This is a genomic window from Nocardia sp. X0981 (assembly GCF_977089955.1).
In genome coordinates, this window is sequence record NZ_OZ372435.1 from 5,101,190 (window position 1) to 5,158,622 (window position 57,433).

The window sequence follows — 57,433 nt, forward strand, 5'->3', positions numbered from 1 at the left end:
AGGTGGTACCGCCGCAGGAAGCGCGCGCGGCGCTGGACGCGATCACCACCGCTCCCCACCCCTACCATCGGTGGACGGCCACCTTCGGCTGGTCGCTCATGGCGGCCGCGATCGCGCTGCTGCTCGGCGGCGGCTTCCTGGTCACCGCGCTGAGCTTCGTCACCACCCTGGCGATCGACCGGACCAACCGCGTGCTGAATCGCTACGGCCTGCCGTTCTTCTTCCAGCACCTCGTGGGCGGCGCGATCGCCGCGACTCCCGCGGTGGTGCTGGCCGCAATCGCCGCACCGCTCGGTATCTCGGTCAGTCCCACCCTGATCATCGCGGCCGGGATCACGGTGCTGCTCAGTGGTCTGAGCCTGGTCGGCTCGGTACAGGACGCGATCACCGGGGCGCCGATCACCGCGGCCGCGCGAATGCTCGAGCTGTTGATGATGACCGGCGGCATCATCGCCGGTATCGCCCTCACCCTGCGGGTGGGCGAAATCTTCGATGCCCCCGTGCCGTTGGACCTCAGCCCCGGGCACGCGCTGTCGAACCTGCCGGTCCAGGTGGTGGCGGGCGCCGCGGCGGCGCTGGCCTTCGCCCTGGCCTGCTACGCGGAGCGGCGGGCGCTGGCGGCCGCGGCGGGCAGCGGCGCGATGGGCACCATCTGCTATTCGATGGTGATCACCGCCGGGTTCGGCCCGGTGATCGCCTCGGGCGCCGCGGCGATCGTGATCGGTATGGTCGGTGGCCTGTTCGCCCGGCGCGCCCTCACGCCTCCGCTGGTGGTCGCGCTCGCCGGTATCACGCCGTTGCTACCGGGTCTGAGCGTGTACCGCGGGCTCTACGGGTTGCTCAACGACGAACTGGCCCGCGGCGCGGACCAACTGCTGGCGGCGTTCGGTATCGGCTGCGCGCTGGCCGGTGGTGTGACCCTGGGTGAATGGTTCGACCGGACGGTACGCCGCCCGCCGATCCTGCGGCGCTTCGGCGCCCTGCGCCGGCCGGTGGTGAAGCTCAAACGGCGTCCGGCGGTGAATCTCGGCAAACGACGCAGCACACCGCTGGGGCGCCGACCGGCCTCGACGCTCCCGCCGGTCCCCGCGGCCACCGGTACGCCGCTGGGTCTGCCGGTCGAATTCCCGGCGGCCGGACGGCTGCCGCAGGTGACCGGTCCGATGGGCCGTGGAGCGGCACCGGTCCCCGAGTTCGACCGCGGTGTCTGGACTCGCGACCTGGAGCCGGGACCGGCGGTCGCGGACCTGTCCGCCGCGGCTCCGCTGGCACCTCCCACCGAGATGCTCGATCTCTCCTCGCTCCCGGCGGATCTGATGCCGCCGAGCGGCCCCGAGGATTTCCTGCCCACGGAGGCCCTACCGCTGGGCCCACTCCCGGAGGCGGTGGGGGTCGGCGCGGCCGTGGGCGCCGATATCGCGGAATCGAGGCTCGCGCCCACCGAGCCACTGCCCGCCGCACTGCGGCCGGACGGCCGCTGACGACGCACACCACCGGTGGGTCCCGGCCGGTATGGTCGGATTGTCGACCGCCGACGGCCGCGCGGTGTCTCCGGGCACCGCGCGGCACGGAGCGCCGAGGCGTGTGGCGGATCCCGCGCCGCGTACGTAGGAAGGTTCGTTCCATGCCGGAAAAGACCCCCGAAACCACCGACCCTTCCCTGCCCCCGTTCTCCACCCGTATCCGCGAGGCAACCGCCCGCGAGCACGAGGCCGCGGAGAACTCGACCTTCATCACCGAGATGCTCGACGGAACGCTGGGGATCGATTCGTACCTGTACTACACGGGCCAGCTCTGGTTCGTCTACCGCGCGCTGGAGACGCATTCCGAGGCCCTCGCCGGCGATCCGGTGGCCGGGCCTTTCATCAAACCGGAACTGGCCCGGACCCCGGAACTCGAGCGGGATCTGCTCCATCTGGCCGGGCCCGGCTGGCGTGAGGAACTGTCTCCGCTACCGGCGACCGCCGCCTATGCCGCCCGTATCGAGGAATGCGCACGCACCTGGCCGGGTGGCTATATCGCGCATCACTACACCCGCTACCTCGGGGACCTCTCCGGCGGGCAGGTGATCCGCGGCAACGCCGAGAAACTGTGGGGTCTACCCCACCGCGGTGACGGGGTGCGCTTCTATGTGTTCGACCGCATCGGCAACCCGGCGGCGTTCAAACGGGAATACCGGTCGCTGCTCGACCGGATCGGGGTGGACGAACTCGAACAGCGCCGCATCCTCGACGAGGGCAAACGCGCCTTCGAGCTGAACCGGGCGCTGTTCGCCGAACTGGCCGCGGAATTCCCGGCCCGGCAGCCGGGCTGAACGCACCCTGGACCATTGTCCAGTCTGATACATTCCCGCCGGTAGACACCGCGAGTGAAGGGTGAACCGTGTCCGAAACCTCTCCTGCCGGCCAGGTATCCGCCGACGAGTTCCCGGTGATCGTCGTCGGCGCCGGGCTGGCCGGGCTCGTCGCCACCTACGAACTGACCAGGGCCGGACACCGGGTACTCGTCCTCGATCAGGAGAACCGCAACAATCTGGGCGGGCAGGCGTTCTGGTCGCTGGGTGGGCTGTTCTTCGTGGACAGCCCGGAGCAGCGGCGTCTGGGTATCCGGGACTCCTATGAGCTGGCGCTGCAGGATTGGCTGGGCTCGGCCGGTTTCGACCGCGACGACCAGGACCATTGGGCCCGGCAGTGGGCCGAGGCCTACGTCCGTTTCGCGGCCACCGAAAAACGCGACTATCTGTACGAACTCGGAGTGCGGGTGACGCCGCTGGTCGGCTGGGCCGAACGCGGGGGCGGCCTCGCGGACGGGCACGGCAACTCGGTTCCGCGGTTCCATATCGCCTGGGGTACCGGCCCCGGCGTCCTGGAGGCCTTCCTGAATCCGGTGCTGCAGGCCGAGCGCGAGGGCCTGGTGCGCTTCGCGTTCCGGCACCGGGTCGACGAATTGATCGTCACGGACGGTGCCGTGACCGGGGTGCGCGGTAGCGTCCTCGAACCGACCGAACTCCCGCGCGCAGTGGCCTCGTCCCGCACCGTGATCGAGGAGTTCGAACTGCGGGCCGGGGCGGTACTGGTCACCTCCGGCGGAATAGGACACAACCACGAACTCATTCGGCAGAACTGGCCGGTGGACCGGCTCGGACCGGCCCCGAGCACCATGATCTCCGGCGTGCCCGCGCATGTGGACGGCCGGATGCTCGGCATCTCCGAGGCGGCGGGCGCGGCCCTGGTCAACCGCGACCGTATGTGGCACTACACCGAGGGCATCAACAACTGGGACCCGATCTGGCCCGATCACGCGATCCGGATCATCCCCGGCCCCTCGTCGCTGTGGTTCGACGCGACCGGCACGCGGCTACCGGCGCCGTGCTTCCCCGGATTCGATACCAACAGCACCATGAAGGCGATTCTGGCCACCGGCTACGACTACTCGTGGTTCGTACTGACCCAGGCGATCATCGAAAAGGAGTTCGCGCTCTCCGGTTCGGAACAGAATCCCGATATCACCAGTAAGGACCGGCTGGCGACGGTGCGCAGCCGCTTCACCGCAGGCGCGCCGGCGCCGGTGGAGGCGTTCAAGGAACACGGCGTCGATTTCGTGGTCGCCGATACGCTGCGCGAACTCGTCGACGGAATGAACGCGCTCGCCCGCGGACCGCAGCTGGACTACGCCGAGATGGAGCGGCAGATCGTCGCTCGCGATCGCGAGATCACCAACAGATTCAGCAAGGACGCCCAGATCACCGCGATCCACAACGCCCGCACCTTCTTCGGTGACAAAACCGCCCGGGTGGCGAAACCGCACCGGATCCTGGATCCGGCGGCGGGACCGCTCATCGCCGTGCGGCTCAATATCCTCACCCGCAAAACCCTGGGCGGATTGCAGACCGATCTGGACTCACGGGTGATGCGCCCCGACGGCACCCCGCTGCCCGGCCTGTATGCCGCCGGGGAGGTCGCCGGGTTCGGCGGTGGCGGAGTACACGGATACAACGCCTTGGAAGGCACTTTCCTCGGCGGTTGCATCTTTTCGGGCCGGGCCGCGGGTCGCGCGATCGCGGGCAGCCTGGGCTCGGCCTGAGGCCCGGCGGCCGCTCGACGCCGCCGGGGTCAGTCCCGGGAGAGCAGCCGCCCGGCCTCGGCTGCCAGGGCGGCCAGCTGGCGCGCCTGCCGGCCGGTATCGATGGCCGGGCGGCCGGCACCGATCCGGGTGGTCAGCGATAGCGCCGCTACCGCCACGCCGCGGCGGCGCACCGGTACGGCCACACAGCCGATCCCGCTGACCGCTTCCTCGTTGTCCACCGCGATGCCCTGCCTGCCCCGGATCCGGGCCAGCTCACGGTGTAGTTCCAGACGATCACCGATGGTGCGGGGCGTGAGTTTGGGGAGCTGATCCCGCAGCGAGGTCTCCACCACACCCGGGTCGAGACTGGCGAGCAGGGCCTTGCCGAGCGCGGTGCTGTGCGCCGGCAGCCGGCCGCCGATCCGCGTCGGGACCGCCGCACTGTGCCGCCCGCCGGTCTTGTCCAGGTACAGCACGTCCCGGCCGTCCAGGATCCCGAGGTGACCCACCGTCCCGATGCGCCGGCACAGCTCGTGCAGCAGTGGGCCGATCACCGTGCGCAATTCGTTGTGGCCGGCGGCGAGCCCGCCCAATTCCAGGATCCGCAGGCCCAAGCGGTAGCCCCCGGGGGAATGCGCCAACCACCGTAGCCGGATCATCTGGTCCAGGATGCGGTGCACCGTCGAACGGGGCAGACCGGTACGTTCCACCAGGTCGTGCAGGGTGAGCACGGGCATCGCGGGTTCGAAAGCATCCAGTATGAGCGTCATCCGCTCGATCATCGCCACCGGGGGGACCGGCCGGGCCGGCTGTTCCCCACCCCGCCACGACCCACCCGGCTCCGGGTCGGCCAGCACCTCGACCGTCAAGACTTACCTCCATCGTGCAGCCCGGCCAGCTTATGCGCAGCGAATCGGACGGTAGCGACCGTGTCCCCTTTCGAAGCTGTGTGAACCATCACACTCAGCTCGGCATGAAGGGCGCGTTGAAAACACTGCACAGCCACCGGCCGTCGACGAGTTCCATCACCGTGGATACCGACAGCTCCCGGGGTGTCTCCGCCGCGCCGGGTTCCGCGTTCAGCGTGGTGAGCTGCACCTGTACCTCGGCGCGGGTATCCCCGTCGCTCATCGTCGCCGTGCAGCTGCTCTCACCGGCCCGGGAACGTTCCGGATCCGAGGCGATCAGTACCCGCGCCATGGGCAGAACGGTCGCGGCCTGGCTCTTCCACTGGCCGGTGGCACCGGCTTGGACCCGTTGTTCCCAGCCCGCGGGGTCGTCGTAGTCGTAGGTCGCCACGAGCTCGGTGTACGCGCAGGCGGCCTGTTCGGCGGCGGTCTTCGCGTCCGCCGGGGGCGGCGGCGCCGCTTCTCTGCTGTCGGCCCGGTGGAACAGCCCCGTCAGCCAGAACGCGGTGACGAAGACCACCGCGGCGGCGATACCGCCCAGCCCGGCGAGCAGCCGGCGACGCACGCGCCGGGGCCGGGCGGGCACGGCGGGTGCCGGCAACCGGGCCGGTATGGTCACGGCCGGTTCGATGAGCGCCCGGCGGGCCGCGAGGGCGAGTTCGCCGCAGGTGGCGAAGCGCTCATGACGATTCTTCGCCATCGCCCGGGCGATCACCGCGTCGAAACCGGAGGGCAGGCGGAGGTCGACCTCCGAGGGCCGCGGCACCGGCGCGTTGAGATGGGCGTTGATGAGCGCGCCGGTGGTGGCCGCGGGATAGGGCAGCCGTCCGGTCAGCATGTAGTAGAGGGTGCAGCCGAGTGAGTACACATCGGCGCGCCGATCGATATCGGCGCGCATCTCGAACTGTTCCGGCGCGGCGTAGTGGAAACTCGCGTACAACTCACCGGTGCGTGTGAGGCCGTCGGAACGGTCGAGGGCTTTCGCGATACCGAAATCGGAGAGGTACACCTGCTGCTGGGGGCCCCACTCGAGCAGGATGTTGGCCGGTTTCACATCCCGGTGCAGCACCCCGGCCGCATGCGCGTGATCGAGTGCCCGCGCGGTCTCCTCGGTGATCCGCACCGCGTGCTCCGGCCGGACGGGCCCATGGCGCAGAACCTCCGCCACGTCGGTGCCCTCGATGTACTGGATGGCCATCCACAACCGGCCCTGCTCCTCGCCGCGGGCGTAGACCGCCACGATATTCGGATGCGACAGCCGCGCGGCGGTATCCGCCTCGCGCAGGAAACGGGCCCGGATATCGCGATCGTCACCGGCGATCGGGCTCAGTAGTTTCAGGGCCACCGGTCGCGGCAGGTCACGATCCCGGGCCAGGTACACCTCCCCCATCCCGCCACTGCCCAGCAGACGTTCGATGTGGTAACCCGCGAAAACCTGCCCGGGTGCCAGACTCCTGTTCACGCTGTGCGCAGTCCCGGCCACCCGTAGGCCTGCGGCCCCGGCGCGAGGCCGGCGCGACCGGCGAGGGGGTTGTCGGGCTCGGGCACCATCGCCGGGGTGCGCAGGTCGTGTTCCCGGCGGAAGGCCTCGATATCCATCCAGCGGACCTCTTGGACGAGCTCTTCGAGTTGTTCTCCGGACAGGAAGCCGGCCTTCGAGTACACCAGCGTGCCCTCGCGGAACGCCATGATCCACGGGTACCCGTCGACCTGGCCGGCGGCGGCCAGCGCCGGTTCGGCCTCCGCCTCGACCGTGCCGTGCACGATATCGCGGTGGGTTTCCGAGGATGCCTCGTAGATCGGCGCGAAGCGGGTGCACCAGCCGCACCAGGTGGCCCAGAAATCCACCAGCACAATGTGATTGGTGGCCACGACCGTCTGGAAGTCCTGCTGGGTCAGTGGCGTCGTCGGCATTCTCGTCCTCCCGGCGGCCCCGAGCCGACCGCCCCGCGTGCGTTCTCACCCCCGTCCGGAAAATCCTCGCACGAACGGGCCTCGGCTGCCGAGCGAACCGTACCCCCGGGCCTCCGATATCCGGCAGCCTACGCGGTCGGGGCGCCCCGGCAGGGCACCAGTACCCGCCGCCCCGGCCCCCGGCGGACAGGACCTGGGACGATAACGTGTTCTCATGAGCGAATACGAGGCCGGGAACGCGCTTCCCGACGCCGAACACCACGAGGGCGGGTTCCGGCCGATGTCGGAGCTGATGGAGGCCGTCCGGTCGATGGACACCAGCCGCGGTGGGCCCCATTACGGTGATTTCATCGAACAGGTGCGTACGCTCATGGACCGGGCCCGGCTGGCCGTCCCCCCGGACGACCTGGTCCTCGAGGCCGCGGGGATCCTGGAGAAGCTGAACGACCGGCTCGCCGCACACGTCGGTGAGGAATGGGACGCCCCGGGCTGGACCCGCTTCGACCTACCGTCACGGGGCAATGTGACCCTGCCGCCGTATCAGGTGGACCGGGTCGATCGCGACGGCGTGGACGCGCGGATCACCTACCGCACCTTCCATCTCGGCGGCAATGCCGCGGCACACGGTGGATACGTCTCGCTCGGCTTCGACGACCTCATGGGCCTGGCGGGTTCGGCGTATTCCGGGGCGGTCACCCGGACGGCCTCGCTCACGGTGGACTACCGGTCGATCACACCGTTGAACCGGGAGTTGCAACTCCACGCCTGGGCCGAACGCCAGGAGGGTCGCAAGGTGTGGATCGAGGCGACCCTGCACGACGGCGACCGGTTGTGCGCCGAGGCCCACGGACTGTTCGTCGTACTCAAGCCCGGCCAGCCCTGAACCCACCCACCGCGGTGGCGTGGGCGCGATCGGGACGGCCGGGCCCGCATCGGCCGGTCTGGTTCCTCGCCGCCGGGGCGGCGGCCATCGGCGAGGAACCGGGCCGGCTCGGGATCATCTCCTGTCGTCAGCCGGGTAGTGCTCGGCCAGATACGGGGCGAAGGCCTCGTCGACCTCCTCCGGGGTGAGACCGAAATCCGCGAGCGAGTAACGGTGCGCCGGACGCGCCGCGCCCGAGGTGGATTCACCGTGTAGTTCGGCCATCCGCCGGCGGGCGGCATCGGTGAGTTCGAGCCCGAACCGCGCGTAGATCCGCTCGATGGTGCCGAGCGGATCGGCGACGAAATCCTCGTAGTACACATCGCAGAACTGCGCGGCCGGATACTTCTTCCGGTCTTCGAGGAACGTCCGGGCGCCGCGTGACCACAGTTCCAGTTGCGCCGCGCCCACCACGGGCCCGCGGAACTTCTCCGACCAGCCGGCCGTCGCCTGCTCGTTCAGGCTGCACACCGAGGCGACGATGGTGCGCGGTACGCGGTGCATCTGGATCACCAGCGCATCGGGATACACCGCCAGCAGGGCGTCGAGCGCGAACAGATGGCTCGGATTCTTCAGCACCCACCGCCGCCCCGGGTCGTTGAGCCCGATGAGCTGCAGATTCCGCCGATGGCGGGCGTAGGCGGCGGTCCAGTCCTGATCACGCAGCCACGCCGAGTAGTGCGGCAGATAGGCCAGGCATTCGTAGGAGATCGACATCGCCGACTGGCGCAGCAACTGCCAGCACTCTTCCACCTGGTCGGCGGAGATATGGTGCACGCCCATGAATTCGGGGTGCTCCACATGATGCTTCTCGTAGCCGGCCTGCAACCGCTGGAACACCGGATTCTGTTCCCAGGTGTCCCGGGGTGGACGCGGTTGCGGCATCTCGGTCAGCCACATCTCCAGACCCTGGTGCCCGGGATCGGCGGTGAGCAAGCGGTGGACGGCCGTGGTGCCCGATCGCGGCAGCCCGGTCACGAAGATCGGACGCTCGATCGGGACCTCGGCGTAGCGTGGATGCTGTTTCCAACCGGCCTCGCTCAGGGCTCGCGCGATCAGCGCACCGCGCAGGAACGCGCGATTGACCTTGTTACCGAACGGCGTCAGCTCCGCGTCACGGGCATACGAGTCCAGTAGTACCGAGAGCCCGGTGCGGTAGTCGTCGGTGCCGAAATCGTCGAGTCCGATCACCGTGGTGGCGGAGGCGTGCAGATCGTCGATCGTCCCGACGTCGTCCCTGCCGATCATTCTGGTTACTCCTCAGTGGTGGAATTCGCCGCAGTTGACGTCGAGACAGGTCCCGGTGATCGCCCGGGACATCTCCGAAGCGAAGAAGACGACGGCGTCGGCGATTTCGTCGGGTTCGGGCAGCCGGCGCAGGTCGATGGTGGCCGCGGTCTCGGCGTAGACCTCATCGGCGGTGACGCCGCGTTCCTCGGCCAGATAGCCGAAATACCATTTCAGGGTGTCGGCCCAGATCCAGCCCGGAGCAACCGAATTCACCCGGATCCCCCGCGGCCCCAGTTCGGTGGCCAGGCTCTGGGCCAGTGCCAGCAGTGTGGTTTTGGCCATCTTGTAGGGACCGTACGGCCGGCGGGAATGCCGCAGCACCGCCGAGTTGATCATCACGACCGAACCCTTCGTCTCGGCCAGCGCGGGGGCGAACAGGCGGGTCAGGCGCAGCGCGGCGAAGACGTTGGTTTCCAGGCTCGCCCGCAGATCGTCGAGCGCCACCTCGGTGAGGTCGGCCATCGGCGGCATGGCGAACGCATTGTTCACCAGCGCGTCCACCCGACCGAACTCGTCTCGGGCGGCGTCCGCCAGGTTTCGAGCGGCTGTTTCGTCGGTGATATCGGTCGGTACCACCAGGGCGCGGCGGCCCAGTTCCTCGATCTCCCCGGCCACCGAACGCAGTCGCTTCTCGGTACGCGAGGCCAGGACCACATCGGCGCCGGCCCTGGCGCTCCGGACGGCGATCGCCTGCCCCAGCCCGGGCCCGATCCCCGAGACGACGACCACTTTTCCCTGCAGCAGCATCAGCCCAGCATCCTTTCCGCCACCGCCGCCTGCCGGGCGGCGATCCGGGCCTTCCAATCCTGCGGGGTGATCCGGGACTGTTCGTAGTACGGCAGCCGGTCGGGTAGGTCGCCGAACGACACCAGTTCCACCGTCGGTCCGTCCTCGGGTTTCATCTCGCGCGACAGCCGCTGCCAGCGGAACTGCAGGTAGGCGCGATCGTGGCCGGTCCGCTCGATCCAGTTGACCAGGCCCGGATCGCGTTCACTGATCACCAGGCGGATCATCCCGTCCGGGTCCACCCGTGCCTGATCGGCATTGAGGCTGGTCTGGTGATTGATGTAGTCCAGCGACAAATACCACATACTGCCGAGCTGAAAACCCTGGTAGGGGGCATCGGATTTCGGCACGGTCAGGATCATGACCTGATCGTCGGTGAGTTCGTAGTGCCCGACCGAGGAGAACTGGGTGGACAGGCCGCCGGGTGTGCGCCGCGGTTCGGTCATGGTGTTGACCGGCAGATTCAGATAGAACCATTCGGGGAACGCGAGAAAGGTTTTCAGCCGGGAGACCAGCATCTTGCCGGCGACCTCGTAGCGGCGGGCCATCAGGTCGGTACCGATCGCCGGCGGGGCCGTGCCGACCGTATCGATCCGGCTGATCCGGACCGTACCGGCTTTTTCGTTCATCCAGTCGCCGAAGACCTCGCGCACCGCGAGCATGGTGGAGTCGGGAGCGAGCTGGATATGGTTACGCCCGCCCGGGCGGGGTCCCAGGGTCAGCTCGTAGGTGCCGTCCGCGGCGATATCGATGGACCGATCGTCGAACGCGGTTTCCCCACCCGGCACCTCGGTGGGTGAGTAGTTGCCGTTGAGCACCTGGAAGCTCAGGTCACGGGTGCTCCCCCGGGTGCCGTGGACGATGTAGTCCGCGTCGGGACGCAGATTCGCGTGCCAGTAGAGCGTATCCGGATTGTCCAGGCCCATCTTCGTGTACGGCCCGGTGGACTGGACGAAGAACGGGAAGTCTCGTTCGAAGGCCCAGGACATCTGGATGGCGGCGCGGATACTGCCCGCCAGGTAGTCGTATCCCTCGGCCAGATCCTGTTCGGTGCGGATATGGGGTGCGCTCTCGATGATTTCCTCGGCGGCGGCTATCGCGTCCGCGAAAGGCTGGGTCAGCACGGTACTCCCGGTGTTCCATATATGTACCACTCTGGTACATTTTTCTATTACAGACATTAGAACGTGTTCTAGGAGCGGTCAATGACGACAGGAGCGGCGGAGGTTCGCGAAGTCGGGCGGCGTTCGGTCCCCACCCAGCGGGTCATCCAGGTACTCGACCATGTGACCGCTCGCCGCGGACGGCGCGCCACACTCTCCGAAACAGCCCGCGACCTGGGCCTGGCCAAGCCCACCTGCCTGGGCATCCTCACCGAGCTCACCGCCGCCGGCTATCTCACCCGCGATCCACGCACCAAGGAGTACGGCCCCGGACCGGCACTCATCGCGGCAGGGCGGGTGGCCCAGGACAGTTTCGCCATCGCGGCGCTCGCCCATCCCGAACTGGCCCGGCTCAGCGCCGCCTACGCCACCACCTGCACCGCATCGGCGGTTGTGGGCGAGCGGATCAGCGTCCTGGACAGCGCCGGGCCGGCGATGGTGCGGGTCGGAGCGACCTACCGCTTCGCGCCGCCGGTGGGCCTGATGTACGTGCTGTGGGATACCGACGCCGCATTCGACGCCTGGCTGGCCACCCCGCCCACCGTCCCGCTACACCAGGACGAGAGCCGGTTGCGCCGGCTCGTCACCGAATGCCGGGAGCGCGGCTATCTGGTGGAGAGCATGACCGGCGCGGGCCGGCAACTGTACTCGCTCCTGGCCGGGGTCGGTGGGCACGAACTCCCCGACGAATTGCGCTCCGCGGTGGCCGAACTGGTCACCACGCTGGGCGAACGAGTGTATCTGGGCGCGGACCTGCGACCACGCAAAGAGCATCCGGTGAGCCTGCTCGCCGCCCCGACCTACGACGCGGACGGCCGGCAGCAACTGGTGCTCACCATGTACGTCGGCAAACCGATCACGGGCGCCGAGATCGCGCGCCGGGGGGCCGCGCTGATCGCGGCCGCCGACGCCGTGACCGCCGCGGCGGGTGGGCGGCGCCCGGAGCGACGTTGAGCGCGAGGCTCCGGCCGGACCGTTGACCATACATAGAAACGTGTTCTAGTTTTTAAGCGTGAGCCAGCACACGAAGTCGGCGGCGAGTAGCTACGAACTCTCGCATCGAGCCGCACTCGAGGCCGAATCCGTCCATATCCTCCGGGAGGTGGCCGCCACCTTCGAACGCCCCGTCCTCCTGTTCTCCGGCGGCAAGGATTCGGTGGTGATGCTGCATCTGGCCACCAAGGCGTTCTGGCCGGCCCCGCTGCCCTTCCCGGTGCTGCACATCGACACGGGGCATAATTTCGACGAGGTCATCACCTACCGGGACGCGGTGGTCGCGAAATATGGCCTGCGACTGCTCGTCGGCCGGGTCCAGGACGATATCGACGCCGGGCGGGTCGCCGAGGAGACCGGGCCGCACGCGAGCCGCAACCGTCTGCAGACCACCACCCTGCTGCGCACCCTGCGCGAGGGGCGCTTCGACGCGGTTTTCGGCGGGGCCCGCCGCGACGAGGAGAAGGCTCGCGCCAAGGAACGCGTCTTCAGTTTCCGCGACGAGTACGGCCAGTGGGACCCGCGCCGCCAGCGCCCCGAACTGTGGAACCTCTACAACGGCAGACACCGCCCGGGCGAGCACATCCGGGTTTTCCCGCTGTCCAACTGGACCGAACTCGATATCTGGACCTATATCGCGAGTGAAGGTATCGAACTACCCTCCCTGTACTACGCGCACCGGCGACCGGTGGTGCAGCGCGACGGCATGCTGCTGGCGCACACCAGGTTCCTGACCCTGCTCGACGGCGAGGAACCGCGCGAGGCGCTGGTCCGGTTCCGCACCGTGGGCGATGCCACCTGCACCGGCTGCGTGGAGTCCACCGCCACCACCCCCGCCGATGTCGTCACCGAGGTCGCGACCGCGCGGGTCACCGAACGCGGCGCGACCCGCGCCGACGACCGGATCTCCGAGGCCGGGATGGAAGACCGCAAACGAGAGGGTTACTTCTGATGAGCACCCTGCTGCGCCTGGCCACCGCGGGTAGCGTGGACGACGGCAAATCGACACTGATCGGCCGGCTGCTGTTCGATTCCAAAACCCTGTTCACCGACCAGCTCGACGCGGTGGAGCGCACCAGTCGCGATCGCGGCGAGGACTACCCGAACCTCGCTCTGCTCACCGACGGACTGCGCGCGGAACGCGAACAGGGCATCACCATCGATGTCGCGCACCGCTATTTCGCCACCCCGCGGCGCAAATTCATCATCGCCGACACCCCCGGCCACGTGCAGTACACCCGCAACATGGTCACCGGCGCCTCCACCGCGGATCTGGCGCTGATCCTGGTCGACGCCCGCCACGGGGCGGTGGAGCAGACCCGGCGGCACGCCTTCCTGACGTCCCTGCTGGGGGTGCCCCACCTGGTGCTGTGCGTGAACAAGATGGATCTGGTCGATTATTCGGCGCAACGCTTCGCCGAGATCCGGGAGGAGTTCGCGGGTTTCGCCTCCCGCCTGCAGATCGCGGATCTGACCTTCATCCCGGTATCGGCACTGCACGGCGACAATATCGTGCACCGCAGTACCACCATGGACTGGTACGAGGGCACCCCACTGCTGCACCACCTCGAAGAGGTGCACATCGCCTCGGACCGCAATCTCATCGACGCCCGGCTGCCGGTGCAGTACGTGATCCGCAGCCACACCCCCGATTTCCGCGGCTATGCCGGCACCGTCGCCAGCGGCGTATGGTCGCCCGGGGACGAGATCACCGTCCTGCCCTCGGGACTCACCACCACGGTGACCGGCCTCTGGGGGCCGGGCGGTGTGCCGCTGACCGAGGCGTTCCCACCGCAGGCGGTGACGATCACCCTCGCCGATCAGCTCGATATCGGCCGCGGCGATATGCTCTGCCGCCCGGCCAATCGCCCGCAGACCGGCCGCGACCTCGACACCATGGTCTGCTGGTTCAGCGACGAGGCCGCGCTGCGCCCGGGAGCGTCCTACACGGTGCGGCACACCACTCGCAGCGTTCCCGCGCAGATTCGCTCGCTCGACTACCGCCTCGATGTGAACACCCTGCACCGGGACGAGAAGGCGACCTCGCTCTCGCTCAACGAGATCGGCCGGGTCCAGTTGCGCACCCGCCGGGCCCTGCAGTTCGACCCCTACCGCCGCAACCGCGCCACCGGCAGTTTCCTGCTGGTCGACGACACCACCGGCGATACGGTGGGCGCCGGGATGATCACCGGGCCCAGCTTGCCCTCCTCACGGGTGGTCTGGCATTCCAGTGCGGTCGACCGTTCCGAACGCGCCACCCGTGGTCTCACCGTCTGGCTCACCGGGCTGTCCGGGTCCGGGAAATCCTCGGTGGCGGTGGAACTGGAGCGCCGCCTGGTGGCCGCCGGACGGCCCGCGTTCCTGCTCGACGGCGACAATCTGCGCCACGGACTCAATGCCGATCTGGGGTTCGGCGCGGCGGACCGTACGGAGAACATCCGCCGGGTGGGTGAGGTGGCCCGGCTGTTCGCCGAATCCGGTACCGTTGCCATCGTCTCGCTGATCAGTCCCTACCGGGCCGATCGCGAGCGGGTCCGCGCGGTACACGAGGCCGCCGGGCTTCCGTTCCTGGAGATTTTCGTGGACACCCCGCTGGAGGTGTGCGAGGCCCGGGACCCCAAGGGGTTGTATGCCAGGGCACGGACCGGAGAGGTGCGCGGTTTCACCGGGATCGACGACCCGTACGAGGCCCCTCGGGCGCCCACCCTCGTGCTGCGCCCGGAGGACGGCGATCCGGCCGCCATGGCCGCCACGATCCTGACGCTGCTGGCCGCGGAGCAATAACCCTATTTGATACGCTGGCCACCACTTGTACCGAAAGGGTGGTTATGCGGTCTACTCTGCTGTCCCGGCGCGACCTCGAGTTCCTGCTCTACGAATGGCTCGACGTCGAGAACCTGACCCGGCGGTCCCGCTATGCCGAGCATTCGCGCGAAACGTTCGACGCCGTACTCGAGCTGAGCGAACAGCTGGCCACCCGGTACTTCGCCACCCACAACAAACTCAACGACACCCACGAACCCACCTTCGACGGTGACACGGTCACCATCATCCCGGAGGTGCGGGCCGCTCTGACGGCGTTCGCCGAGGCGGGAATGGTCGGCGCGACCATGGACGCCGAACTCGGCGGCGCGCAACTACCGGCGGCGGTCGCCCAGGCGGCGTTCGCCTGGTTCCACGCCGCCAACCCCGGCACCAGCGCCTATCCGCTGCTCACCATCGGTAACGCCAATCTGCTCATCGCCCACGCCGGCGAGGAACTGGTACGGCGTTTCGTCCCGCCGATGCTGGCGGGCCGGTTCTTCGGCACCATGTGCCTGTCCGAACCCCAGGCCGGTTCCTCGCTCGCCGATATCGTCACCCGCGCCGAACCCCGGCCCGACGGCACCTACCGGATCTTCGGCACCAAGATGTGGATATCCGGCGGCGATCACGAACTGGGCGAGAACATCGTGCACCTGGTGCTCGCCAAGATCCCCGGCGGCCCGGCCGGCACCAAAGGTATCTCGCTGTTCGTGGTGCCCCGCTACCTCGTCGGTGACGACGGTTCCCGCGGCGAACGCAACGATGTGGCACTGGCGGGACTCAATCACAAGATGGGTTTCCGCGGCACCGTCAATACGGTCCTCAATTTCGGCGAGGGCCGGTGGACCCCGCAAGGCGCTCCCGGTGCGATCGGTTACCTGGTCGGTGAACCACACCACGGCCTGAAATACATGTTCCACATGATGAACGAGGCCCGCAGCGGGGTGGGGCTGGTCGCCGCGGCCCTCGGCTACACCGGTTACCTCGAATCGCTGGACTACGCCCGCAACCGCCCGCAGGGCCGTACCAAAGGCGCCGCCGACCCGGCCGCACCGCAACGGCCCATCATCGAGCACGCGGACGTGAAGCGGATGCTGCTCGCACAGAAGAGTTACGCCGAGGGAGGTTTGGCCCTGGTCCTGTACTGCGCCCGGCTGATCGACGAACAGCGCACCGCCGGGTCCGCGGACGAACGGCGCACCCTCACCCTGCTCCTGGATATCCTCACGCCGATCGCCAAGAGCTGGCCCGCGCAGTGGTGCCTGGCCGCCAACGATCTCGCCATCCAGGTGCTGGGCGGCTACGGCTACACCCGTGAATACAACGTGGAACAGCACTATCGGGACAATCGCCTCAACCCGATCCACGAGGGTACCCACGGGATCCAGGGTCTGGACCTGCTGGGCCGCAAGGTGACCCAGCACTCCGGTGCGAGCCTGCGCGAACTCGACACCCGGATCCGCGCGACCCTGACCACTGCCCGGGACATCGGCGGGGAGACCGCCGAACTCGCCGATGACCTGGACAAATCCTGGACCCGCCTGGTCACGGTCACCGGTCACCTGTTCGCGACCGGTGATATCGAGGTCGCGCTCGCCAACAGCTCGGTCTATCTGGAGGCCTTCGGCCATCACGTGGTGGCCTGGATCTGGCTGCAACAGGCAGTCGCCGCGCAGGGCCACCCGGGCGATTTCTACGACGGCAAACGCCATGCGGCCCGCTACTTCTTCCGTCACGAACTTCCCCGTACGGGCCCGCAACTCGACCTCCTCGCCGACCTCGACACCACCATCGTCGATATGCGGGAGGACTGGTTCTGACCCCATCCGCCAGCGCGGAATCCATCCACGGCGGCGGCCGATCGCGGATCACCGGCCGCCCCGCAGGCGGGTTCCGCGCTCAGCGCGCCGGCACGTCCGCGGTGGCAGCGCGCAGCACCGCGGCCGCCGCGCACAGCCGCGCCCACCTGGCCGCCATCAAGGAGGCGTTCCTATGAGCACACCGGTCCTCGAGCTCACCGACGTCACCCTCCGGCGCGACGGCAACCGGATCATCGACGGCATCTCACTGACCGTCCACGCCGGCGAGCACTGGGCCCTGCTCGGCCCCAACGGCGCAGGTAAGAGCACACTGCTCGGCTTCTGCGGGGCACTCACCCATCCCACCACCGGTACGGTGCGGGTCCTCGGGGAACGACTGGGTCGCGTCGAACTGCAGAAACTGCGCCGCTCGATCGGGCATGTCGATCCACGGCATCCGTTACGAAATCCCTTGCCGGTACGCGATGTCGTCCTCACCGGCCTCACCGGGACGGTCGATATACCGATGCGCTGGATTCCGAGCGCCGAGCAGATCGCCGCCGCGACAGCCGCGCTCGACGCCGTGGGGATGGCGGCCAAAGCGGAGCGGGCCTGGCCCACTCTCTCGCAGGGCGAGCGGGGCCGCACCCTGATCGCACGGGCGCTGATCACCGCCCCGCGTCTGCTCCTGCTGGACGAGCCGACCACCGGTCTGGACGTGGCCGCCCGGGAACAGTTGTTGCACACCATCGACGCCCTGGACCGCACCCATCCCGGTCTCGCCTCGGTCCTGGTGACCCACCACCTCGAGGAACTACCGACCACGACCACGCATGCGCTGCTGATCGCCGAGGGTCGCACCGTTACGGTGGGAACCGCCGCCGAAACCATCACCACGGAGCATATTTCTGCGGCCTTCGACCATCCGGTGCGGGTCGAACGCCGGGGCGGTCGCTGGTCCGCGCGATCGCCGGTGGCCCAGTCGGCCTGAGCCGCTCTACACTCGATACCCTGCCGTGGGCCCGTAATCACTTTAGATACACAAGTAATTGCGTGTACCATAACGTGGTGACAACCACCGTGGGCCGCACCTCCAGACCACCCGGCCGCCCGGCCTCGGCCACCCGGGAAGAAGTCGTCGCCCTGGCGCGGCAGTCCTTCCTGGCCGGGGAGCGGGTGGATGTCCAGGCGATCGCCGCGCGGCTCAAACTGAGCCGCGCCTCCGTCTACCGCTGGTTCGGCTCCCGCGACGGAGTACTCGGAGCGGTGCTGGCCGGAGAATTCGAATCGCTCATCGAACGTGCGGACGCCCGCCGGCGCGATTCGGGCGCCCGGCGCATTCTGAGCGTCCTCGACCGGGTGAACCGGTGGATGGCGGGCAACGAACCGTTCCGGCAGTACTTCGAGAACGAACCCCTGGCCGGGCTGCGTATCCTCACCGCCAGCGACGGCCCGGTCCAACCCCGGATCCTGCTGGCGGTGGAACAGCTCATCACCCGCGCCGAGGAGCAGGACGGCTACGTACCCCAGCTGGAACGATCGCTGCTCGCGTACTCACTGGTGCGGCTCGGTGAAGCGTTCCTCTACCAGGACAATGTCACCGGATTACGGGGCGATGTGGACCGCCTGCACCAGGTACAGGCAGCACTGCTGGGGCTCGATCTGCCACACGAGTAACCGGCGGTATCCGATACGGCCCGGAAAGGACCCACGATGACGGAGGCCGCCGGCGTGGTACTCGCCGCCGGAGCCGGGCGGCGGTTCGGCCGCCCCAAGGCCGAAGTGCGATACGCCGGTGAGCGATTGGTCGACCGCGCGGTACGGCTGTTGCAGGCGGGAGGATGCGCACGAGTGATCGTGGTCTCCGGCGCCGTGACCTTACGGGTGGACGGCGCTGTGGTGGTACACAATCCGAAATGGCCGACCGGAATGGGTTCGTCACTGACCACCGGACTGCGCGCCGTACACGAATCCGTGGCTGTGGTCGTCCCGGTGGATATGCCGTGGCTCGGCGCCGGCTCCGTCCACCGGCTCCGGCACTGCGGCGCGCGCCTGGCGGTGGCCACCTACCGGAACCGGCCCGGACACCCGGTACTCCTGGGCGCCGAGTACTTCGCGGCGGTCGCGGCCGAGGCGATCGGCGATATCGGGGCCCGGCGCTTCCTCGCCGCCCGTCCCGGACTCGTTCGGTATGTTCCGTGCGACGGAACCGGCTACCCCGATGATGTCGACACCCCGGAGGATCTGCGGCGACGTCCGCCGGCTCCGGATATCCCCGAACCGGGCGACGCTGCGGGATCCGGTGCGTGAATGGGCCGCCGGGTCACCGAAAGCGAACGCCCCGACCCGCCGTTTCGCAACGCGACGATTTCCGCACCGATGGCGATCGCGGTTTCCTCCGGGGTCCGGCCACCGAGTTCGAGACCGATCGGCGAACGCAGCCGGGCGAGTTCGGCATCGCCGAGCCCGGCCGCGCGCAGCCGAGCCCGGCGCTCGGCGTCGGCCCGGCGCGAACCCATCGCCCCGATATAGGCCACCGGTAGTCGCAGGGCTTCGACCAGCACCGGAATATCGAATTTCGGGTCGTGGGTGAGAACACACAGTACGGTCCGGGAATCCACCGGGGTCGCCCGTAGATAGCGCTGCGGCCAGTCGGTGATCACCTCGTCGGCCTCCGGAAGGCGCACGCTGTCGGCGAAGACCGGCCGCGCCTCGCACACCGTGACCCGATAACCCAGTAACCGCCCGACCCGGCAGAGCGCGGCGGCGAAGGTGGTGGCGCCGAAGACGATCATCCGCGGTGGCGGCACGAACGCGGAGACGAACACCTCGCGCATCGTATCGCCGCAGCCCACCGCGCACACCTCGCTCACACCTCGGTGCAGCAGGGCCCGCGCGCGGGCGAGCACCGGCTCCGGCCATCCGCGCTCACCGGCGATCACCGCCTCCGAGGTGGTCGCGAGCATCGCCCCGGTGCCGAGGTCGACGACCAGCGCGACGGGCCGGGACGGGTCCAGGACCGCCGCCACCACCGGATACTGCGCAGCGGTGACCCGTTGTACGAAAACGTCGAGTTCGCCGCCACAGGTGAGTCCAACCGCGAACACGTCCGAGTCGCTGTAGCCGAAGGTCTGCCGTACCGGGGTTCCCGAGGCCAGGGCCGCGGCGCACAATTCCCGGACGGCACCTTCGACACATCCTCCGGACAGACTTCCGCGCACCGCTCCGGCGGCGTCGACCGCCATACTCGCTCCGATCGGCAGCGGCGCGCTCCCTCGCACCCCCACCACGGTCGCCAGCGCGTAGTCCGCTCCCTCGGCATGCCATCGAAGCAGGTGCGCGGTCAGGTCACGCATGGTCCATCTCCTCACCGGTACGACCTCACGAACCGGCCGCTACGTGCGAGAATATCACTTTCGCAAAATGATATTACGATTCTTCAAATCGGCATATCCTTTATTGGCACCACGAAGAAGCCGATGCCGAACAAGTGCCCGCATCGGCGTACCGGGCGCCCGAGCCGACCGCCGAGAAGCGACGGCACGGCGCACCCCGGCGCCCGCACCATCCCGCGAACGGAGGAACGGCCGGATGGGTCGAACCAAGCTGTCCCGCAGCGCCACACCCCCCACCCCGAGGCGACGGAGCCGACGATGAGCACCACGGAGAAGGCGACAGCCGTCGGCGCCCGGGTACCCCGGATCGAAGATCCGCGCCTGCTGAGCGGCGCGGGCACCTTCGTCGACGACATCACCCGGCCCGGTATGGCGCACGCCTGCTTCGTCCGCAGCCCGTTGCCCCGGGCCCGGATCATCGGTATCGACCCCACCGAGGCCACCGCCGTCGAGGGCGTGATCGCGATCTACACCGCCGCCGATCTCGCTCCCGCGGTCCGGGAGATCTCCTACGCTCTGGACACCCCCGGATTTCCGGAGGTTCCCCGCCCACCACTGGCGGCGGGCGAGGTGCGCTTCGTCGGCGATCCCGTCGTACTGGTGGTCGCGACCGACCGCTATATCGCCGAAGACGCCGCCGAACTGGTGGTCGTCGACTACGAACCGCTCGAACCCGTGGTGGACTACGAAACGGCGGCCACCTCGGCAGAACTCGTCCACGCCGAACATCCGGGCAACTCCGCCGGCGGCCTGGCCGGGCGTGCTCCGGCGGATCTGGCGGCGGTCTTCGACGCCGCCCCGCACGTGGTGCGCCGGACCATCCATCAGCAGGCCTACGCCCCCGTACCGCTGGAAACCCGCGGTGTGGTCGCGGAATGGACCGCCTCCGCAGGCGAGATGACGGTGTGGACCTCCACCCAATCACCGCACGAGGTACGCGGCTTCTGCTCACGGCTGCTCGGAATCGACGAGCACCGGGTACGGGTGATCGTCGGCGATACCGGTGGCGGGTTCGGCCAGAAGGTGGCCCCGCAGCGGGAGGAAGCCTGCGTAATGCTCGCCGCACGCACCCTGCGGCACGCGGTGAAGTGGATCGAGGACCGGCAGGAAAGCCTGATGGCGGCGGGTATGTCCCGGCACGAACACGGCGAGGTCGCCATGGCCTTCGATGCCGACGGGCATATCCTCGCCGCCACCATCGAACATGTCCAGAACGTGGGGGCGTACCCGATTCCGTCACCGCTCACACCCTCCATCGCGGTGGGGATGCTGTTCCCCGGCCCCTACCGGGTACCCGAAGCCGGATTCAGCACCGCCTCCTACTACTCGAACACGGTGGGGCGGGTCGCCTACCGCGGACCCTGGCAGTTCGAATCGGTATCGCGCGAACTGCTGCTGGACACCGCCGCCCGCCGGCTCGGCCTGGATCCGGTGGAACTGCGCCGCCGTAATATGCTGAGCCACGCCGATATGCCGGTGGCGAACCCGAACGGCATGCCCTACTCCGATGCCTCGCCGCGGGAAACCTTCGAACAGGCGCTACGGATCCTCGACTACGACGCGTTCCGCGCCGAACAGCTGCGGGCCCGAACCGAGGGCCGGTACCTGGGCGTGGGCACCTGCACCTACGTGGAACCGACCACCGGCAGCACACCGTTCCTGAGCACCGAGGGCGCGACCATCCGGATCGCCCCGACCGGCAAGGTGAACGTCTACCTCTCCGGCGGTTCGGCCGGTAACAGCCTGGAGACCACCGCCGTACAGCTCACCGCCGACGCGCTCGGCGTCGATATCGCCGATGTACAGACCCTCCAGGGCGATACCGCGATCGCACCACAGGGCGGCGGTACCAACGGCAGCCGCTCCGGGTCCATGGCGGCCGGTGCCATCGCGCAGACCGCCGGGATACTGCGCGAACGGATCGTGGCCATCGCCGCGCACCGGCTCGGCGTGGCCGTCGAGGACGTGGAGTTCGCGCACGGCCGGGCCGGAGTCGCCGATACCGGCGACTCCCTGTCCCTGGCCGAGATAGCCCATATCGCCTACTACCAGACCGAACTGCTTCCGGCCGGTATCCCCCCGGGACTCGAGGCGACGGGGCGCCACCGGGCCGATCAGATGATGATCTGGGCCAATGCCACCCATGTGTGCACCTGCGAGGTCGATATCGACACCGGGCAGGTGACCCTGCTGCGGTTCGTCGTCAGCGAGGACGTGGGTCCGATGATCAATCCCGCCGTGGTGGAGGGTCAGATCTACGGCGGCACGGTGCAGGGTATCGGCGGCGCCCTCTACGAGCACCTCGCCTACGACGAGGACGGCAACCCCGTGGCCACCACGTTCCTGGACTATCTGCTACCGACCGCGAGCGAGGTACCCGTAATCGAAATCGGGCATATCGAAACCCCGAGTACCGGCCCGGGTGGATTCAAGGGCGTCGGGGAGGGCGGTGCCATCGGCTCGACTCCCGCGGTGCTCAACGCCGTGGCCGACGCGCTGTCACCGTTCGGCGTCGAACTCGACCGGCTGCCCCTCTCCCCCGCACGGATCGTGGCTCTGCTCGATGCCGCCCGGGTGGGCGGCGATCCGGAGGTGACCGCATGAAACCCGCCGCTTTCGACTATCACGCCCCCGCGAGCGCGGACGAAGCCGTCGCCCTGCTCGCGGAGCTGGGCGACGAGGCCAAGGTCATCGCCGGTGGGCAGAGTCTGGTGCCCATGCTGGCGCTGCGGCTCGCGGTATTCGACCATCTCGTCGATCTGCGGCGGCCGGCGGAACTGCGCGGTATCGAACCGCGCGAGGACACGGTATGGGTCGGTGCGGGTACCACCCACGCGGCGGTCGGCCGGGCCCCGGAACTCCGGCGCGATATTCCGCTGCTGCACCGGGCGACCCCGCTGATCGGCCACTTCCAGATCCGCAATCGTGGCACCATCGGCGGCGCGATCGCGCACGCCGACGCCGCCGGTGAGTACCCGGCGGTGGCCCTGACACTCGATGCCCGGATGTGCACCCTCTCCCCCCGGGGCCGGCGCACCATCCCGGCGGCGGATTACTTCACCGGCCTGTGGAGTACCGCCATGGAACCGGACGAACTGCTCACCGGTATCACCTTCCCCATATGGCGGGGCCGCACCGGTTTCGCCATCGAGGAATTCGCCCGGCGGGCCGGAGATTTCGCCATGGCCGGGGCGACGATCGCGGTCGGGCTGGACGCGGATTCCCGGATCGAGCACCTGGCCATCGGCCTGTTCGGCCTGGCCCCCACCCCCCTGCGGGCGGCCGCGATCGAATCGGAGCTGATCGGGCGCGTGGCCGCGGAGATCGATGCGAAGGAAATCGGCCGTGCCGCGACGACGGCGCTGCACGCGGTGCCCTCGGATATCCACGGGGACGCCGATTACCGGCGCCGGATCGGGGCGGTCATGGTCGCGCGGGCCTGGGCCCGTGCGGTAGAGGAGGCGAGCAATGACTGATATCGAGATCTCGGTGGTGGTCAACGGGGTACGGCGGCGGGACCGGGTACCGCCACGGCGTACTCTGGCCGACTATCTGCGGGAAACCTGCGGCCTCACCGGTACCCACCTCGGCTGTGAACACGGCGTATGCGGGGCCTGTTCGGTGTTGCTCGACGGCGCGGCGATACGCGCCTGCCTGGTCTTCGCCGTACAGGCCGACGGCGCCGAGATCACCACCGTGGAGGGCCTGGCCGGCAGTGACGGCACCCTCTCGCCGGTACAGCAGGCGTTCCGCGACCATCACGGACTCCAATGCGGTTTCTGTACACCCGGTTTCGTCGTCTCGGTCACCGCCTTCCTCCGGGACACCCCCGATCCCAGCGACGACGAGATCCGGGAGGCGTTGTCCGGCAATATCTGCCGCTGCACCGGCTACCAGGGCATCATCCGCGCCGTCCGCGACGCCGCTACCGGAACCTCCGCGACCCCGCAGGCCTGAACCGGCCGCCGAAGCCAAGGACCGTGAATGAGACTCGAGAACACCTTTCGGATCCCCGTGCCCGCCGAAGACGCCTGGTCTGTTCTGCTCGATCTGGAACGAATCGCCCCGTGTGTCCCGGGCGCCACGCTCACCTCTCGGGACGGGGACGATTTCCACGGGCGGATCAAGGTGAAACTCGGCCCGGTGGGCCTCACCTACAACGGCATCATCAAGGTCCGCTCCCAGAACGAGGATGCCAAGGTGGCCGTACTCGAGGGCAGCGGACGGGAAACCCGCGGCAACGGCACCGCGAAGGCGGTGATCACCTGCCGTCTGGTCGAGAGCGGCGGGGGGACCGACGTTTTCGTCGATACCGATCTGGCGATCACCGGTAAGCCCGCCCAATTCGGGCGCGGCGCGCTCGCCGAGGTGGCCGGGACGCTCATCGGCGCCTTCGCCGACAATCTGGCCGCGGAGATCACCGCTTGCGCGCCGGACGACGCCGCGCCGGAGACCGGTATCGCGGCCGCGCCGGCGGCGACCGCTCCTTCGGTGGGGAAGCCGATCGAGCCCCGCCGGACCGCCGAGCCCATCGATCTGATGGCGGCGGCGGGTCTGTCCGCCGACCGGCGGCTGGCTCTGGCGCTGGGCACCGCGGTCCTGGTACTCCTGCTGGTGCTCGCCCGGCAGCGCCGCGCCGGGTAGCTCGACGAGGCGCCGCTGTTCCACCGGCCGAGTATCGCCGGAACCACGGAGATCCATATATGTACGATCGTCCATGTACAAATGTACACATATGGAGGGAACGATCCATGTCACTGGTATTGCTCGGGTCGGCCATCGTCGCCGAGATCATAGGGACCAGCCTGCTCAAGGCCACCGAGGGATTCACCAGGCTCTGGCCGACCATCGCCGCGCTGACCGCCTACGCTCTGGCGTTCGTCTTTCTCGCTCGAGCCATCTCGCGGGGAATGCAGGTCGGTTTCGCGTATGCGGTCTGGTCGGGACTGGGCACCACACTGATCGTGATCGTCGGGGCGTTGTTCCTCGGTGAATCGCTGAGCGCCACCAAAATCGCGGGAGTCGCGCTGGTGGTCGCCGGAGTGGTCACCCTCAATCTGGCGGGCGCCCATTGACACCCCGCGATCCGCACCGCCGCCAGCGCATCCTCGACGCTGCGCGGGCCCTGATCGCCGAATACGGAATCGCCGGCCTCACCCACCGGCTGGTCGCCGCGGCGGCGGGAGTGCCGGTGGGGTCGACGACCTACTATTTCGCCGATCTGGATGATCTCACCGCGGCCGCGCTGGCCGACAGCGCCGAGGCCACCCGCGGCGCGCTCGCCGAATGGGCCGCGGCACTCGCCACCGCCGACGACCTTCCCACCACACTCGCGGCACTGACCGCCGAATGCCTCACCCGGCCGGAACAGATGCTCACCGTCAACGAGCTCTACCTCGCCGCCACCCGCCGGCCCGAACTGCGACCACTGGCCAGGGTGTGGTTCGAAGGGCTGATCGAGGTGCTCACCCCGCACACCGGGCCGGCCGCCGCCCGTGCCATCGCGGCGTACCTCGACGGTGCCCTGCTGCACGCCCTCGCGAGCGATTCGCCTCCGGCCGTCGCCGATCTGGCCGGCCCGATCCGCGCCCTCACCCGCGTGGAGCCGGTACCGTAGCGGCTTTCCCGGCACCCGACCGGCCCGGCTTCCACGGGGAAACCGGGCCGGCACCGGCGTCAGCCCTGCAGCAGTGCGTTCATCTGCTGTATTTCGCCCTGCTGGCTGTCGATGATCTGCTGCGCCAGAGCCCGGGCCGCCGGGTCGGTCCCCTCGGCCAGTTCCGTACGGGCCATCTGCACCGCGCCTTCGTGGTGAGCGACCATCATCGTCAACCACATCCGGTCGAATTCGGCACCCCGGGCGTCCGCGAGCCGGGTCATCTGCTCCGCGGTCATCATCCCGGGCATATCGCCGTGGTGCGCGTGCCCGGCCTCCTCGGGCACCGGGGCGCCCCAGCCCTGCAACCATCCGGTCATGGTGGCGATCTCCGGATCCTGTGCCTGCTCGATCCGCGCGGCGAGGTCGATCACCGCCGGGTCCGCCGCACGCGACGGCGCCAGTTCGGCCATCTGCACAGCCTGCCGATGATGCGGGATCATTTCCTGGGCGAAGCGGATATCCGCTTCGTTGTGCGCGGCCGCGGGAGCGGGAGACACCGGCCCGGCCGATACGGTTGCCGCCGGATGCCCCTCGTGCGTGCCGGGGTCGTCACCGCAACCGGTGAGGACGACAGCCGAGGCGAGAACCGCCACAGCGGTCCGCGTGCCGAGTGTGCTGATCATGTTGTGCTCCTGGAAGTTCGGGTCCGGTACGGGAGACGATGCGCGCCGCGATCCGGGAACTGCCGGATCCGGCGGGCGTCGATCACAGTCGCGACACACCCAGGACGGCCAAGCGCCGCGCATGCGAAGGCGGCGGGGGCCGGGCGAAAGGTGATACCCCGCGGCCCGCACGGGATGCGGGAGCCGCTGCGGGCAGTCGGCCCCCGAATGCGCACAGTGTCAGGGCGACACCTACCACGGCGGTCAGGATCGCCAGGCACAGATGGAGCAGCTCGTGTCCGCTGTGCCCGCCCATGGGATCGTCACGCTCCCCGGTGACCGGGCGCGTATCGAAGCAGCAGAGCGCGCCGGCCCGGTTACCCGACTCCTCGGCCTGCGCGCCATCGCTCGCCGGAGTCACCGTCATATGAGGGCGGGTCGCCGCGTGAGGAGCGTCGCCCGGGAGTTCACCGAGCAGATGGTGCATGCCCGCGACGGCCACCGCCAGGACGACCAGCAGCAACGAACGCGTCAGCGTTGCCGGGAGACCGGAGCGCACGGAAGCGAATGTAGCACTCACCCGCCGGAGCGCCGTGCCCACGTACGGCCGGGGACCGCCGGCACACCGCAGCGGAGGCTCCGGTGCCGCCCCGGCCGCACGCCGGTACGGATGGGCAGCGCGCGGATCAGCCCATGATCGCGTTCATGATGGTTCCCGCGCTGGTGGCCACCGTACCGCCGAGCATGGCACCGGCGATCTGCTTGGGAGCCGTGAGCGTGCCGCCGTTCCATTTCTCCCAGGCGAACTTACCGCCCCCGAAAACGATGGAGGTGACGCCGGACAGCAGGACGAACCAGGTGAGGTATCGGGTCATCTGCGTGATCTTGTCCGACAGTGGCGGTGCCTCCGGGCTGGGATCGCCGAGCTGGGCGAGCACCGCGTAGCTGTCGTGCAGCGCCGGAAGGCCGTCGTGCAGTGCAGTGAGAATCATGCTCATCGTGGTCGTGCCCCTCTCGGATGCCGGTATTTCCGGTGCGGACCAATGCCGATTCCGTAAAGCCGAACCCGACCGGTTATTGAAGCGCAATCGCCGCCGCTGTGGGGGGAGACTCACCGAATTGATATGGTCGGCCGCCGAAACGACGGCGTGTCGCCGAGGCGACACGCCAATTCACCGCTCCCCAGCATCCACCCGGCATACGGATCGAGCACTCCGGCAGGCGGGAGTATCCCCGGTCACCGCTTCGTCACAACTCGTCATCGACTCCGTGCCCCGGCGCGGCCTCGGCCGGATCGGCGGTGGATTCCGGATCACCATGGACGCGCCGGAATTCCGCGCCGTAGTCGCGAATCGGCACGGTCTCGGCCACGGCGGGGTACCGGTTTCGACGGTTACTACCTGAGTCCCGGATTCGGCGGTCGCGTCGCCGGGAGCAGTTCCGAATGCGTTGTGGGAGATCGCCGAAACGCTGATTCCGAAGTTCGCTGCGCGTCGACAGGGTGGTGGGACGGCGCCGGTCGATGACCGTGCGGTGTTGGTCGCGATCGTGTTCGTGTTGACCAGTGGGTGTGCGCGGCGGCATTGCCGCCGGCGTTCGGGGTGAGCGTGCCGACGGCGCACCGGCTGTCGACAATAGCCGCCATATCTGTGCGGTTTTTCTGCGTTCGTAAGCGGTCCCCGAATGGTATCGGCAGATGTCTACAACGCGTATCGGAGGATGCCCGCGATCTGCGCGTCGCCGGGCAGGTCGGCGGCGCGCACCGCCAGGACGCGACCGTCCGTGAGCAGGACACGGCGGCTGATCTCGTCCAGGATGCCGGGGGCGTCGGTGGCGGCCGGTTCGTCGAACGTGACCGCGCCGTCGGCGGACACCGAGCCGGGAACCGACGCGTCCATATCGACGAGCAGCGTGTCGACGGCTCCCGCCGATGCCGCTCTGGCGAGATCGGAAACATCCGTGGCGGCCCGCCCCTCGCCGCGGCGCTGGTTCAGCAACTCGATGAGCTCGGCCAGTTGCATGGCGTAATGGCGGTCCAGGATTTCCCGGGAGCGGTCGGCGAGCTCTTGGTCCGAGGTGTGTTCCGGGTTGCCGGGGATACTCTCCTCGAGCAAGTTGTCGTAGCTGTTCACCGAACGGAACAGGGAGTCGATCGGTTCGGTGGCGGCGAGGATCAACGGGACGTGGCGGCCGGCCAGGAAGTCACGCAGTTCGGTGTCGATAGCGCGGGCGTACTGGCGGAGGCGCATTTTGCGGCCTTCGTCGCCTTGCACACGGCGTTTCGGTGCGCGGTCGCCGAGGCTCGCGCTGCCCGCGTAGTCGGCCGCGCTCGTCGGTAGACCGGGTATCCGCACCGTGTACGCCGGTTTGTCGGCGGTGACCTCCACCAGCCGTACGCCGCCCTCGGCGAGAGCGAGGACGAACGCGGACTGCGGGAAGGTCACCGCTCGAAGGAGTCGTTTGAGATAGAAGCGGTCGCCCACCGTCTCGGAGGCGTTCAACTGGTTGGGCACCCGATAGGTGCGGATACGCGTCGGCGTGGCGAGGGCGACCAGGGTCCGCGACTGGTATCGCCAGAACTCGGCGTCGTCGATATGGGCGTCGAACTCCTCTTCCAGCATCGCGCGCACTTCGGGGTCGGTGACGTGGTCGAGCGCACGCCGGACCTGGTTCCAGAATGCGATGCGGTTCCGGTCGGAATCGGCGGAATCCGGCTCGGTGGGGGTGTAGATCGAAACGCACCAGTCGTCGGTCACGGCCGCGAGCGCTTCGATCTCGCCGCGGGTCGGGATATCGGTGTGCAGCATCAAATCCTCCACATCTGTCGGTCGGCTCGGCACGCCGATATCCGGGGGAATCGTGTCGGTATCTCGGCGGCGGTTCGCGGGCTCGCCCTCGAACGGTTGCTCGACGAACGTTCGATCGTGGCTCGGGACTGTGTCGGCATCTACTCGGCGGAGTTCATTACATCACAGGGCGGCGGGCCGCCGACCTGCGACGACACGCTACCCGACCGGGACGCGCTGCCGGCCACGGCGCTGCTCACCCACGGACTCACAGCGTCCGATCCGTTCGAGCTTCCCGCCGACCTCGGCGACGACCCACCGGCGGCGTTGCTGCTGGCGCTGGCCGAGCGCCCCGGCACCGAACCCGCCCGCGTGCGAGCCATGACAATGGCCGGGCTCCTGCCCGTCGTGACCGAGATGATCCGCCCGCCGGACATCGAGCGCCAGGAAGTGTTCGACACCTACGTACGGCAGCACGCGGTGCTGCTGCGACCGGGAGAGACGACGGACCAACTCACCGGACATACCCCAACCCGCCCTCCGACCGCCGCAGCACATCGGGGAACGCCCCGAAGCGAGGTACCAGATCACCGCCGGGTCCGGCGACTCATCAGCCCAGGTCAGACCCGGCTAACCGCCCAACGCTACTGACATCCCGTGTCGCCTGCTGCTGATACAGCTGTCGTATCCGCAAGTCAGATCACTGACATCTTCGTGTCACCTCGTATGCGGAAGCGCTGCTGGGACTCGAAGCGCTCGAGGCCGACATCAAGAGGCCATAAGCGCGTGCCTCGAGTCCTCGAACCTCAGGATGTGCACAGGACTTCGGACATCAGTGCCGTCGACTTCGACCATCGACGGCGGCGATTCGCTACCGGATACGTGACTCACCAGGTGAGGACTGGTTTGACGACCGCCCCGGCATGCTGCTGGGCGAGCGCCTTCTCGATATCGGTGTGCGGGAAAGGGGTCACCAGCCGGTCCACCGGAAGCAGGCCCCGGGCGTGCAGATCGATCAGGTGCGGAATGAAAGTGACCGGTTCCGCGTCGCCTTCGAGGCACCCCCGGATCGTCTTGCCGTGCAGCACCATATCCCGCACATCGATCGGCGGAACCCCCGCGCCCAGACCGACCGCGACAACCGTCGCGCCGGTGCCGAGCGCCGCGAAGGCATCCGCCAGAACCGCCGGAATACCCGTGGTGTCCAGCGCGTGGGTGGCGCCTCCGCCGGTGATCTCCCGGATCGCGCCGACGGTATCGCCCTGCGCCGGGTCCAGCACCTCGTCCGCGCCCAGCTCCCGGGCCAGTGTCCGCCGGGCCACGGAGGTCTCCACCACCACGGTCCGCACCCCGCCGATCGTCCGCGCGGCCAGCAGGGCCGCCGAGCCGACCGCACCCGCCCCGTAGATCGCCAGCCACGAGCCGTCCCGCGGACGGAGCGCGTTCAGTACCGCGCCTGCCCCGGTCTGGAATCCGCAGCCGAAAGCCGCCGCGACGACCGGATCGGCCGTGGGATCGACCACGACCGTATTGTCCGCGGTGGCCAGCGCGTAACCCGCGAAACTGGACTGGCCGAAGAACCCGTCCCGTACCGGGACGCCCCCGGCGGTAACGCGCGGGGAGCCGTCGGACCGCCGCCCGAAATGATTGAGCGCGGTGGAGTTACGGCAGTAGGCCGGGCGTCCGGTGCCGCAGTTCACGCAGGCGCCACAGTGCCGGAAGGTCAGTACGACATGGTCGCCGGGCGCGATCGAGGTGACCGCCGGCCCGACCGCTGCCACGACCCCGGCGCCTTCGTGGCCGAGCAACACCGGCCGGTCGGCTTTTCCCAGCGGCCGGTTGACCAGATCGGTATGACAGATACCGGCGGCGGCGATGCGCACCAGGATCTCATCGTCACGGGGGGCGTCGATTTCCACCGGCTCCACCGAGAACGGCGCCGCGGGATCGCGCGACAGGACCGCGGTCGTACGGATCGTCACACCCGCTCCAGCAGGAAATAGAAGTACCGACCGTCGGCGAGGACGAGTTCGGGCCGTCCGTTCATGATGCCCATCAGGGTGGTCTCGTCGAGCCATTTGAAATGGTCGAACACGGCCCGCCCGTCGTAGACCATCGTCGCGGTGACCTCACCGCGGAACTCGATGTTCCACAGGGTGGCCTCCCCCTGGCCCAGTTCGACATCGGAGAACAGCGTGCCGTCCTCGGCCCGGCAGATCAATGGTTTGGCGTCGTCCAGCGCATGGAAGGTTTTGCCGTACCACCGGCTCCTGGGCAGCGCCCGGCACAGCGGATGCCCCGTCTGGAATGCGTCCCCCCGCCATTCGCCGAGGATCTCCTCGGCGCGGGCGGGCCGCGACCGCGCCCACAGATCGTCGAGCTCCTCGACCGAAACACCCTCGGTCAGCTCCCGCAACTGCTGCCACCGTGGTTTGTCCGCGCTCATATCCGTCCCCTCGACTCGGCGAACCGTTTGGTTCGGCAACGACCTTAGTTCCGAACCATCCGGTTCGGCAAGATAGGATTCGCCCATGCGCGCGGCAGGTCAGGCAACCCGGGAACGGATTCTCGCGGCGGCCAAGGCCGAATTCGCCGAATACGGCACGGCGGGCGCCCGGATCAACCGCATCGCCGCCGCCGCCCACGCCAGCAAAGATCGCCTCTACGCGTATTTCCCCGGCAAATCCGAGCTCTACGCGGCGGTCACCGAACAATGGACCGCGCAGACGACAGCGGAGACGGCGCTGTGCGCCGAGGATCTCCCCGGCTACGTCGGCCGGCTCTTCGACCATTTCCGGGAACATCCGGACAACGCGCGCCTCCAGGCCTGGGCAGATCTGGAACCGGCCGACGAACGGATCACCCAGGTGCTGCGCCGCACCGTCGACCCCAAATTGGCGGAGATACGCCGCGGTCAGCGCGAAGGGACGATCACAGACGAGATCGCGGCACCGACGCTGCTCCGTATGCTCACCGAACTGGCCCGCACCACCGCGGTCCACGCCGGTCGGAGTTCACCCGAACGGATCGCCGCCCATCGCGCGGCCGTGGTCCTCGCCGCCGAACGCCTCGTCGGGCACACACCGGGTGACATCCCGCGGTCTCAGGTGGTCCGGGACCACCCCTCGGCGTCCGGTGCGTCACCGTAGACCACGAGCCAGATCGATCGGCCCAGCGCGGCCGCCAGTTGCGCGTCGCTGATCCCGGTGCGCATCGCGAATACGGTGGTGATGGAACGTTCCACCATGGCCGCCAGCACCAGCGCGGTCGCGGCGGGATCGAGATCGGCGGCGACCCGGCCGGCGGCCCGGTCGGCCTCGAGGCGAGCTCGCACGAGATCGACGAAGGTGGCGACCCTGGCCCGCCAGTACGCGCCGACATCCCGGTCGTAGGTGGCGACCTCGCTCAGCGCCAGCAGCAGGTACCGATGCCGCCGGAAACCCGCGATCATGGCACTCATCGCCCGCCGCACACCCGGTTCCCGATCGGTGTGCTCGGCACCCCACCAACGTTCGGCGGCACCGAACAGATCGGCGGTGGCCAGCTCCGCCATCCGGATGAGCAGCTGACTCTTGTCCGGGAAATACCGGTAGAAGGTGGACCGCGCCACCTCGGCGGCGCTCGCGATCCGCTGAACCGCGATCTCGGTGAACGGAGTGCCGTCGGCCAGCAGTTCCTCCACCGCCCGCAACACCCGCTGTTCGAATTCGGCGCGGCGGTCCTCGTCCTGTCTGCGGACCGGCCGGGGCACGCGGGTCAGCGAAGGCATCCGGCATCCGCCGTATCGATCCGCCGGTGCAGTGGGTATCGACTCCCGAGATCCATGTGCCCATTGTGCCCGTCCGCGTCGGAACAGACGGTTGCCGTGCGATCCGGCCTCGATACGACCGCAGCCGCACCCGGAGACGTGGCGGTGCGGGGTATCGGCGCCGAAAACTGTGCGGGACAGGGACACTCAGGCGGTTGACAAGCTCCCCGACGAACCGGACCATCAATCGGACATACTGTCCGAGACTCAGTGACCGAGGCGGTCCCCATGGCTGACTCCCCCCGTATGGTCGAAGAAGCCGATGCCGTGGTGGTCGGTACCCGTTGCGCCGGGTCGGCCGCGGCCGCCACCCTGGCTCGTGCGGGACGACGGGTCATCGCACTGGACAGCGCGCGGTTCCCCTCCGACACCCTCTCCACCCATCTGCTCTGGCCGTCCGGCGTCGCCGAACTGTCCCGGCTGGGGGCGCTCGACGCCGTCACCGCCCTGGGTGCCCCGGAACTGACCCACGCCTTCGCGGCCGGCGCGGGGTACACCATCGCCACCCCGTTCCCCCAGGTGGACGGTATCGACTACACCCTCTGTGTCCGCCGGACCGGGCTCGATCACGCCCTCGTACGCACCGCCGTCGCCGCGGGTGCCGAAGTCCGGCAGCGGCACCGCGTGACCGAACTCGTCTGGGACGGCGATCGCTGCACCGGGGTGCGCTACACCGGCCCCGACGATCGTGGCGGCGAGATCCGCGCGCCGCTGGTCATCGGGGCGGACGGCCGACGCAGTACGGTGGCCCGGCTGGCGGGCGTCCAGACCCCTTATGAAATCGCGCCCAGCGGACGGGATTGCTTTTTCGCCTACTGGCGCGACAACTCCGCCGAATGGCGCGCGACCGCCGCGCAGTGGCGCGAAGGCTCCGACCTCGGTACGGCCTTCCCCTGCGACGACGGCTTGCTGCTGTGCCTGGTCCAGCCGCCCGCCGATACGTCCGCGCTACGCCCCGGCGATGCCGAACGGCGCTACGCCGCGGCACTCGACCGGATCCCGCCGCTGCGCGCCCGGCTGCACGGCTGCGAACAGGTGGGGCGGGTCCGGGCCGTCACCGGACTCGCCTCCTACTTCCGGCGTTCCAGCGGACGGGGCTGGGCTCTTCCCGGCGATTCGGGCCATTTCAAGGACCCGGTGACCGCCCAGGGAATCCGCGACGCCCTGCACTACGGCCGCCGCCTGGCGGAGGTGGCCGTCCCCGTACTGCACGACCCCGCGGCGCTGGATCGGGCTCTCGCCGGATGGGAGCAGCAGCGGGTCCGGGAATGCCGGGAAATCTTCCACTGGACCAACCGGCTCGCCCGCGGTACCGCCCTGAGCCCGCTCGAGGTCGAGCTGTACCGGACCGCCACCCACGATCCGGAGCTCGCCGCACTCACCATCGAGATCTTCTCCCGTACCCGGCGCCCCGCCGAGCTGTACACCCCGCCCCGGATGGCACGGCTGACCGCCGGAGCGCTGTGGCACCACCGGCGTGATCCGAAACCGGTACTCGCCGATCTCGGCTACGAGATCGCCACTACCGCGCGCGAATTCCACACCTCGTGCACCACATTGCGCGGCGCACCCCCCGCTGTCCCGTCCTCCACCGCTTGATCAGGAGAACCACCATGTCGGATCAGCTGTCGAAGAAGCCGGCTCCGATCGACCGCCGTACCGCCCTGCGCGGTGCGCTCGCCGGCGCCGCGCTGGTCGCGACCGGATCGGCGGCGAGCGGCACCGCCGCCGGGGATCCCGTCCGCCGCCGCACCCCCGGTCTACGCACCGGCGGCAAGAACGTCGCCGTTTTCGGCGGCGGTATGGCGGGCCTGTCCGCGGCGCACGAACTCGCCGAACGCGGTTTCCGGGTAACCGTCTACGAACCGGCCCATCTCGGTGGCAAGGCCCGCAGTATGGGCGTCCCGGGCACCGGCACAGGCGGTCGGGCCGATCTTCCCGGTGAGCACGGGTTCCGGTTCTTCCCCGGCTGCTATCAGAACATTCCCGACACCATGCGCCGGATCCCCTTCCCCGGTAATCCGAACGGTGTCCTGGACAATCTGATCCGCGTCCAGGGCACAGTGGCCGGTTTCCGGGACCGGCCACCCATTTTCGCGCCGGTGGAGGTGGGCGCGCTCGACCAGCTGACTCCGGAACGTTTGCAGAACAACATCATCGGCGCGTTCGGGTTCATACCCGAACTGCCGCCGCACGAACTGGCCTTCTTCGCCAAACAGATGCTCATGTGGTTCACCTCGAGCACCGAGCGGCGATTCGGGCAGTGGGAATACCTGACCTGGGAACAGATCATGCACGCCGAGGGGAAATCCGAGGCCTACCGGGCGTATCTGGTCAATGCGCTCACCCGGATCACCGTCGCCGCCAAACCGCATCTGAGCTCGGCCCGCACCATCGGAACCATCGGAGAAGCCCTCGTGCTGGCGGGCACCGGGCTCATCCCGGAATTCTCCGGCGGAGTGGACCGGATCCTGAACCGCCCCACCAACGCGGCCTGGATCGACCCGTGGGTGGCGTACCTGCGATCGCGCGGGGTGCGATTCGTCATGGGGCTGCGCGCGAGCCGGCTGGTCTACGCCGGCGGGCGGATCGAGTCCGTCACCGTCACCGACGCCGCCGGCGCCGTCACTTCCGTCGTCGCCGATTACTACGTCTGCGCCATGCCGGTGGAGAAAACCGTTCCGTTGCTCGACGATCGGATCCTGACCGCCGATCCGCACCTGGCGGGTATGCGGGAGTTGCTCACCGATTGGATGGTGGGCATCCAATACTTCCTGCGCCGCCCCACCGAGATCCCCGAGGGCCATATCGCCGCCCTCGGCTCGCCCTGGGCGCTCACGGCCCTTCGGCAGGCGCCGATGTGGGTCGGTGATTTCGCCGCTCTATACGGCGACGGCACGGTGGAGGAATGCTTTTCGGTGGATATCTCCGATTGGGACACACCCGGAATACTCCATCGACGACCGGCGAAACAGTGCACCGCATCCGAGATCGCGGCAGAGGTGTGGGCCCAGCTGAAATCGTGGCTGAACACAGGTACCGGTTGGCTGCGCGACGCGGATATCCATTCCTGGCACCTCGATCCGGGCGTGAGGTGGTCCGGCGGCACCACCCACAACGAGACCCCGCTGCTGGTCAATACCGTCGGTTCCTACGATCATCGGCCGTACGCGCACTGCGCGATCCCGAACCTGTTCTTCGGCGGCGACCATGTACGCAGCCATATCGATCTGGCCACCATGGAGAGCGCCAACGAATCGGGGCGTTCCGCCGCCAACGCGATCATCGATGCCGCCGACGATCCCGCTCCGCATGCTCCGGTGTTCCCGCTGGTCGCACTTCCGGCCTTCGCGGCGGCCAAGAGAATCGACGCCGACCGTTTCCGGGCGGGGTTACCTCATATCCTGGATGCCTGAGGCGGTACCGCCGCATATCGGACGTCTTTTTCCGGCCCTCCGGAAGACAGCTTTCCGGACGGCGCGCCTTCCGGCACCGATTTCCGTGGGCCGCGACGGTGCGGCGAACCGGGAATTCCGGACAACGCGCGATTCGGCGAAAGCGTTGTCCGCCCGATCTTGTTCCGTGAGAATGGTTTCCGAGCCGAGATCCGGCTTCTTGGGGACCGTCGGTGCCCGGCGCCGGCAGAACAAGTGGGGAACATCATGAGAATCAAGCACATCGCCGCCACCACGCTGATCTCCATCGGCGCGCTCGGTATCGCGGCGGGTACGGCGCAGGCCGGTCCGCAGGCCGCTACCGAGGTAGCCGTCCGCGGCGCCGAGCAGGGGGTCGGCTATGTGGTGGCGCCGAACGAGGCGGGCACCGCCGTCGTCACCACCCTCGATACCGGAAGCTTCCGGCTCACCGCGGACGGTGCCGCGGTCGCCCTGTCCGATCCGGCGGGCCAGGTGCTCACCACGCTGCCGCTGGGGGTCACGACCGCCGACGGTACCGTACCGGTCGCTGCGGCGATCTCCGCGGACGGCCGCACGCTCACCCTCACCCCGGATGCATCCACACCGGCGGGGCAGCATATCGCCCAGCTCGTGGCCGATCCGGACACCGAGGCGCGCAAACTGCACAATGCCGGGATCGGCGCCCTGATCGGGGGCGGCATCGGGGCCGTCCTGGGCTTCTTCCTGGGCGGTGTCGGCGCCCTGATCACCATTCCCATCGGTGCGGGGGTCGGTGCCCTGATCGGCTACTCCACGCCCTGACGGCATCACCCGGTCGTGTCTCCCCGCCCGGGCGGGCACGGCCGGGTACCGCCTCGCGCGAGCGGTGATATCCGCGCGGCGAACCGGTGGCGTCCGCCCCGTTCGAGCATCCGTTTCTGTCGTACCCCCCTCGTAGAATTGTGCAGGTAGGACACAGTCGGAAGGGTATGGAGCGGCCGGCGATCGACCGCTTCCGAAACCCTCCGGCGTATCGGAACCGGGGGTTCTGTGATGAGTCGAATCGGACAGGAACAACTGCTGCCTCCGCGCCAGCACGGGACGTCGTGGCGCGAATCGGAGTACCGGGCGATCGCGGCCGACCTGCGGGCCGGTAGAGGGTTGCCCGATATCGCCGCGGAACTCGGCCGCACGCCGTCGGCGGTCCAAGCGGCCCTGCGCAACTTCATTCCACCGGAGGAGAAGGTCCGCGCGGGCGACCGGGCCGGCTGGATCCGGGACAGGCTGGCCGCCGAGCCGGAATGGGACTGGTGGGCCGTCGTCGTGGACCATCACCGGCACGGGCCCTCCGCCCTGTGGCTCACCGAGCACGAGCATATCGCCCGTAACGCGTGGCGGGAACGCACCCCGATGCCGGTACTGGCCCAGCGGCTCGGCACGGCGGAGATCGAAGTGGCCGCTTTCCTGCGCGCGCTCGGTCTCGCGGAGAACCTGGCCGAAGTCGCCGACCGGCTCGGCGCCACGCCCGGCCAGGCGCTGGCCAAAAGGGTGAACGCGGCACGGGATCAGGATCTGTCCGCGAACTGGATCCTGGTGATCGACGGCGCCGCGGGCACCGTCCGACCGCGTCGCGCTCCCATCCGCCGGCATGTCTCGGTGCACGAGAGCCGGGCGGCCGCCGAAGCCGGCCGCGACCGGGTGCTGCGCCGGCATCGGCGCACCGCCGGCGAGAGCTCCGAACCGGTGTGGTGGACGATCGCGCAGCGCGGAGTCGGCGATACGGCCGGCCGCACCTACTGCGGTGTCTTCGATCCGCGGCTCGTCGAGAGCGGGACGCGCGCCGATGAACTCGAGGTGGGTGACCGGATCCGGATCGCGGGCTCGGACGGCAGGCCGGTCGAGGCGGTGGTCGAAGCGATCGGTCAGCGCGATGATGTGGTGGTCGCCGACCTAGGCCAGGTCGGGGAGTCGCGGATGCACCAGGTGATCGAATTCGAGGCGGCCGAACGGGTGGAGGTGCTCCGGATCTCCGCGTAGCCGGCTCGGATCGGGCGTCGCCGCCTCAGGATGCCGGGCCGTCGGCCGCACGGCCCGGCATGAGCGCGGAGACGAACATCATCGCCACCGCCATGGCGGCCACCGCCACGAATACCAGATGCACCCCCTCGGCCAGCGCCGCGGGCGAGGGGGTGCCGGTATCGCCGATACGAGAATTGACCAGCGCGCCGAAGACCGCGACACCCACGGCACTACCGATGGACCTGGCGAACATGTTCGCCGAGGTGACGACGCCGCGTTCGTTCCAGGTGGCGCTGGTCTGGGCGGCGATCAGCGTCGGGGAGGCGACCAGGCCCAGCCCGAGGCCGATCACGAAACAGGTGGCCGCGATCTGCCCGACGGCCGATTCCGGCCCGATGAACAAAGTGCCCAGCGCCCCCAGTACCACCGTGACGCTACCGATGACCGCGGTCCGGCGGAAACCGATGCGCAGATACACCCGGCCCGATTGCGAGGCCGCGACCGGCCAGCCCAGGGTGAGGGCGCCGACGGTCAGGCCGCCGACGAGCGCGCTCGCGCCGAGCACGCCCTGGGCGAAAGTCGGTACATAGGTGGTGAGACCGAGTAGCAGCGCCCCGACCAGCAGGGCGATCGCGGAACTGGCGACCACCACGCGGCGGGTGAACAGCCACAACGGCAGAATCGGGCTTTCCGCCCGGCGCTCCACGTAACCGAATACCAGCAGCGCCGCGGCCCCACCGGCGAATATTCCGATACCGGTGGGTGAATCCCAGGCCCAGGACCGGCCGCCCTCGAGAAGCCCCAGGATCACCGCACCGGCACCCGAGGCCAGCAGGATCGCACCGAGATAGTCGACCCGCTGCCGCTGCCCGGGGGTGGTCTCGGTGAAATGACGTATCAGCATCCACCCGGCCCACGCGGACAGCGGCAGGTTCACCAGGAAGATCCAGCGCCAGCCCATATGGTCGGCGAACAACCCCCCGAACAGCGGGCCGGTCACCGAGGAGACCGCCCAGACCGCCGCGAGATAGCCCTGCACCCTGGCACGTTCGGCGAGGGTGTAGAGATCGCCGGCGATGGTTACGGTCATGGGCTGGATGGCGCCCGCGCCGATCCCCTGCACCGCCCGGAACACGATCAGCCACACCATGCTGCCCGCCAGACCACACAGCAGAGAGCCGAGGGCGAAAACCGCGATACCGAAGAGGATCACCGGTTTGCGTCCCACCATATCGGCGACCTTGCCGTAGGCGGGCACGGTAACGGCCTGCGCGAGAAGATAGACGGAGAACAGCCAGGGGAACTGCGCGAAGCCGCCGAGGTTCTCGGTGATGGTGAGAACGGCGGTCGCGATAATCGTCGAGTCCAGCGCGACCAGGCTCGTCGCCAGCATCAGCGCGCCGAGCACCGCGCCCCGTTCGGAGCGCAGTCCGACAGCGGCTTTCGTGGTTCCAGCCACCACCGGCCACCCCTTTCCTCGCACCGCACAGGCCAACACGCCCGCTGTCGCACGCTATTCCCGGGCCGGTCACCACCGCCCCGGATTTCTCACTCCGTGAGACGCACGACGCGGTACCGTGCTCCGGGCGGCGACCGCTCGGAGCACCGGAACCCACGGCCCGGTCCGGCCATAGCGAGTGCCACTGTGAACGGTCACAAGCTGCACGGAATCGCCCTTCGCGCTCCTCCAATCGGAGCCGCAAACCACCCCGCGGTACGAAACACGGTCGTTACTGTGGAGCCCGCAGTCTCGCCACCCAGGGGTAGAAGGAGTCAGCATGACCGTCGACGCGACCAGAACCAAGCTGACGCTATCCGGCCAGCCGATGTCCGCCCCGTTACAGGATGTCCGGCAACTCTCCCGCCGGATGGTGGGCCACTTCGTGGAGAACGTGGTCCCCTGCGGCACCCTGCCCGGTGATGCCATCTACGGTGATGTCACCACCATCACGCGGACCTGCCTCGAACTCGCGGTGAGTATGCTCGACGGACAGGACATCCCGGAGAAGACCCGCAAATTGGAGAACGCCGCCGCCGGCTGGGCGCGGGAGGGTGTGCCGATCGACACCATTCACCACGCGGTGCACGAAGGGTTCCGGCTCGGCCTGGATCTGGTGGTGTCGCAGGCCACGGTCACCGATTACTCGGCGCTGGTGGACGGGGCCAAACTCGTGGTGGAGATGCTGGACCGGATGACCGTCTGTATCTCCATGGCCTACGTCCGGGAACTACGCGCGGTGGTGAGCGAACACCATACGGCGGTGCACACCCTCACCTCGGCACTGCTGGGCGGGCACAGTACCTCCACCATGGCGCGCGAATGCGGTATCGAGATCGCGCCCGCCTATACCGTTCTGGCAGTGGCCGTTCCGGCGCATCCGGACGAGTCCGTACCCGCGCTCGACGGCAAGGTGGTGGCACGACGCAAACTGCGGCGGGTCCAGGCGGAACTGGCGACCCGCTGCGGTGAGGCGGCGCTGTCGCTGTTGAGTGTGGACGGCGGTACCGTCCTGCTGCCGGCGGAGATGTTCAGCGGGGAGAAATTGGACGAACTCGTCGCCCAGCTCTCGCGCGCCGCCCAGGTACCGATCAGCGCCGCCGTGGTGGAAGCGCCGACCGCCGAGGTACCTTCGGCCGCCGACCAGGCGCACGAACTGCTGGATATGGTCCAGCGCCTCGACTGTGTGCCGGGGTTGTACCGATTCGACGATATGGCCCTGGAATACCAGCTGACCCGTCCCGGCCCCGGACGTGAATACCTGGGTTCGCTGCTGGAACCGCTCGACGACCACCCGGAGTTGCTGGAAACGCTGCAGCGCCATATCAGTAACAACCTCAATCGGCAGCGCACCGCACGGCTCATGCATATCCACACCAACACCATCGATTACCGGCTGAAACGGGTCGCGCAGCTCACCGGGTTCGACCCCACGCAGCCCTCGGGGCTGTGGTATCTGCGTTCGGCGCTCGTCGCGCGCAGTTACCGGGCGGGCTGACGGTCACGCCGATTCCCGCCCGCCGCGCACCTGCGCGACGTACGCGCGGGAAACCGCGGTGGTGAGGGTATCGAGCACATCCACCACGAACGAGCCGTCCACCTTCTCGATCCCGGTGTCCGCGGTAGGCCCCGGGCGCGGGTCGCGGAGTCCCAGACCGTTTTTCACGCCTTCGTGCAGGGCGTGCTGGATCACCTCGAGCGGTATGCCCGCCCGGGCCCAGCGGGCAGCGGCCAGTTCGAGGCGGGCGAGCACCTGCTGCCCGGACGGATCGGAATCGTCGAGCAATGCCAGGGCAAGCCCCAGGCCCACCCGGAATGCCGTTTCGAAGTCCGCTACCGGCCGTTCCACAGCGCATACCGAGCGCGCCGACCAGAGCCGCAGCAATTCGGCGAGATCCGGTACCTCATGGCGTTCGTGGCGGCGCTCCGACTCGGGGTCGTACTGCCCGCTCGTGCACATCCGTTGTCCCTCCGCCGGCGGCCGACAATCGATATGGACAAACGTACAGTTACCCACCCGATACCCGACGGCACAACGCCAGGACTTCGGGTCGGCTCGGAACGGGACCCGGCGAAAATAGTGAGACGTCCCATCAACAGATAAGAGGGTCCCCTCCCGGCCGGGCACCGGCGCCCACCCCCTGCCCTACGACGCGCGCCCCGCCGCCTCTCCCGGATATGGTGCGGCGGTGGATACCGGTGCTCTCATCGACCGAAGCAGTTCCATCGCGGAGCGGCTCACGACGACCCAGGCCGCGCCGCCGCCCTGGCTGGTACTCGCCACCGCGGTGGCGGCCCTGATCCTCGTCGGCTACGGACCGCTGTGGCGACTCACCCGCAATGTGGTCACCATCGCGCACGAGGGCGGGCATGCCCTGGTGGCGCTGCTGAGCGGTCGCCGGCTCACTGCCATCACCCTGCACTCGGACACCTCGGGACTCACCGTCTCCAGCGGGAAACCCTACGGTCTCGGCATGATCCTCACCGCCCTCGCCGGTTACCCGGCCCCACCACTGGTCGGTCTCGGCTTCGCCGCCCTGCTCGGCGCCGGCCGGATCACGCTCATGCTCTGGATCGCGATCGCCGCACTCGTGGCGATGCTGCTGATGATCCGCAATGTCTACGGCGTGGCCTCGGTGGTGAGTACCGGCACGCTGGTCTTCGCCGTCTCCTGGTTCGGTTCCGATGCCCTGCAGGCCGGTTTCGCCTATCTCGCCACCTGGTTGCTGCTCCTCGCCGGTAGTCGTCCGGTTCTCGAACTGCAGCGCACCCGGTCGCGGCTCCGCGACGGCACCACCGACGCCGATCAGCTCGCCCGGCTCACCCGGATCCCCGGCCTGTTCTGGGTCGCGGTGTTCCTGACCGTCGCGATCGGCGCACTGGTGGCCGGCGCGGGGCTGCTGCTGTCGGCGACCGCCGGCATCTGCCTGCCGGTGCCCAACGGCGGGGACTGCCCGGCGGGCTGAGGATCCGCGTCGTCGCCCGGTCAGCCGGCGCTCTCGGCCGCGGCGAGTTCCTTCTTCCACACCCGGAAGCCCTCCTCGGTGCGGCCCCGGCGCCAGTATCCGGAAATCGAGGCGAATTCCGCCGATACACCGCGTTCCCGGCGGATATAGGGCCGCAGATTGTGCATCACCGCCTGGGCTTCGCCGTGAATGAAAACCTGCGCCTGCCCCGGTAGCCACGGCGCCGCGCGGACGGCGGCCACGAGTGGGGCGTTGTCCCCGGCGCGCTCGTCCCCGACCTCGTGCGCGGCACCACCGCGATGCACCCAGGTGACGTCCACCAGCGCCTTGGAAGCGAGCGGAATCTCGTCGGCCGCATCGGCCACCTCGACGAAAACCAACGCCGGTGCGCCCTCGGGCAGCGCCTCCACCGCGGCGGAGATGGCGGGCAGCGCGGCCTCGTCTCCGGCGAGCAGATGCCAGTCGGCATCCGCGCGCGGCGCATACGCTCCCCCGGGCCCGAAGAACGTCACCTGCTCGCCGGGGCGGACCGTGGCGGCCCACGGACCGGCGATTCCCTCCTCACCGTGCACCACGAAGTCGATGGCGATCTCCCGCGCCGCCGTATCCACCGAACGGACTGTATAGGTGCGCGCGACCTCGCCGTCGGGGCGGTCGAACAGCAGTTTCACATAGGCATCGGTGAACTCGTTCGCATCGAAATCGTCGAATCCGGGGTCACCCAGATGGACCCGGACGATATGTGGGCTCAGCCACTCGCTGCGGGCGACGGTCATGGTCGTACGCTTCCTGGCCATCCGGCCTCCTTACCGATCAGCTACTAATTAGGTTTACCTAACCGAACCTACCAGCGGCGCGGAGCCGTTGTGTAGCGTCCGTCTCCCCGCCGCCGAAATATGAGGCAAGGAACCGCTTTTGAGTTAACCTCACACAAACTTCCGGACAAAGGCACCAACCATGACCGCGGCTACCGTCATTCGTCCACTGGCGCCCAGCGAACAGATCTTCGCATTCAGTGAGGTCTTCGTCGGATACTGCACGCGGGTGTCCGGGCGATTGGACCTCGGCGCCCTGGCGGCGGCATTCGAAACCCTGGTCACGGCCCATCCCATCCTCGGCGCGCAGCTCGCCCCCACCGAACCGGCCGCCCATACGCTGGTCACCGCCGGTGCCCCCGAGACCGTGCTGACGGTCGCCGACGGCGACCCGGAATTCCTGCTCACCGGGGCGGAGCCGGATCAGCGGCGCGCCCTCGGCACCGTACACGTCGTGCGCTCCGGAACCATGTCGAGTGTCACGCTGCTCGTCCACCACAGTATCGCCGATGCCACCCACGCGCTGGATCTGCTCGACAAGTTGTGGTCCTGCTACACCGCCGCCGCGGCCGGGCGCACCCCGTACCTCCCGGCGGTCCGGCAGCCCCGTCCGGTCGAGGATCTGCTCACAGCGCGAGGAGTCGTGCGCCGCCCGGTCCCGGGCAGAACGGAACCACCCCGCAGCGTTCCGCCACTTCCCCCCGGGGATGCGTTGAGTGCCGGCGACGCCACATACCCGCCGCTGGTCACCACGCGCTGCCGGCTGACACGGGAGCAGACAGGGGCGCTGGTGGCCTACGGGCACCGCGGCGGCGTGACGGTGCACAGTCTGGTGGCCGCGGCGCTGCTGCTCACCGAATCCGAAGCCCGGGGGCTACCCGTCGGCGATCTGCTCTGTTCGTATTCGGTGGATCTGCGCCGCCGGGTGAGACCGCCCATCGGGCCGACCGAGGGCACGAACGTACTCGGGTTCGCCGGGTACCGGCCCGGCCCCGGTACGGAAGCAACACTTCCGGCCCTCGCCCACGGGGTCTTCCATGCTCTGCGAGCCGGACTGACGTCCGGGTACATCCAGCAGACGCCGCTGCAACTGCCGGACACGCTGGCCGCACCGCCGGCCAATCCGTTCGACACGGTGATGACCACCAACTGGGGCCGGCTGCCCCGGATGCGTATTCCCCGCCTGCGCATCGGCGATTTCCGTACCACCATGATCGCCAAACCCGATCCGACCGGCCGCCGGCCACCCCAGGCCGGCGGCGGTACCAGCATCATCACCACCTACGACGACCGGTTGAGCATCGAGATCCACCATCCACCGGAATTCACCCCGGTGCAGATTCCCCGGATAGAACGCCTGGATTCACTGCTGACCCGGCTCTGAACCGGATCCGAAGCGGCGCCGCCCGCCGGTCAGACGCCCTGCACCGAGGCCAGCTCCAGCACCGTGATGTCCGAGGGCGCCGCCACCCGCACCGGCGGCCCCCAGGCGCCCGCGCCTCGCGTTACATAGAGGGCGGTACCACCGTAGAGTTCCAGACCCGCGACGGTCGGATTGGCCAGGCGGGCCAGCAGGTTACCCGGCCAGATCTGACCGCCGTGCGTATGACCGGACAACTGCAGGTCCACCCCATAGGCCACCGACGCGTTCACCGCTATGGGCTGATGAGCGAGCAGGACGCACGTCCGGGTGGTGTCACGGCCGTCCAGCGCGGCCGCGAAATCCGGTCCGCGCCCCACCTCGACCCCCAGGAAGTCGTCGACCCCGGCGAGATCGAAATCGGGCAGCGCCACCCGTTCGTTGAGCAGGACCCGCATCCCGAGTTCACCGACACGAGCCATCCAGGCGTCGGCATCGGAGAAGTATTCGTGGTTCCCCGGTACGAAGAAAACACCGAGAGGGGCACGGAAACCGGCCAGGGGCTCGGTTTCCGCCCGTAGATCCTCGACAGTGCCGTCGGCGAGATCACCGACCAACGCGATGAGATCCGGGCGGGTGTCGTTGACGGTGCGCACCACCTGTTCACAGAACCCGCGCCCCAGCGCCGGACCCAGGTGCAGATCACTGACCAGCGCGATCCGCAGGCCGTGGGCCTGAGCGGGCAGTTTCGCGAGAGGTACGGTCACCCGGCGCACCGCCGGGCCGTCGAGCACGTTGTAGGTGCCGGTGGCCACCACAGCGCCCGCCGCGACCACGGTCGCACCGGCGGCCAGCCGGGAGATCAGCAGACGCCGGGACAGGGGTCGCCTGCCGGGCCCGGCAGGAGATCCGGCAGGGGCGGGCGCGCCGAGGGCGCCCGGGCCCGGGGGTGTCGCGCGCGGACCGTCGCCGCTCTCTTCGTCACCACTCGCCCCGTCGGTGACCACCGCGGCGACCGACGCCGGCGTATCCGGCTGTTCCGGAGCGGGCGCGGCGGTTCCCGCGTCCCGCCGCACCAGCGCCCGCAACAGAAGGGGCCGCACGAGTTCACCGGCCAGAACGCCGATCAGCAGGTAGAAGGCCAGTGCCGCCCAGAGGAATCCCGGCCACGCCAGCCAGCGCCATGAATCCCAGGTGATGTCACCGAGCATGGTGCCGAACGCACCGCCCAGAAGGACGGCGCCGACCGCCAGCACTCCGGCGCCGACGGGCCGCCAGACCGAACCGTCTCGCGTGGTGTCACGAACCAGCCGTCGCCACAGGTACCAGTGCAGCCCGGCGAACACCACCGCCACGGCCAGTCCTGTGAGTACGGAAACTACTACCACGGAGGATGCCTCTCCCTGACCGATTGCGTATGCGGCTGCTGAATCTACCCGCCGCCGCGCCGCCTACCGTGGGCCCCGCACCACTTCCGGCGTACTACGGTGTCCCGGCAGAACTCGCGCCGGCCCCGGCAACCCACGGAAAACGCACGTGGATAGGGCATTCGGGCGGTGTGGCATCGTTTCGGAATCCCCGCGCGCGGCGGCCACCACACCGGAACCGGGCGACGGACTCAGACCGAGCCGGTGACCCCCAGGCCGCCCATCCCCGAGGGTGGGAGATCTTCGTTGTGCCCACCGGCCAGCAACCATTTCACGATCTTCCCGGTTTCCCCCCGCGGCAGGGCCGGCAGGAAAGTGACGTCGCGGGGTACCGAGAACCGGCTCAGCCGGTGCCTGATATAGGTGCGTACCATGTCCGAATCCAGGCCCGAGCCTTCGCGCTTCACCACGAAGGCGGCCAGCCGCTGGCCGAACTCGGGATCCGGAACCCCCACCACGGCGACCTCGCTCACCTGCGGCAGATGCGCCAGCGCTTCTTCCACGGGGCGGGGGAAAACGTTCTCACCACCGGAGATGATCATCTCGTCGTCGCGGCCGGCGATGAACAGCCGGCCGTTGACATCGAAGTAGCCGACATCGCCGGTATCGAGCATGCCGTGCGCCTCGTCCGGAGGCGCGGCATTCACATAACCGTCGAACAGCATATGGTTGCTCACGAAGATATGACCGGTCGCACCCACGGGTACCGGCTTGTGATCGGGCCCGAGGACCGCGACCCGGGTCCCCAGCGGTGGACGACCCGCCGTGGTCGGCGCGAAGCGCAGATCGGCGGGGGTGGCGATGGTCGCCCAGGAGACCTCGGTGGACCCGTAGACGTTGTAGAGGATATCGCCGTAGGCATCCATGAACCGCAGCACGGTGGCCCCGGCCAGCGGTGCCCCACAACTGATCACATGGCGCAGGCTGGAGGTGTCGTAGCGGGCGCGGACGGCGGGTGGGAGGTCGAGGATGCGATTGACCATGGTGGGCACCACGATCATGGTGGCGACCCGGTGTTCGGCGACCGCGCGCAAACAGTCCTCGGCATCGAATCGTTCCGGCAGTATCACCGTGGAGCGCAACGCCGTACTCAGTTGCAGCCCCGCCAGCCCCCAGGTGTGGAAGAGCGGCGCGGGAATGAGCATCGCCGTCTCCATCTCCAGCGGAATCCGTGACAGCAGCGCCGCGATGGTGCCGAACCCCCTGGGATGCGGACGGCGCGCGCCCTTCGGGATCCCGCTGGTGCCCGAGGTGAGAACGATCAGCCGGCCCGGGTTGACGGGAGGACGGAAGTCGTTCTCCCCCATCCCGATCAGGTCTTCGAGGGTGTACCGCCGCGGAAAGGGGGGCCGCAGATCGGTAGTGAACCGGGGCAGATCCTCGTGCAGATACTGCACCAGCTCTTCGAGGTCACCGTCGACGAACAGGGCCGAGAGCCGGTGCCGCTGCACGATCTGCTCGATGGTGCGCGCCGCCAGACCGGCGTTGAGCAGGGCCACGTCGACACCGAGTTTCCCCGCGGCGACCATGGTTTCGACCATTCCCGCGTGATTGCGGCAGAGCAGGCCGATGGCGTCGCCGGACCCGAATCCCATTGCCGCCATGGCGCCCGCCAGCGCGGTGCTGCGCTCGTCCATCTCGGCGAAGGTGCGGTAGCCGCGATCGTCGACGACGGCCACCCGTTCCGGCGCGTAGGCGGCACCGGCGGCGTATCCGCCGGCCAGGTTGAAACCCCATCGGTGGAGGGACAGCAGCTGTTTCACGGCCACGTTCGCCCGGGTGCGCACCACCCCGCTGGCCGTGACCCGGCGCATCACCTCGAGCTGACGACGCACCAGATTCGTCTCTCCGTTGACCACCACCGACGTGCGAGCGCCGCGCACGATATCCGCGATGCGGCGCAGACCCTTACCTGCCCAGTCCTGCACGGCGGAATTCGACAGCCCGGCGATATGGGGGTGCACCCGGCCGGGGGTGAAGAAGGTCACCGATACCGTGCTCCGATCCCCTTCCCCGCGTAACCGCAGCGTGGCGAAACTGCCGATTTCCGGCGCATGTAGTTCCACACTCTCGTACCAGCGGCCGGAGACCACACGGACCCGCAGCACCCGGATCCCGGCCTTCGGGGTGCCGATCCGGAATTCGAAGACCGGCTGCTCACCGGGGAGATCCAGGCGCGAGCAGGCCCCGATACCGGTGAAGACGCGGGGATAGGTCTGCGGATCCAGCAGCAGATCCCAGACGGCGCCGCGCGCCGCGGGAAGCTCCGTGACCACATCGATGACGTCGGTAACCAACTCGTGCGCTCTCGTCGGCCCGCAACGGACAACTGGGTCGGCGGGGAGTAACCCATCTGTAACGTCGCTCACAATAGCCCGGCGGTCCCGTTATTACCAGCGAGTAGATCTCGCGCCGGTACGGTCTGTGACAGCTCACGAAACCGGCGGGCCCCCGGCCCGCACCGCACCGCGGCGAGCCGGCCCCCACCGCCCCGCCGCAGCGTCCCAATCCCGTTCTCCCTCAGGTGTGAGAGTTCCCAGCGGCAGCTCACTCCCCCCGTAGTGCCGGTGTGCGCCAACTACATTCGGCCGCGTATCACTCATCGCACCGGAGGACGACGATGCACCAGACCCGCCGGCGGGTAGCCGTCACCCATATCGACGAAATCCTCAACTATTTCGGTAAATGTCGCTCCTGCGGGTATCCGGCGCGCGCCGAATCGCAGCGGCAGACCTTCGACAACGGCGAGATCGAGACGCTGGTGATCGCCCGCTGCGCCCTACCCTGCGGCTGGTCCGATCAGGTGCCGCCCACCACGATGACCGGTCCGGCCGCCGCCCGCGGCTGAGCCGCCCCGGCCCGATCCGGACGCCGCCGCCACGACACGACCGGTGGTGCGGCACGATGAGGACATGGAACTGTGCATCTTCACCGAACCGCAGCAGGGCGCGGACTACACGACGCTCCTGCGGGTGGCCCGGGCCGCCGAGGACCTCGGTTTCGAGGGTTTCTTCCGTTCCGATCACTATCTGCGCATGGGTTCGGTGGACGGTCTGCCCGGCCCCACCGACGCGTGGATCACCCTGGCCGGACTGGCCCGGGAAACCAGCCGTATCCGGCTCGGCACCCTCGTCACCGCGGCCACGTTCCGCCTGCCCGGGCCGCTGGCCGTCCAGGTGGCACAGGTCGACCGGATGTCGGGCGGCCGGGTGGAGCTCGGCCTGGGCACCGGCTGGTTCGCCGACGAGCACACCGCCTACGGAATTCCCTTCCCCGAGAACAAATTCGACCGCTTCGAAGAGCAGCTGGCGGTGATCACCGGATTATGGGACACCCCTGTCGGGGAAACCTTCGATTTCACCGGTAAGTACTACGAACTGGTGAAATCACCGGCACTACCGAAACCGGTCCAGCGACCCGTACCCGTCATCGTCGGCGGCCAGGGCCCGAAGCGCACGCCGCGGATCGCGGCACAGTACGCGACCGAATTCAATATCCCGTTCGTCTCCGTAGCCGAAAGTGCCGCCCAGTTCGACCGGGTACGAGCGGCGGTGGCCGCGCGCGGCCGGGCCGCCGACAGCATGAGCTACTCCAACGCACTCGTCACCTGTGTGGGCACCGACGAGGCCCAGATCGCCCGCCGCGCCGCCGCGATCGGCCGTGAGGTGGACGAACTGCGCGCCAACGGGCTGGCGGGCTCCCCCGCGGAAGTGGCCGATAAGATCGGGCGGTACCAGGAGATCGGTACCCAGCGGATCTACCTGCAGATCCTCGATCTCACCGATCTGGATCACCTCGCGCTCATCGCGGAGCAGGTCGCCACCCAGCTCTGAGTCCGGCGGCGGACGGGCGCCCACGGCGGCCCGTCCGCCCCGGCCTCATTCGTAAGCGCGAGCCACTCCGTCGAGCAGACGCTCCAGGGTCTCGTAGGCGGGCACGTCCACCACATCCACCACATCCGGCGAGACCGCCACCCCGTGTTCGGTGACCACCTCGTGGAAACGCGCCGCATCACCGGTCCGGAAACCGTGCTCCGCCGCCAGCGCCTGGAGGTGGGGATCGTTGTGCAGCAGTGCGCCGATCTCCTCGCCCTCGGGGGTGAGCGGTACCAGGGTATGCCGGGAGACCACCGTCGGTGAGGGATACAGCAGCACCATATCCGGCCGGAGCCGGCCGGATACCGCGGCCGCGACATACTGCGCCTCGTAGATCCACGTCATGGGTGTCGCCCCCATACCGGCGGTGAGGTATTCCTCGAAGGGGCCCGCGCTGGATCCCTCGGTGTATCCCTGTGCGAGGAACAGCTGCTGCAGGGTGGGCAGCACATGCTGTTCGGCCGCCGCCCCGCGGACCACCGCCTCGTCGTTGACCACATAGCTGGACACCGCCACATACATCGCCGCCGAATTGGAGGTGCGGACGTCGGTGGTACTCACCAGGATGTTCTTACCCACCCGGTAGGCGGTGTTGCCGTCCAGTTCGTCCCATCGCGCCCCGCGCCGGACCAGATCGATATAGGCGGCGAAGTCGAGCGCGGGCACCGGGCCGTCATATTTCACCGCGCCCGCCGCGTCCAGAATCTGCACGATCGGGGTGAAGGTCGCGATCACCATCGGCGAATAGAACGGGGTGAACTGGGTGCGCACTCCGACCTCCCGTTTCAGCCGCTCCGCCGCCGGCAGGCTGGACGGGAAGGCGAACGCCTGGCCGTCGAGGTCGAGGGAGGTCGAGATCTCCCGGGACCCCGCCGCTTTCACCCGCACCTCGAAACCGTGCTCGGCGAAAACGCCGGCAACCCGCTCGTCGGCGAAGAACGGCAGTTTCTCCGAGCCCACCACACCGCTCACTCGCGTCGGAGAACCGCTCGCGACAGGTGCGGGGGTCGCGGGGCGCGCATCGGGCCGGGTCGCCGCCCATGCGGTCGCGCCCACCGCCACCGCACCGGCGCCGGCCAGGACGAACAGGCCGCGCCGTCCCGTGGTCAGCGTTCGCAGCCGGTCCACCACCGCCGGTTCGGTCCCCTCGGCCGCCGGGGTGTCGTGCCGCACAGCGGCCTGCTCCGCCACCGAAGCCGCGACCACCGCGGCGGTTTCGGATTCCTCCGGTGTGTCCAGTTCCCGGCGCACCGCACGCTCCACGAGGATGGGCACGAAATCCCGTACCCGGCTTCCGGTGAACCGGTCGAGTGCCGAGCGCACGGCGACGCCCACCTCGTCGGCCGAACGGTTCTCCGCGTACGCGGACGCCAGCCGTTGCTCCAGATCGCGTATCGCCTTCTGCTCGCGAGCGGCCTTGTCCTCGGGGGCCCTTTTCCTCGGGACGGTATCGAGTGCCACGTGTATCTCCTAGGCGCCGGGCGTGATGGTCGAACGACCCGACGGGGCCGATCCACAGCCGACAACCCTACCGCCACAGAGCATTCGGATACTCCCAGCAATGAGCGTTGCCGCCGTTTCTCCGACCAGAGTTCACCCGGTATTTCCCGGGCGCTGGCCAGCGGTTTCCTCGAGAACCGCCATGGCCGCGTTGTGCCCGCCGATACCGCTGACTCCGCCGCCGCGGACCGCGCCCGCGCCGCACCGGAAGATGTTGCGGTGTGCGGTGTCCACACCCCAGCGCTGTGCCGGGGTCTCGGCCGGCCCGCTCCGATACGGAAACGACAGATCTCCGTGAAAGATATGCCCACCCGGGAGGCGCAGGGAACGTTCCAGATCGAGAGGTGTGGCGGCTTCGAGACACGGCCGACCGTATGCGTCACGGGCGAGGCAATCCCGGATGGATTCGTCCAGTACCGTGTCGAGCCCGTCGAGGGTGGCGGCGACCAGTGCCTCTTTCGCCGCTTCCGGATCGGTGCCGAAAAGTCTGGCCGGAGTGTGCAACCCGAACAGGGTGAGAGTATGTACCGCCGGTGCCTCGGGTCCGGCGATGCTCGGATCGGTCAGGGTGTGGCAGTAGAGTTCGGCGGGCGGAACAGTGGGCAACCGTCCCGCCGCGGCCTCCCGGTACGCCCGGTCGAGCTGGGTGTAGGACTCACCGATATGGAAGGTTCCGGCGAACGCGTCCTGCGCCGGTACGGCGTGGTCACGCAGGCGCGGGAGCCGGGACAGCACCATATTGATCTTCAACTGCGCGCCTTCGGGTTCGGAGCCCACCGGTTCGCCCACCAGCCGGGACAGTTCCGCCGGGGCGGCATTGACCAGCACGTGGCGTGCGGCGACCGTGCCCGGTCCCGCCGTGCCGTGGAACCGGACCTCCGCGGAGGTACCGTCGGTGGCCACCGCGGTCACCTCCGCGCCCGTCACCAGTTCCGCCCCGGCGGCTCGGCCGGCCGCCACCAGCGCATCGGTCAACGCTCCCATACCCCCCTCCGGCACATCCCAATCGCCGGTGCCGCCGCCGATCACGTGGTAGAGGAAACAGCGATTCTGCGCCAGGGACGGGTCGTGCGCGTGGGTGAAGGTGCCGATCAGCGCATCGGTGAACACCACACCGCGGACGAGGTCGTCGGCGAAACAGCGTTCCACCAGCTCCCCCAGCGGTCGCTCGAACAGGTCCGCCCAGGCTCGGCCGCCCACGAGTTGCCGCAGCCGGTCGCGAGTGGGCAGCGGTTCGGTGAGCGTCGGGAAGACGGCGCGCGCCACCTGCGCGGTCATGGCGTAGAACCGTTGCCAGGCGGCGAACTCGCGATCGGAGCCGGTGACCCGTGCGAAACTCTCCCGGGTCGCCGCCGGCGATCCGTTGTCCACCAGAAGACCGGTCGTACCGGCCGGTGTATAGGACGAGATCCGCCGCTTCCTGGTGCGGAACCGCAGCCGTAGATCGCGCACGATCCGCTCCGGCAGCAGGCTGACCAGGTACGAATACCTCGACAACCGGATATCCACTCCGTCGAACACACGGGCGGATACGGCCGCGCCACCGGCCGCGGCCGCACGTTCCAGGACCAGGACCGACTGTCCGGCCCCGGCCAGATACGCGGCGGCCACCAGCCCGTTGTGCCCGCCGCCCACGATCACCACGTCGTACCGGGAACGTATCGCCATGGGTCTGTCGATACCACACGGATACGGCGATAGTGCCGAGGCTATCCGAGCAGGCCGCCCAGCAGACCGCCGCTCTGTCCCGCCTCCTGGCCGCCGCCGGTGCCCCCGAGGAACCCGCCGGGCGGCAGTTCCGACGGCTGCACGATGACGAAACCGCGCCCGGAGAACGACAGGGTGATGCCCTCACCGGTACTGCGCCCGATCAGCCGGCCCAGCCCGAAGGAGTCGTTGCGTTTCACACTCGTCTGCAGGCTGGAAGACCACGCGATCGCCGCCTGGGGATCGGCATAGGTCGGCTGATCGACGTTCAGCACCACCGGACCCCCGTGGCTGGTGATCGCGATCCGGCCACGACCGCTGAACACACAGTTGAACAGGCCGGCGTTACTGGCGAACCCCGCGGCCCCCTGCACCATCCGGATGTCGTAACCGAGGGTCGGATCGAATGCGAGCACATTCGATCCGTTGATGGTGAGACCGTCCGTACCGTCGAGATCGATGATGTGCACATCGGCCGCGCCGTTGGCCACGAACAGATCCCCCCGGCCGGACACCTTCATCAGCGGTACACCCTCACCGGTGAGCCGCTGCTGGATCGCCCGTCCGATCCCGCCGGAGCCAAGCGCCTGGAAATGCAGATCCCCCTGGTAGGCCACCATAGAACCGGAGCGGACCAGCGTTTCGCCGTTCACCCCGACCTTGATCATCTTGCTGCCCTGCTTCTGGATACCCATACCGGACACTTCGGCATGACGCGGGTCGAACAGCTCGCTGTGCATCGGCTGAGCTCCTTGCTGAGAGGAATGCGGGGGGATGTGCTGGGGGAAAGGAGCGGCAGCCGGTGGCGCCGCGTAGCCCGGACCGGCCGGGTACGGCTGCTGCGGCGGGTGGCCCGGACTCCCGGGGTACGGCTGCTGCGGTGGATACCCCGGAGGCGATTGCGGGCCGGGCGGATAGGCGGGCGGAGCCGGATATCCCGGTGCGGCGGCCGGGGCCGGGCCCGGCGGGGACTGCGAACCCGCCACCGGGTTGGCCACCATGGTCGGATCCGTGCGGGAGGCCGGCGGAGCGGCGGCAGGCGTGGACGGCGGTACGGGCTCGTCGTCCACGTTCACCCCGAAATCGGTGGCGATACCGGCCAGCCCGTTGTCGTATCCCTGCCCGACCGCGCGGACCTTCCACGCACCCGCGCGACGATAGATCTCCACACACACCAGGGCGGTCTCGGTGGTCAGCGCGGGAACGGGGAAGGTGAGGGCACCCTGCGGGCCGGTAACGGTCACGGTCAGCGAACCCACCGAACCGAAGGTGGGCGGGCCGCTACCGTCCAGACTGGCGGTGACCACCACCTTTTCGATATCGGGCGGCAGTGCCGGGGTCTGGACATCGACCACATCACCCGCGCCCCGGCCGTGCCGGTAGGTGACGCCGGGGCCGACCGGCTGGTTGAAGAAGACGAAATCGCCGTCGGAGCGAACCTTGCCGTTGCCGGCCAGCAGCAGCGCCGAAACGTCCACGGGCGCCGAACAGGTGACGGTCACGGTCAGCCGGTCACCCGGCGCGGGCCGGTTCTCTCCCGGAGCGAGCGCGGTCACCTCGTATCACCTCGACTCGGCGCGTACCGGTGGTATTCCCCGGTCCGGCGCGATCCCCGGACACCGGCCGGGTACGCGTATGACTTCTGATCCACACCGACGAGTCTGACCGATACCGTCCGCGCCGCGCCACCGAGGCACCCCGATTCCGCCCGGAACAGGAAAAACACGGATCCGGGCGCGAATCTGAGAATTTTCACAGCACACCCACAGCCAACAGCCAGCCCGCGGCGGCACTCTGGAAGGAGACGAACGGAACTCGGCATCCGGGAGGAACCCATGGTGGAGATCGAGATCACCGGCACTACCGTCACTGTTCACGTCCGCGGCGCGCACCGGGTGATGTCGCTGTGCGACCGTATCACGTTCGATCTGGCGAATATCGTGGCGGTCGAACCGGCCGAGATCGATCTACGGCCGCCGTGGGTACGTGCCCCCGGTGTCTTCTTCCCCGGGGCGATCGCCGCCGGAACGTTCCGTGGTAAGGGCCGGAAAGAATTCTGGGACACCCTGTTCGGTGGCAGGGCAGTCCGTATCGATCTCCGCGGAACCGATTACACCCGGGTCGTCGTGGATGTCGACGATATCGACAGCACGCTGCACTCCCTGCGCCACGCCGCCGCGGCCTAGCGGCGGCCGTCCCGGTTCGCCGATCGGTCTCGAATCTCCCCGCGGGACCGATCGGCGCACCGAGGACATACCCACCGTTTTCCACGGAGCCGCCACGGCGTTCCCCTCCGGTACGGGCGCCGTATGCCCGATGGACCACGCCATCCGCGCGCCGCGGCGGGAACGACGCCTATTCGCCCGCGGAATCGGGTTCCGGCTTCGGCTGCCGGGTGACGATCCGCAGCACCGGCTCCACTACACGCGCCACGATCGGGCCCACCGAAGCCATCAGCAGCACATAGGTGGTGGCCAGCGCCGCGAACTCGTCCGGCACCGCCCCGGCCGCCACGGCCAGCCCGGCGATGACAATGGAGAACTCGCCGCGGGCCACCAGCGCGGCACCGGCCCGCGCACGGCCCAGCCGCGACGCGCCGGCATGCGCGGCGGCCCACCACCCCGTGGCGATCTTCGTGGCGGTGGTGATCACCGCCAGCAGCACCGCCCATCCCAGTACCGGCGGGATACTGCGCGGATCGGTGGTGAGGCCGAACAGGACGAAGAACATCGCCGCGAACAGGTCCCGCAGTGGTTCCAGGATCTTCGTCGCGTTGTGGGCGGTGGTATCGGAGATGGCGATACCCAGCAAGAACGCGCCGACCGCCGCCGATACCTGGAGTGCGGAGGCCACCCCGGCCACCAGTAGCGCGGACCCGAGCAGCTTCAGCAGGAAGATCTCGCGGTCCTCGCTGGCCACGAGCGCGGAGACGTATTTGCCGTACCGGAAGGCGACCACCAAGACGACGGTGACCGCCAGCAGCGCGATCCCCAGCGACTGCAACCCGGCCATGAAACCCAGGCCGGCCAGGACCGCGGTCAGTACCGGCAGATACGCCGCCATGGCCAGGTCCTCGAACACCAGGATCGACAGGATCACCGGTGTCTCGCGGTTACCGAGCCGGCCCAGATCGTTGAGGATCTTGGCGATGATCCCGGACGAGGAGATGTAGGTGACACCCGCCATCGCCAGCGCACCCGTGGGTCCCAGACCGAGCAGCAACGCCACGACCACGCCGGGTGTCGTGTTCAACACGAGATCCAGCAGACCCGCCATCCAGGATCTGCGCATACCGGTGAACAACTCCGCCGCACTGTATTCCAGACCGAGCAGGAGCAGCAGCAGCACTACGCCGATCTCACTGGCGAGATGAATGAACTCGTCGGCCTCGTGCAGTCCGAGGAAACCTCCTTCCCCGAACACCAACCCACCCACCAGGTACAACGGTATGGGGGACATACCTATCCGGGCCGCGATGCGTCCGAGCACACCCAGCCCGAAGAACACCGCCCCCAGCTGGATCATTGCCAGCGTGGTCGCATTCATCGCCGAAGAATCAGCCGTCTTTCAAGATATGCGCGGCGCTGTCCAGACCATCGGTGGTTCCCACCACGATCAGCACATCACCGCCGGTGAACACAAAATCCGGGCCGGGCGCGGGCATGGCCTGCCCCGCACGCATAACGGCCACGATGGAGGCCTTGGTCCGGGTACGCATCCGCGTCTCGCCCAAGGTCCGCCCGTCATAGGGCGAATTCTCGTTGACGGGCAGTTGCCTGGTGTTCACGCCATCCATATCCCGGTGGTCGTTGCGCAACTGGCCGACCAGCTGTGGCGCACCGAGCAGGTTGGCGAGCGTGCCCGCCTCCGCCTCGGTCATCGGGATCTGGGTGGTGGCGTCGGGATCGCCGATCTTGGTGAAGATCAGATCGATCGTCCCGTCCTTGTGGTCGACGACCCCTATCCGCCGGCGTAC

General features: G+C 68.7%; 53 protein-coding genes and 2 pseudogenes (2 of these 55 cut by a window edge). 30 read left to right on the top strand and 25 right to left on the bottom strand.

Going from position 1 to position 57,433, the window contains the following annotated elements; all coding sequences use genetic code 11:
- The 3 genes and pseudogenes from ACYR7D_RS22390 to ACYR7D_RS22400 all read left to right on the top strand — a co-directional run.
- Positions 1-1,019 (top strand): annotated as a pseudogene (locus ACYR7D_RS22390) (threonine/serine exporter family protein); its annotated part reaches 391 nt to the left of the window's first position; the annotation flags it as partial.
- Positions 1,020-1,624: 605 nt separating this feature from the next.
- Positions 1,625-2,314 (top strand): biliverdin-producing heme oxygenase, encoded by a 690-nt coding sequence (locus ACYR7D_RS22395; RefSeq protein WP_459546490.1) that lies wholly within the window; start codon positions 1,625-1,627, stop codon positions 2,312-2,314.
- Positions 2,315-2,382: 68 nt separating this feature from the next.
- Entirely contained in the window at positions 2,383-4,083 is a 1,701-nt protein-coding gene (locus ACYR7D_RS22400) for an FAD-binding dehydrogenase (protein ID WP_459546491.1), read from the top strand.
- 29 nt (positions 4,084-4,112) lie between these two features.
- On the opposite strand, the gene ACYR7D_RS22405 is transcribed toward ACYR7D_RS22400, so the two are convergent.
- From ACYR7D_RS22405 to ACYR7D_RS22415, 3 genes are all read right to left on the bottom strand, one after another.
- On the bottom strand, positions 4,113-4,934 hold the full coding sequence (locus tag ACYR7D_RS22405; protein WP_459546492.1) for an IclR family transcriptional regulator: 822 nt from the start codon (positions 4,932-4,934) through the stop codon (positions 4,113-4,115).
- Positions 4,935-5,028: 94 nt separating this feature from the next.
- Positions 5,029-6,435, bottom strand: a complete 1,407-nt coding sequence (locus ACYR7D_RS22410) for a serine/threonine-protein kinase (RefSeq protein ID WP_459546493.1) — start codon at positions 6,433-6,435, stop codon at positions 5,029-5,031.
- A complete protein-coding gene (locus tag ACYR7D_RS22415) occupies positions 6,432-6,887 on the bottom strand; it encodes a thioredoxin family protein (RefSeq protein ID WP_459546494.1) in 456 nt (151 codons plus the stop codon). The genes ACYR7D_RS22410 and ACYR7D_RS22415 overlap by 4 nt, the downstream gene beginning before the upstream one ends.
- 214 nt (positions 6,888-7,101) lie before the next feature.
- Here ACYR7D_RS22415 and ACYR7D_RS22420 point away from each other — a divergent pair, with 214 nt between their 5' ends.
- Positions 7,102-7,770 carry a PaaI family thioesterase gene (locus tag ACYR7D_RS22420; protein ID WP_459546495.1) on the top strand — a complete coding sequence of 223 codons (669 nt, stop codon included), beginning with the start codon at positions 7,102-7,104 and terminating at the stop codon, positions 7,768-7,770.
- 114 nt (positions 7,771-7,884) lie between these two features.
- Here the strand turns inward: ACYR7D_RS22420 and ACYR7D_RS22425 are convergent, their stop codons facing one another.
- Genes ACYR7D_RS22425 through ACYR7D_RS22435 form a run of 3 tightly spaced genes read right to left on the bottom strand, consistent with a single transcriptional unit; the run spans position 7,885 to position 11,009 of the window.
- A complete protein-coding gene (locus tag ACYR7D_RS22425; protein ID WP_459546496.1) occupies positions 7,885-9,057 on the bottom strand; it encodes a sulfotransferase family protein in 1,173 nt (390 codons plus the stop codon).
- 12 nt (positions 9,058-9,069) lie between these two features.
- The gene (locus tag ACYR7D_RS22430) at positions 9,070-9,846 is read right to left on the bottom strand and encodes an SDR family oxidoreductase (RefSeq protein WP_459546497.1); all 777 of its coding nucleotides are present in this window, start codon (positions 9,844-9,846) and stop codon (positions 9,070-9,072) included.
- A complete protein-coding gene (locus ACYR7D_RS22435) occupies positions 9,846-11,009 on the bottom strand; it encodes a hypothetical protein (protein ID WP_459546498.1) in 1,164 nt (387 codons plus the stop codon). The genes ACYR7D_RS22430 and ACYR7D_RS22435 overlap by 1 nt, the downstream gene beginning before the upstream one ends.
- Positions 11,010-11,090: 81 nt before the next feature.
- Here ACYR7D_RS22435 and ACYR7D_RS22440 point away from each other — a divergent pair, with 81 nt between their 5' ends.
- The 7 genes from ACYR7D_RS22440 (at position 11,091) to ACYR7D_RS22470 (ending at position 18,955) form a co-directional block, all read left to right on the top strand.
- Positions 11,091-12,002 (top strand): helix-turn-helix domain-containing protein, encoded by a 912-nt coding sequence (locus ACYR7D_RS22440; protein ID WP_459546499.1) that lies wholly within the window; start codon positions 11,091-11,093, stop codon positions 12,000-12,002.
- A gap of 58 nt (positions 12,003-12,060) precedes the next feature.
- On the top strand, positions 12,061-12,993 hold the full coding sequence (gene cysD / locus ACYR7D_RS22445) for a sulfate adenylyltransferase subunit CysD (RefSeq protein ID WP_459546500.1): 933 nt from the start codon (positions 12,061-12,063) through the stop codon (positions 12,991-12,993).
- On the top strand, positions 12,993-14,825 hold the full coding sequence (gene cysC / locus ACYR7D_RS22450) for an adenylyl-sulfate kinase (RefSeq protein WP_459546501.1): 1,833 nt from the start codon (positions 12,993-12,995) through the stop codon (positions 14,823-14,825). Before cysD ends, cysC begins: the two co-directional genes overlap by 1 nt.
- A 44-nt stretch (positions 14,826-14,869) precedes the next feature.
- Positions 14,870-16,666: an acyl-CoA dehydrogenase gene (locus tag ACYR7D_RS22455; protein ID WP_459546502.1), complete on the top strand. Its 1,797-nt coding sequence runs from the start codon at positions 14,870-14,872 to the stop codon at positions 16,664-16,666.
- Positions 16,667-16,838: 172 nt separating this feature from the next.
- Complete coding sequence (locus tag ACYR7D_RS22460) at positions 16,839-17,636, top strand: ABC transporter ATP-binding protein (protein ID WP_459546503.1); 798 nt, start codon at positions 16,839-16,841, stop codon at positions 17,634-17,636.
- 77 nt (positions 17,637-17,713) lie between these two features.
- On the top strand, positions 17,714-18,322 hold the full coding sequence (locus tag ACYR7D_RS22465; protein ID WP_459546504.1) for a QsdR family transcriptional regulator: 609 nt from the start codon (positions 17,714-17,716) through the stop codon (positions 18,320-18,322).
- Positions 18,323-18,358: 36 nt separating this feature from the next.
- Complete coding sequence (locus ACYR7D_RS22470; RefSeq protein ID WP_459546505.1) at positions 18,359-18,955, top strand: nucleotidyltransferase family protein; 597 nt, start codon at positions 18,359-18,361, stop codon at positions 18,953-18,955.
- On the opposite strand, the gene ACYR7D_RS22475 is transcribed toward ACYR7D_RS22470, so the two are convergent.
- The gene (locus tag ACYR7D_RS22475) at positions 18,859-20,001 is read right to left on the bottom strand and encodes an XdhC family protein (RefSeq protein ID WP_459546506.1); all 1,143 of its coding nucleotides are present in this window, start codon (positions 19,999-20,001) and stop codon (positions 18,859-18,861) included. The genes ACYR7D_RS22470 and ACYR7D_RS22475 overlap by 97 nt on opposite strands.
- 297 nt (positions 20,002-20,298) lie before the next feature.
- Here ACYR7D_RS22475 and ACYR7D_RS22480 point away from each other — a divergent pair, with 297 nt between their 5' ends.
- The 6 genes from ACYR7D_RS22480 to ACYR7D_RS22505 all read left to right on the top strand — a co-directional run bounded on the left by ACYR7D_RS22480 (position 20,299) and on the right by ACYR7D_RS22505 (position 25,657).
- The gene (locus tag ACYR7D_RS22480; protein WP_459546507.1) at positions 20,299-22,644 is read left to right on the top strand and encodes a xanthine dehydrogenase family protein molybdopterin-binding subunit; all 2,346 of its coding nucleotides are present in this window, start codon (positions 20,299-20,301) and stop codon (positions 22,642-22,644) included.
- Positions 22,641-23,516, top strand: coding sequence for an FAD binding domain-containing protein (locus tag ACYR7D_RS22485; protein WP_459546508.1), 876 nt, complete (start codon positions 22,641-22,643; stop codon positions 23,514-23,516). Before ACYR7D_RS22480 ends, ACYR7D_RS22485 begins: the two co-directional genes overlap by 4 nt.
- Positions 23,509-23,997, top strand: coding sequence for a (2Fe-2S)-binding protein (locus ACYR7D_RS22490; protein ID WP_459546509.1), 489 nt, complete (start codon positions 23,509-23,511; stop codon positions 23,995-23,997). Before ACYR7D_RS22485 ends, ACYR7D_RS22490 begins: the two co-directional genes overlap by 8 nt.
- Before the next feature lie 27 nt (positions 23,998-24,024).
- Complete coding sequence (locus ACYR7D_RS22495) at positions 24,025-24,684, top strand: SRPBCC family protein (RefSeq protein ID WP_459546510.1); 660 nt, start codon at positions 24,025-24,027, stop codon at positions 24,682-24,684.
- A gap of 107 nt (positions 24,685-24,791) precedes the next feature.
- The gene (locus tag ACYR7D_RS22500) at positions 24,792-25,115 is read left to right on the top strand and encodes a DMT family transporter (protein WP_459546511.1); all 324 of its coding nucleotides are present in this window, start codon (positions 24,792-24,794) and stop codon (positions 25,113-25,115) included.
- On the top strand, positions 25,112-25,657 hold the full coding sequence (locus ACYR7D_RS22505) for a TetR/AcrR family transcriptional regulator (RefSeq protein WP_459546512.1): 546 nt from the start codon (positions 25,112-25,114) through the stop codon (positions 25,655-25,657). Before ACYR7D_RS22500 ends, ACYR7D_RS22505 begins: the two co-directional genes overlap by 4 nt.
- Positions 25,658-25,716: 59 nt before the next feature.
- Here the strand turns inward: ACYR7D_RS22505 and ACYR7D_RS22510 are convergent, their stop codons facing one another.
- The 4 genes from ACYR7D_RS22510 to ACYR7D_RS22525 form a co-directional block, all read right to left on the bottom strand.
- Positions 25,717-26,322 carry a DUF305 domain-containing protein gene (locus tag ACYR7D_RS22510; RefSeq protein WP_459546513.1) on the bottom strand — a complete coding sequence of 202 codons (606 nt, stop codon included), beginning with the start codon at positions 26,320-26,322 and terminating at the stop codon, positions 25,717-25,719.
- Between the two features lie 82 nt (positions 26,323-26,404).
- On the bottom strand, positions 26,405-26,860 hold the full coding sequence (locus tag ACYR7D_RS22515) for a hypothetical protein (RefSeq protein ID WP_459546514.1): 456 nt from the start codon (positions 26,858-26,860) through the stop codon (positions 26,405-26,407).
- Positions 26,861-26,987: 127 nt separating this feature from the next.
- Positions 26,988-27,293, bottom strand: a complete 306-nt coding sequence (locus ACYR7D_RS22520) for a hypothetical protein (protein WP_459546515.1) — start codon at positions 27,291-27,293, stop codon at positions 26,988-26,990.
- Between the two features lie 256 nt (positions 27,294-27,549).
- Complete coding sequence (locus ACYR7D_RS22525) at positions 27,550-27,672, bottom strand: hypothetical protein (protein WP_459546516.1); 123 nt, start codon at positions 27,670-27,672, stop codon at positions 27,550-27,552.
- 78 nt (positions 27,673-27,750) lie between these two features.
- Here ACYR7D_RS22525 and ACYR7D_RS22530 point away from each other — a divergent pair.
- A pseudogene (locus ACYR7D_RS22530) lies at positions 27,751-27,936 on the top strand (transposase); the annotation flags it as partial.
- A 65-nt stretch (positions 27,937-28,001) separates the two neighbouring features.
- On the opposite strand, the gene ACYR7D_RS22535 reads toward ACYR7D_RS22530, so the two are convergent.
- Positions 28,002-29,108 carry a baeRF11 domain-containing protein gene (locus ACYR7D_RS22535; RefSeq protein WP_459546517.1) on the bottom strand — a complete coding sequence of 369 codons (1,107 nt, stop codon included), beginning with the start codon at positions 29,106-29,108 and terminating at the stop codon, positions 28,002-28,004.
- On the opposite strand from ACYR7D_RS22535, the gene ACYR7D_RS22540 reads away from it, so the two are divergent.
- Positions 29,100-29,738 (top strand): hypothetical protein, encoded by a 639-nt coding sequence (locus ACYR7D_RS22540; protein ID WP_459546518.1) that lies wholly within the window; start codon positions 29,100-29,102, stop codon positions 29,736-29,738. The genes ACYR7D_RS22535 and ACYR7D_RS22540 overlap by 9 nt on opposite strands.
- Before the next feature lie 236 nt (positions 29,739-29,974).
- On the opposite strand, the gene ACYR7D_RS22545 is transcribed toward ACYR7D_RS22540, so the two are convergent.
- Both ACYR7D_RS22545 and ACYR7D_RS22550 read right to left on the bottom strand, forming a co-directional pair.
- Positions 29,975-31,063, bottom strand: coding sequence for an NAD(P)-dependent alcohol dehydrogenase (locus ACYR7D_RS22545; RefSeq protein WP_459550252.1), 1,089 nt, complete (start codon positions 31,061-31,063; stop codon positions 29,975-29,977).
- Positions 31,064-31,065: 2 nt separating this feature from the next.
- Positions 31,066-31,533: a DUF4334 domain-containing protein gene (locus ACYR7D_RS22550; protein WP_459546519.1), complete on the bottom strand. Its 468-nt coding sequence runs from the start codon at positions 31,531-31,533 to the stop codon at positions 31,066-31,068.
- 85 nt (positions 31,534-31,618) lie between these two features.
- Between ACYR7D_RS22550 and ACYR7D_RS22555 the strand changes: the two genes are divergently transcribed.
- The gene (locus tag ACYR7D_RS22555) at positions 31,619-32,236 is read left to right on the top strand and encodes a TetR family transcriptional regulator (RefSeq protein ID WP_459546520.1); all 618 of its coding nucleotides are present in this window, start codon (positions 31,619-31,621) and stop codon (positions 32,234-32,236) included.
- Here ACYR7D_RS22555 and ACYR7D_RS22560 read toward each other — a convergent pair.
- The gene (locus ACYR7D_RS22560; RefSeq protein WP_459546521.1) at positions 32,191-32,856 is read right to left on the bottom strand and encodes a TetR/AcrR family transcriptional regulator; all 666 of its coding nucleotides are present in this window, start codon (positions 32,854-32,856) and stop codon (positions 32,191-32,193) included. The genes ACYR7D_RS22555 and ACYR7D_RS22560 overlap by 46 nt on opposite strands.
- Before the next feature lie 267 nt (positions 32,857-33,123).
- Here ACYR7D_RS22560 and ACYR7D_RS22565 point away from each other — a divergent pair, with 267 nt between their 5' ends.
- The 4 genes from ACYR7D_RS22565 (at position 33,124) to ACYR7D_RS22580 (ending at position 38,327) form a co-directional block, all read left to right on the top strand.
- Positions 33,124-34,494, top strand: a complete 1,371-nt coding sequence (locus ACYR7D_RS22565; protein WP_459546522.1) for an NAD(P)/FAD-dependent oxidoreductase — start codon at positions 33,124-33,126, stop codon at positions 34,492-34,494.
- Positions 34,495-34,508: 14 nt separating this feature from the next.
- Positions 34,509-36,311, top strand: a complete 1,803-nt coding sequence (locus ACYR7D_RS22570) for a hydroxysqualene dehydroxylase (protein ID WP_459546523.1) — start codon at positions 34,509-34,511, stop codon at positions 36,309-36,311.
- 246 nt (positions 36,312-36,557) lie between these two features.
- The gene (locus ACYR7D_RS22575) at positions 36,558-37,112 is read left to right on the top strand and encodes a hypothetical protein (RefSeq protein WP_459546524.1); all 555 of its coding nucleotides are present in this window, start codon (positions 36,558-36,560) and stop codon (positions 37,110-37,112) included.
- Between the two features lie 231 nt (positions 37,113-37,343).
- Positions 37,344-38,327 (top strand): hypothetical protein, encoded by a 984-nt coding sequence (locus tag ACYR7D_RS22580; RefSeq protein WP_459546525.1) that lies wholly within the window; start codon positions 37,344-37,346, stop codon positions 38,325-38,327.
- Positions 38,328-38,352: 25 nt separating this feature from the next.
- Here the strand turns inward: ACYR7D_RS22580 and ACYR7D_RS22585 are convergent, their stop codons facing one another.
- On the bottom strand, positions 38,353-39,771 hold the full coding sequence (locus ACYR7D_RS22585) for an MDR family MFS transporter (protein WP_459546526.1): 1,419 nt from the start codon (positions 39,769-39,771) through the stop codon (positions 38,353-38,355).
- 316 nt (positions 39,772-40,087) lie between these two features.
- Here ACYR7D_RS22585 and ACYR7D_RS22590 point away from each other — a divergent pair, with 316 nt between their 5' ends.
- Positions 40,088-41,305: a PucR family transcriptional regulator gene (locus ACYR7D_RS22590; RefSeq protein WP_459546527.1), complete on the top strand. Its 1,218-nt coding sequence runs from the start codon at positions 40,088-40,090 to the stop codon at positions 41,303-41,305.
- Positions 41,306-41,308: 3 nt separating this feature from the next.
- Here ACYR7D_RS22590 and ACYR7D_RS22595 read toward each other — a convergent pair whose 3' ends face one another.
- Positions 41,309-41,767, bottom strand: a complete 459-nt coding sequence (locus tag ACYR7D_RS22595) for a hypothetical protein (protein WP_459546528.1) — start codon at positions 41,765-41,767, stop codon at positions 41,309-41,311.
- Positions 41,768-41,996: 229 nt separating this feature from the next.
- On the opposite strand from ACYR7D_RS22595, the gene ACYR7D_RS22600 reads away from it, so the two are divergent.
- Positions 41,997-42,773, top strand: coding sequence for a M50 family metallopeptidase (locus ACYR7D_RS22600; RefSeq protein WP_459546529.1), 777 nt, complete (start codon positions 41,997-41,999; stop codon positions 42,771-42,773).
- Positions 42,774-42,793: 20 nt separating this feature from the next.
- On the opposite strand, the gene ACYR7D_RS22605 is transcribed toward ACYR7D_RS22600, so the two are convergent.
- A complete protein-coding gene (locus ACYR7D_RS22605) occupies positions 42,794-43,570 on the bottom strand; it encodes a siderophore-interacting protein (RefSeq protein ID WP_459546530.1) in 777 nt (258 codons plus the stop codon).
- A gap of 160 nt (positions 43,571-43,730) precedes the next feature.
- Here ACYR7D_RS22605 and ACYR7D_RS22610 point away from each other — a divergent pair, with 160 nt between their 5' ends.
- Positions 43,731-44,972, top strand: a complete 1,242-nt coding sequence (locus ACYR7D_RS22610; RefSeq protein ID WP_459546531.1) for a phthiocerol/phthiodiolone dimycocerosyl transferase family protein — start codon at positions 43,731-43,733, stop codon at positions 44,970-44,972.
- A gap of 29 nt (positions 44,973-45,001) precedes the next feature.
- On the opposite strand, the gene ACYR7D_RS22615 is transcribed toward ACYR7D_RS22610, so the two are convergent.
- The gene (locus ACYR7D_RS22615) at positions 45,002-46,336 is read right to left on the bottom strand and encodes a metallophosphoesterase (protein ID WP_459546532.1); all 1,335 of its coding nucleotides are present in this window, start codon (positions 46,334-46,336) and stop codon (positions 45,002-45,004) included.
- 230 nt (positions 46,337-46,566) lie between these two features.
- Positions 46,567-48,672 carry an AMP-binding protein gene (locus ACYR7D_RS22620; RefSeq protein ID WP_459546533.1) on the bottom strand — a complete coding sequence of 702 codons (2,106 nt, stop codon included), beginning with the start codon at positions 48,670-48,672 and terminating at the stop codon, positions 46,567-46,569.
- A 323-nt stretch (positions 48,673-48,995) separates the two neighbouring features.
- On the opposite strand from ACYR7D_RS22620, the gene ACYR7D_RS22625 reads away from it, so the two are divergent.
- Together ACYR7D_RS22625 and ACYR7D_RS22630 are read left to right on the top strand one after the other, a co-directional pair.
- Entirely contained in the window at positions 48,996-49,223 is a 228-nt protein-coding gene (locus tag ACYR7D_RS22625) for a hypothetical protein (protein WP_459546534.1), read from the top strand.
- A 64-nt stretch (positions 49,224-49,287) separates the two neighbouring features.
- The gene (locus ACYR7D_RS22630) at positions 49,288-50,208 is read left to right on the top strand and encodes an LLM class F420-dependent oxidoreductase (protein WP_459546535.1); all 921 of its coding nucleotides are present in this window, start codon (positions 49,288-49,290) and stop codon (positions 50,206-50,208) included.
- 45 nt (positions 50,209-50,253) lie between these two features.
- Here the strand turns inward: ACYR7D_RS22630 and ACYR7D_RS22635 are convergent, their stop codons facing one another.
- The 3 genes from ACYR7D_RS22635 to ACYR7D_RS22645 form a co-directional block, all read right to left on the bottom strand.
- Positions 50,254-51,711 (bottom strand): three-helix bundle dimerization domain-containing protein, encoded by a 1,458-nt coding sequence (locus tag ACYR7D_RS22635; RefSeq protein ID WP_459546536.1) that lies wholly within the window; start codon positions 51,709-51,711, stop codon positions 50,254-50,256.
- Between the two features lie 132 nt (positions 51,712-51,843).
- Entirely contained in the window at positions 51,844-53,418 is a 1,575-nt protein-coding gene (locus ACYR7D_RS22640) for a phytoene desaturase family protein (protein ID WP_459546537.1), read from the bottom strand.
- Positions 53,419-53,459: 41 nt separating this feature from the next.
- Positions 53,460-55,013, bottom strand: coding sequence for an AIM24 family protein (locus ACYR7D_RS22645; protein WP_459546538.1), 1,554 nt, complete (start codon positions 55,011-55,013; stop codon positions 53,460-53,462).
- 279 nt (positions 55,014-55,292) lie between these two features.
- Between ACYR7D_RS22645 and ACYR7D_RS22650 the strand changes: the two genes are divergently transcribed.
- On the top strand, positions 55,293-55,643 hold the full coding sequence (locus ACYR7D_RS22650) for a hypothetical protein (RefSeq protein ID WP_459546539.1): 351 nt from the start codon (positions 55,293-55,295) through the stop codon (positions 55,641-55,643).
- A gap of 169 nt (positions 55,644-55,812) precedes the next feature.
- Here the strand turns inward: ACYR7D_RS22650 and ACYR7D_RS22655 are convergent, their stop codons facing one another.
- Together ACYR7D_RS22655 and ACYR7D_RS22660 are read right to left on the bottom strand one after the other, a co-directional pair.
- Complete coding sequence (locus tag ACYR7D_RS22655) at positions 55,813-57,003, bottom strand: cation:proton antiporter (protein ID WP_459546540.1); 1,191 nt, start codon at positions 57,001-57,003, stop codon at positions 55,813-55,815.
- Between the two features lie 10 nt (positions 57,004-57,013).
- Positions 57,014-57,433, bottom strand: partial view of a cation:proton antiporter regulatory subunit gene (locus ACYR7D_RS22660; RefSeq protein ID WP_459546541.1) — the 3' portion only. It continues 63 nt past the right edge of the window; 420 of the gene's 483 nt are visible here — the last part of the coding sequence; the start codon falls outside the window, past its right edge — the gene reads right to left on this strand; the stop codon is at positions 57,014-57,016.

Coding starts and splice junctions, on each gene's coding strand:
- ACYR7D_RS22630 (WP_459546535.1), top strand. CDS start 49,288: ATGGAACTGTGCATCTTCACCGAACCGCAGCAGGGCGCGGACTACACG.
- ACYR7D_RS22395 (WP_459546490.1), top strand. CDS start 1,625: ATGCCGGAAAAGACCCCCGAAACCACCGACCCTTCCCTGCCCCCGTTC.
- ACYR7D_RS22440 (WP_459546499.1), top strand. CDS start 11,091: ATGACGACAGGAGCGGCGGAGGTTCGCGAAGTCGGGCGGCGTTCGGTC.
- cysC (WP_459546501.1), top strand. CDS start 12,993: ATGAGCACCCTGCTGCGCCTGGCCACCGCGGGTAGCGTGGACGACGGC.
- ACYR7D_RS22550 (WP_459546519.1), bottom strand. CDS start 31,533: ATGAGCGCGGACAAACCACGGTGGCAGCAGTTGCGGGAGCTGACCGAG.
- ACYR7D_RS22455 (WP_459546502.1), top strand. CDS start 14,870: ATGCGGTCTACTCTGCTGTCCCGGCGCGACCTCGAGTTCCTGCTCTAC.
- ACYR7D_RS22520 (WP_459546515.1), bottom strand. CDS start 27,293: ATGATTCTCACTGCACTGCACGACGGCCTTCCGGCGCTGCACGACAGC.
- ACYR7D_RS22480 (WP_459546507.1), top strand. CDS start 20,299: ATGAGCACCACGGAGAAGGCGACAGCCGTCGGCGCCCGGGTACCCCGG.
- ACYR7D_RS22470 (WP_459546505.1), top strand. CDS start 18,359: ATGACGGAGGCCGCCGGCGTGGTACTCGCCGCCGGAGCCGGGCGGCGG.
- ACYR7D_RS22595 (WP_459546528.1), bottom strand. CDS start 41,767: ATGTGCACGAGCGGGCAGTACGACCCCGAGTCGGAGCGCCGCCACGAA.
- ACYR7D_RS22425 (WP_459546496.1), bottom strand. CDS start 9,057: ATGATCGGCAGGGACGACGTCGGGACGATCGACGATCTGCACGCCTCC.
- ACYR7D_RS22475 (WP_459546506.1), bottom strand. CDS start 20,001: ATGCGTGACCTGACCGCGCACCTGCTTCGATGGCATGCCGAGGGAGCG.
- ACYR7D_RS22555 (WP_459546520.1), top strand. CDS start 31,619: ATGCGCGCGGCAGGTCAGGCAACCCGGGAACGGATTCTCGCGGCGGCC.
- ACYR7D_RS22650 (WP_459546539.1), top strand. CDS start 55,293: ATGGTGGAGATCGAGATCACCGGCACTACCGTCACTGTTCACGTCCGC.
- ACYR7D_RS22565 (WP_459546522.1), top strand. CDS start 33,124: ATGGCTGACTCCCCCCGTATGGTCGAAGAAGCCGATGCCGTGGTGGTC.
- ACYR7D_RS22535 (WP_459546517.1), bottom strand. CDS start 29,108: ATGCTGCACACCGATATCCCGACCCGCGGCGAGATCGAAGCGCTCGCG.
- ACYR7D_RS22570 (WP_459546523.1), top strand. CDS start 34,509: ATGTCGGATCAGCTGTCGAAGAAGCCGGCTCCGATCGACCGCCGTACC.
- ACYR7D_RS22580 (WP_459546525.1), top strand. CDS start 37,344: ATGAGTCGAATCGGACAGGAACAACTGCTGCCTCCGCGCCAGCACGGG.
- ACYR7D_RS22510 (WP_459546513.1), bottom strand. CDS start 26,322: ATGATCAGCACACTCGGCACGCGGACCGCTGTGGCGGTTCTCGCCTCG.
- ACYR7D_RS22495 (WP_459546510.1), top strand. CDS start 24,025: ATGAGACTCGAGAACACCTTTCGGATCCCCGTGCCCGCCGAAGACGCC.
- ACYR7D_RS22625 (WP_459546534.1), top strand. CDS start 48,996: ATGCACCAGACCCGCCGGCGGGTAGCCGTCACCCATATCGACGAAATC.
- ACYR7D_RS22420 (WP_459546495.1), top strand. CDS start 7,102: ATGAGCGAATACGAGGCCGGGAACGCGCTTCCCGACGCCGAACACCAC.
- ACYR7D_RS22485 (WP_459546508.1), top strand. CDS start 22,641: ATGAAACCCGCCGCTTTCGACTATCACGCCCCCGCGAGCGCGGACGAA.
- ACYR7D_RS22640 (WP_459546537.1), bottom strand. CDS start 53,418: ATGGCGATACGTTCCCGGTACGACGTGGTGATCGTGGGCGGCGGGCAC.
- ACYR7D_RS22655 (WP_459546540.1), bottom strand. CDS start 57,003: ATGAATGCGACCACGCTGGCAATGATCCAGCTGGGGGCGGTGTTCTTC.
- ACYR7D_RS22605 (WP_459546530.1), bottom strand. CDS start 43,570: ATGGCCAGGAAGCGTACGACCATGACCGTCGCCCGCAGCGAGTGGCTG.
- ACYR7D_RS22500 (WP_459546511.1), top strand. CDS start 24,792: ATGTCACTGGTATTGCTCGGGTCGGCCATCGTCGCCGAGATCATAGGG.
- ACYR7D_RS22575 (WP_459546524.1), top strand. CDS start 36,558: ATGAGAATCAAGCACATCGCCGCCACCACGCTGATCTCCATCGGCGCG.
- ACYR7D_RS22610 (WP_459546531.1), top strand. CDS start 43,731: ATGACCGCGGCTACCGTCATTCGTCCACTGGCGCCCAGCGAACAGATC.
- ACYR7D_RS22430 (WP_459546497.1), bottom strand. CDS start 9,846: ATGCTGCTGCAGGGAAAAGTGGTCGTCGTCTCGGGGATCGGGCCCGGG.
- ACYR7D_RS22460 (WP_459546503.1), top strand. CDS start 16,839: ATGAGCACACCGGTCCTCGAGCTCACCGACGTCACCCTCCGGCGCGAC.
- ACYR7D_RS22590 (WP_459546527.1), top strand. CDS start 40,088: ATGACCGTCGACGCGACCAGAACCAAGCTGACGCTATCCGGCCAGCCG.
- ACYR7D_RS22490 (WP_459546509.1), top strand. CDS start 23,509: ATGACTGATATCGAGATCTCGGTGGTGGTCAACGGGGTACGGCGGCGG.
- ACYR7D_RS22415 (WP_459546494.1), bottom strand. CDS start 6,887: ATGCCGACGACGCCACTGACCCAGCAGGACTTCCAGACGGTCGTGGCC.
- ACYR7D_RS22560 (WP_459546521.1), bottom strand. CDS start 32,856: ATGCCTTCGCTGACCCGCGTGCCCCGGCCGGTCCGCAGACAGGACGAG.